The following is a 57671-nucleotide window of genomic DNA, read 5'->3' as shown; positions in this document are numbered from 1 at the left end:
TTCAGCGCCTCCGGTGGTGACGGCTATCCGAAGATCGATACCATCAACGCCGGGTTGGTGGATGCTGCCGTGCTGAAGGAGTACATCGAGATCAAGAAGACCATCAACGTTGCGGATTATCAGCCAGGCAATGAGGTGAGCTATCTGAACTCAGCCTCTACCGAAGGGTGTAACTAAGCGCTGTCGATTCGGTATCGTCACAACAGTAGTCACACTCTGCTGTCTTCTTAAAAAAATCCCCAGGCATTACCTGGGGATTTTTTCGAACCGTTACTGAATTTTCCAGTCTATTGCATCACATCGTGTCTCGTCAGGCTTGCAGCCAGCTTTCGATGCTGCGCTGGATGCCTGCATCGTCCAGACCGAGCAGGGCATAGATCTCCTGCTGGGTACCCTGTTCGACGAAGCGATCCGGTAAGCCAAGGTTGAGCACCGGCTTGCACTGCTTGCTGCGCATCAGCAGTTCGTTCACCGCCGAACCGGCGCCGCCCATGATGGCGTTGTCTTCCAGAGTGACGAAGTGATCGTGGCTGGCCGCCAGCGACAGCACCAGTGCCTCATCCATCGGTTTGACAAAGCGCATGTCCACCAGGGTGGCATCCAGTGCTTCGGCGGCCGCTTTCGCGTGGTGCAGCAAGGTGCCAAACGCCAGAATGGCAGTGCCCTTGCCCTCTCGCAGGATACGACCCTTGCCGAGCTCCAGTGCCTGCATTTCTGACGAGATGAGGGCGTCGCTCAGGCTGCTGCCGCGCGGATAGCGCACTGCGGCAGGGCCCTGATGGAGATAGCCGGTATAGAGCATCTGGCGGCACTCATTCTCATCAGATGGCGTCATCACTACCATGTTGGGCACGGTGCGCAGGAAGCTGATGTCGAACGCCCCCTGATGGGTCGGGCCATCGGCGCCCACCAGACCGGCCCGGTCGATGGCGAATAGCACCGGCAGATCTTGCAGCGCTACGTCGTGGATCACCTGATCGTAGGCGCGCTGCAGGAAGCTCGAATAGATGGCCACCACAGGCTTCTTGTCGGCGATGGCAAGACCCGCGGCGAAAGTGACCGCATGCTGCTCGGCAATGGCCACATCGAAGTAGCGATCCGGATATTGCTGGCTAAATTTTACCAGCCCCGAGCCTTCGCGCATGGCGGGGGTGATGCCGACCAGCTTCTCGTCTTTGGCCGCCATGTCGCACAGCCACTGGCCAAAGATGGCGGAGAAGGTGGGTTTGGCACTGCTCGCCTTGGGCAGGGAGCAATCGTCAGGATTGAACTTGGGCACGGCGTGATAACCGATGGGGTCTTTCTCCGCCGGCTCGTAACCCTTGCCCTTCTTGGTTTTGACGTGCAGCAACTGCGGGCCCTTGAGGTTGCGCATGTTGCGCAGGGTCTCGACCAGCGCCTCGATATCGTGACCGTCGATGGGGCCGATATAGTTGAAGCCGAACTCCTCGAACAGGGTGCCGGGCACCACCATCCCCTTGAGGTGCTCTTCGGCCCGCTTGGCCAGCTCCTTGACCGGTGGCAAACCCGCCAGCACCTTCTTGCCGCCTTCGCGGATGGTGGTGTAGAGCTTGCCTGACATGACCCGGGCCAGATGGTTGTTGAGCGCGCCGACATTCTCTGAGATGGACATCTCGTTGTCGTTGAGGATCACCAGCATGTCCTTGTGGACATCGCCGGCGTGGTTGAGCGCTTCAAAGGCCATCCCTGCGGTAATGGCACCATCACCGATCACTGCAACGACCTTGCGACCCAGCCCTTCACTCTCGGCGGCGACCGCCATACCGAGCGCCGCACCGATGGAAGTGCTGGAGTGGCCGACGGAGAGCACGTCGTACTCGCTCTCGCCGCGCCAGGGGAAGGGGTGCAGACCATCCTTCTGCCGGATGGTGTGGATCTGGTCACGGCGCCCAGTCAGGATCTTGTGGGGATAGGCCTGATGGCCCACATCCCAGATCAGCCGATCGAACGGGGTGTTGTAGACGTAGTGCAGGGCGACGGTCAGTTCGACCGTGCCGAGACCGGAGGCAAAGTGTCCGCTGGAGCGGCTGACTGAGCGCAGCAGATATTCGCGCAGCTCGTTGCACAGCACCGGCAGCCGATCTTTGGGCAAGGAACGCAGCTCGACCGGAGTGTCCGCGAGGGCCAGGTTGGGGAAATTGTTAATATCAACGCTCATATTGTTACTGTTATCCAGCGTTTAGTGGGTTCGCTCGATGATGTAATCGGCAAACGCTTCCAGAATGTCGGTATTGTAGGGCAAGGATTGCAGGGCTGTTAAGGCTTTCCCATGCAGTTCGCGAGCCAGCTCACGGGCATTTTCGAGTCCGAGCAGGGCCGGATAGGTACTTTTCTCCAGCGCCAGGTCAGAACCTTGTGGCTTGCCCAAGGTAGCGGTATCACCTGTGATGTCGAGGATGTCATCCTGCACCTGAAAGGCGAGGCCAATCGCGGCGGCGTAGGTTTGCAGTGCAGCCAGCGTGGCGTCATCGATATCGGCTTTGCACAGGGCGCCGAGCGCCACGGCACATTCAATCAGCGCACCGGTCTTGTGGCGGTGTACCTGCTCCAGTTCGGCAAGAGTGATCTGGCGCCCTTCGGCCTGCAGATCCAGCGCTTGACCGCCACACATACCCAGATAGCCGGAGGCACGGGCGAGGATACTCAGCATCCGCACCCGGTTGGCCATCAAGGTATCGGGCATGGGGTGATCGGCCAGAATGGAGAACGCCAGGGTCTGCAGCGCATCACCGGCCAGAATGGCGGTTCCTTCGTCAAACGCCTTGTGAACGGTTGGCTGACCACGACGCAGGTCGTCGTTATCCATGGCGGGCAGGTCATCGTGCAGCAGGGAGTAGGCGTGGATGCACTCCACGGCAGCCGCGGGGCCATCCAGCAGTTCGCTTTTGACGCCCAGCATCTCGCCGACCGCGTAGACCAGAAACGGGCGAACCCGCTTGCCGCCCAGCAGCAGGCCATAACTCATGGCATCGCGCAGGCGCGGCGCCATGGCGGGCAAGGATTCAAGTTGTGCTGACAGACAGTCGTCAATACGCTGACGATGCAGACGGGAAAAATGGTCCAGCGCCACTCACTCCTCTCCTTGTTCTGGCTGGAAGGGGGCGAGCTGGTCACTGCCATCGGCTTGGCTGAGCAGGATCTGGATCTTCTGTTCGGCCAGTTCCAGCTTCTGCTGACCGGCCCGAACCAGATGAACGCCCTGCTCGAACTGCTTGAGTGCCTCTTCCAGGGGTAGGGAACCTTGTTCCAGCTGATGAACGATGGTTTCCAGCTCTTCCAGAGTGGCATCAAAACTCAGACGGTCGATTTTTTTACTGGCCATGTCCATCCTCGGGGATTGAAAAAACGGCTTATATTAACATCGACCGTCCACAGGGGGGAGGCAGAAAAGCATTGCCCCCTCAAACTCTCGCTAAACTGGCCGATAATGAGCCATCATTCTCAGTGGATGCATGCTTGCCGCTAGGGTCGCAATAGCAGAAAATTCAACAAACTATAATTAGGCATAAGAACCGGTGACAGGAGTAGGGACGTGGATCTAGGGAGCTTGTTAGGTATCGTTTTAGGATTCGGTGTCGTGATTTACGGCATGATCCTTGGTGGCTCGTTGAGCATGTTTATCGATATGCCATCGGTCTATATCACTATTCTTGGCTCAATCTTCATCGCCATGATGAAGTTCAATATCGGGCAGTTTTTTCTGGCTTTCAAGGTGGCGGGCAAAGCCTTTATGTACAAGGGCGACAAGCTCGACGACCTGATTGCCAAAGCCGTGGAACTGGCTGATGCGGCTCGCAAAGGGGGGTTTCTGGCGCTGGAGGCTGCAGAGATCCCCAATGCATTTATGAAAAAAGGGATCGACATGCTGGTGGATGGTCACGATGCCGAAGTGGTGCGTGCCGTGATGGAAAAGGATATCGACCTGACAGCCGAGCGCCATGTCATTGCCATCAAGGTCTTCCGTACCCTTGGGGATCTGGGCCCTGCCATGGGGATGATAGGTACGTTGGTGGGCCTGGTGGCTATGTTGTCAAATATGAGTGACCCCAAGTCGATCGGTCCGGCAATGGCGGTGGCCTTGCTTACCACCCTGTACGGAGCGATTGAGGCCAACATGATCGCTATTCCTATTGCTGACAAGCTGGAGCTGCGCAGCGGGGAGGAGAAGCTCAGTCGTACCCTGATCCTTGATGCCATAATGGGGATTCAGGATGGTCAGAACCCGCGGGTGATCCAGTCCATGCTGCAGAACTATCTGAGCCAGTCCAAACGCAATACCGGCGCGGAGTAAGCACCATGTCTGATTGCAAATGTCCCCCCCCCGGTCTTCCTGCCTATATGGGCACCTTTGCCGACTTGATGTCGCTGCTGATGTGCTTCTTCGTGCTGCTGCTCTCCTTTGCCGAGATGGATGTACTCAAGTTCAAGCAGATCGCGGGCTCTATGAAGAATGCTTTCGGAGTGCAGAACATCCTTGAGGTGAAAGATATTCCCAAGGGAACCTCGGTGATTGCTCAGGAGTTCAGGCCGGGTCGCCCTGAGCCCACGCCGATTGATACTGTGATGCAGCAGACCATCGATATGACCCAGACTGAGCTGGAGTTTCTGCCCGGTGAGGCGGATCAGGCAGGTGGTCAGGACAAGAGTGATGGCAAGCAGACGGGGGGCGATACCGCGCAGGATGCGAAGAAGGCGCAAGAACAGTCCAATACCCTGGCCAAAGCCCTCGCCGAGCAGATGAAAGATCAGATCCAGGACGGTGCCATCGAAATTGAGGCGCTGGGCCAGCAGATCATCATCCGGATCAGGGAAAAAGCGTCGTTCCCGGCCGGTTCGGCATTTCTGCAGCCCCAGTTCTGGCCGGTCATTCGCAAGGTAGCGACCCTGCTCAAGGATGTGCCGGGTGAAATTACCATCTCCGGTCACACCGACAACGTGGCGACCGAAGATGAGCTGTTCCAGTCCAACTGGGAGCTATCGTCGCAACGGGCAGTGGCGGTTGCGCACCAGATGCTGAAGGTCCCCGGTTTTGATCAGGGGCGACTGGTGGTGCAGGGGATGGCGGACTCCCAACCATTGGTGCCCAATACGACCCCGGAAAATCGTCGGATGAACCGGCGGGTGGAGATCGCCATCATGCAGGGCAAACCGACCGTTTCGGCCCCCATTTCCGTACCGGAAGGGAAGTAAGCGAGGGGAATGTCGATGACGCAAGTGGGATCTGCATCAGGGGGCTGACGTGGATTTTGTGTTGGCTTCATATTAAGATGCCTCATCCGAACCGATTGCTGCGGCCTCCTTGCTGATGGCCGCAGTTTCTATTTTCAAGCAACCCAGGTTTCGACTATGAATCATACTCCGATGACTGTTCGCGGCGCTGAGAAGCTGCGCGAAGAGCTCGATTATCTCAAGACCGAGCTTCGTCCCCAGATTATCGAAGCGATTGCCGATGCCCGTGAGCACGGTGATCTGAAGGAAAACGCCGAATACCATGCCGCTCGCGAGCAGCAGGGGTTCTGTGAAGGCCGCATTCAGGAGATTGAAGCCAAGCTCTCCAATGCGCAGGTGATCGATGTCACCAAGATGACCAACAACGGCCGCGTTATTTTTGGCGCGACTGTGACTCTGCTCAAGAGCGAGACAGAGGAAGAGGTGGTTTACCGCATCGTGGGTGATGATGAGGCTGATATCAAACAGAACCTCATCTCTGTCAACTCCCCCATTGCCCGCGCCCTGATTGGCAAGGAAGTGGACGATGTCGCAATCGTCAAGACGCCGGGCGGTGATGTGGAATACGAAGTGCTGGAAGTCGCTTATATCTAAGCGAATGCTACAGAAGATGAAACAGGGGGGCTGGCGCTCCCCTGTTTGTCTTTATCTATATGATTATTGATAAAAATCAGGACAGATACGCCTCGGTAAAGGCGTCCTGATGACGCTGAAACAACCAGTGGCGCAGCCGTTCGATGTTGCTCTCGCTCATTTGAAAGCTCAGCGCCCAGGTGGCATGGTCGGCATTGGCTTTGATGCGCCTTACCAGTCGTCCCTGCAGTGGAAGAGGGGCCTCTTGCTCGATGCAGAGCTCGCCGTTGATGGGGGTGTCGGCCACCATGTCGGTTGGCAAATTTTCCACGATGAGGCCGTTGAGGGAGAGGCTTAGCACCTGAAACAGGCCCAGGTCGCTGCATAGCTTGGCTTTTTGGGTGAGACGCCAGGCACGCGGTTGCGCAAACCCTAGCTCCCTGATGACCGGTGCAGATAAGCGGGGCTCGACGAAGCCATCTTCCCCTTGGGTAAAGCTCAGGGGAAAACGCAGCTGATGGCCTGCGAAGCGGGCTTCGAGTACAAGGTATTCGGCTTTTTGCAGCAAGCCAAGCATGGGGGCATCGAGGTGACCACTCAGAACATGGGTGTCCTGATTGCTCCCCAAGTCCCGCAGCATGGCCAGCTCATCGTCGGTCAGAATAGGATGGTGAGCCATAATGCGTGTCCGGAAGTATTCATCGCAGGTTAAGGGCTTTGCGACTACTTTGGCAAGCGACTCGGGAAGAAGTGGAATAAGGAAAGAGCGATGCTCTTTCCTTTTACTTGCGGGGCAGCTGGATTTTGGGTTCGTTGGCTTGACGATAAATGGTCAGCACATGACCCATGCTTTGCACCTTGATTGAACCGGTTTCACGGACGATAGCATCCATAACCAGTTGTTTCATTTCGCGATCTTCAGAGGCAACCTTAACCTTGATCAGCTCGTGATGGTTCAGTGCCAGATCGATCTCGGCCAGTACACCTTCGGTCAGACCATGCTGACCCAGCAGGACGACAGGCTTGAGGCTATGGGCAAGGCCCTTGAGGTACTGTTTCTGTTTATTGTTGAGAATCATCGCAATTTCTTCATAAGTCAGGGTTGAAAGGGGCGTATTCTACCCCCACTTAGCCCTTAATACTAATAACCCTTGTGGTTTTTTAAAGTCGATTATCATGACCCAGAAAAAACGTTCCCCCAGTTCAACTCGCTGGTTAAAAGAACATTTCGACGATCAATACGTCAAAAAAGCCCAGAAGATGGGCCTGCGTTCTCGTGCTGTTTTCAAGATTGACGAGATCCAGGGCAAGGATCGCTTGCTGAAACATGGCATGACCGTAGTGGATTTGGGTGCAGCCCCCGGTGGTTGGTCCCAGTTTGCGGTTGAACAGGTTGGTGATTCGGGTCGCGTCATCGCATGTGACATTTTGCCGATGGATCCGATTGCTGGTGTCGATTTCCTGCAAGGGGACTTTCGGGAGGAAACTGTACTCGGCGCCTTGCTGGAGCGAGTGGGGCCCGACAAGGTCGATGTCGTGATGTCTGATATGGCGCCCAACATGAGCGGTACCCAGCAGGTGGATCAGGCTCGCGCCATGTATCTGGTCGAGCTGGCGCTGGACATGTGCAATCAGGTATTGCGTAGTGACGGCAGTTTCGTAGTGAAGGTGTTTCAGGGAGAGGGCTTTGATGCCTATCTCAATGAAATTCGTAAACTTTTCTCCGCTGTCAAAATTCGTAAACCAGACTCATCCCGCGCCAGATCACGGGAAGTCTACATTGTGGCTACCGGTTTTAAACTGTAGTACCCTAACCTTCATCGTTAACTGTCAGTCTGCGAGGTTACTGATTTGAGTGACATGGCGAAAAACTTAATCCTGTGGCTGGTCATCGCCGTCGTTTTGATGTCGGTGTTCAATAGCTTCAGCCCCAGCGATACCACCAGTCGCCAGCTGGACTATTCCAGCTTCGTTAAAGAGGTGACCCAAGAGCAGATCCGTGAAGTGCGGATGGACGGTAAGGTCATTAATGGCGTCAAGCGTACTGGTGAACGATTCACCACCATCATCCCGGCGCCGGATCCCCAGCTGCTCAACGACATGCTCAATCACAATGTCAAAGTGATGGGTGAGAAGCCGGAAGAGCCGTCTCTGTTGACCTCTATCTTCATCTCCTGGTTCCCGATGCTGCTGCTGATCGGTGTCTGGGTCTTCTTCATGCGTCAGATGCAGGGCGGCGGTGGCAAAGGTGCCATGTCGTTTGGCAAGAGCAAGGCTCGCCTGATGAGCGAAGATCAGATCAAGACCACCTTTGCTGATGTTGCAGGTTGCGATGAAGCCAAGGAAGAGGTGAAGGAGCTGGTCGACTATCTACGCGACCCGAGCAAATTCCAGAAACTGGGTGGCAAGATCCCGACCGGTGTGCTGCTGGTTGGTCCTCCTGGTACCGGTAAGACCCTGCTGGCAAAGGCAATTGCGGGCGAGGCCAAGGTGCCGTTCTTCACCATCTCAGGTTCCGATTTCGTGGAGATGTTCGTCGGTGTCGGTGCCTCCCGGGTGCGTGACATGTTCGAACAGGCCAAGAAATCTTCCCCCTGCATCATCTTCATCGATGAAATTGATGCGGTCGGTCGCCAGCGTGGTGCCGGTCTGGGTGGTGGTCATGATGAACGTGAGCAGACTCTTAACCAGATGCTGGTCGAGATGGATGGCTTTGAAGGCAATGAAGGCATCATCGTCATTGCTGCCACCAACCGTCCTGACGTGCTGGATCCGGCACTGCTGCGTCCGGGCCGTTTCGACCGTCAGGTTGTGGTCGGTCTGCCGGATGTCCGTGGTCGCGAACAGATCCTGAAAGTGCACATGCGCAAAGTTCCGTTGGCGGATGATGTCAATCCGGCACTGATTGCCCGTGGTACCCCCGGTTTCTCCGGTGCGGATTTGGCCAACTTGGTCAACGAAGCAGCCCTCTTCTCTGCCCGTGAGAGCCGCCGAGTGGTCTCCATGGCTGAGTTCGAGAAGGCCAAGGACAAGATCATGATGGGTGCGGAACGCCGCTCCATGGTGATGAAAGAGTCCGAGAAAGAGATGACTGCGTATCACGAAGCTGGCCACGCCATCATTGGTCGTCTGGTGCCGGATCATGACCCGGTTTACAAGGTCTCCATCATTCCGCGCGGTCGTGCGCTGGGTGTGACCATGTATCTGCCGGAGCAGGATCGCTGGAGCCACTCCAAGCAGCATCTGGAGTCGATGATCTCCAGTCTGTATGGCGGTCGTCTGGCAGAAGAGCTGATCTATGGTGCCGAGAAGGTATCGACCGGTGCGTCCAACGATATCGAGCGGGCGACCGACATTGCACGCAAGATGGTGACCCAGTGGGGTATGTCCGAGCGTCTCGGCCCGATGCTCTACGCTGAAGAAGATGGCGAGGTGTTCCTCGGTCGCAGCATGGCCAAGGCCAAGCACATGTCCGACGATACCGCTCGCGTTATCGATGCCGAGGTCAAGCAGGTCATCGACCGCAACTACGCCCGTTCCAAGCAGATCCTGCTGGATAACATGGACGTGTTGCACAGCATGAAAGATGCGCTGATGAAGTACGAGACCATCGATGCCAAACAGATCGATGATCTGATGGCGCGTCGCGAGGTACGTGCTCCGAGCAACTGGCATGACGAGCACGGTGATACCCCGCAAGGTGGTTCCACCGTGGCTGCCGAGGCCAAGCCTGCCGATGAGGCTGCACCGGTGGCGGATGTCACTATCGACAAAGCCAACGATGCTCCGGCCAAATAATCGTGACTATCCAAACCCCGGGCTTGCCCGGGGTTTTTCTTTATCAGATGGATGTGAAAATGCAGTTAACCAGCAAGGGGCTCAGCCTCTCCCTCGATCGTCCCCATGTGATGGGGATCCTCAATGTGACGCCCGACTCATTCTCCGATGGCGGTAATTTCAACCAGTTTGAACGGGCAATGGCCCATGCGCGCCAGATGGTCTCTGACGGTGCGACCCTCATCGACATCGGTGGCGAGTCAACCCGCCCTGGTGCGCCCGATGTGAGCGAGCAGGAGGAGCTGGACAGGGTCATTCCTGTCGTGGAGCAGATGGCCCGTGAGCTGGATGTGATGATCTCCCTCGATACCTCCAAAGCGGTTGTGATGCGGGAGGGTTGCAAGGTGGGTGCCCATCTGATCAACGATGTGCGGGCACTGCAAGAACCTGGAGCACTGCAAGCCGCGGCCGAAGCGCGGGTTCCGGTCTGTCTGATGCATATGCAGGGGCAGCCGAGAACCATGCAGGTCGAGCCCCACTATGACGATCTGATCGGGGAGGTTCGCGCCTTTTTTGATGAGCGCATTGCGGCTTGTCTGGCGGTCGGGATCCGTCGTGAAGAGCTGTTGCTGGATCCGGGATATGGCTTTGGCAAAACCCTTGCACACAACTATCAGCTGTTGGCGGCTCAAAAGGAACTGCTTGATTATGGCTTGCCGCTATTGGTGGGGATGTCGCGAAAGTCTATGATAGGCAACCTGCTGGGCCGTCCGGTGGATGAGCGTCTGGCGGGCAGTCTGGCATGCGCCCTTATCGGCATGCAGCATGGGGCCCGCATCATCAGGGTACACGATGTACGGGAGACCATGGACGCATTGCGCGTCGGTTGGCTGGCAATGACGGGACAAGATTTTATTTCCAGATAATAAAGAGAACAGACAATGGCAAGAAAGTATTTCGGTACCGATGGTGTACGCGGCAAGGTTGGCGAATACCCGATCACCCCTGATTTTGTAATGAAATTGGGTTGGGCTGCCGGCAAGGTGCTCTCCAAGAAGGGCACCAAAAAGGTGCTGATTGGCAAAGATACCCGCATCTCCGGTTACATGCTGGAATCCGCGCTGGAAGCGGGGCTCTCTGCGGCAGGCCTCAAGGCCATTCTGATGGGACCCATGCCTACGCCTGCGGTTGCCTACCTGACTCGCACTTTCCGTGCCGAAGCTGGCATCGTCATCAGCGCTTCCCACAACCCCTTCTATGACAACGGCATCAAGTTCTTCTCCGCCGATGGCACCAAACTGCCTGATGATGTCGAGCTGGCTATCGAAGCCGAGCTGGATCACGAGCTCCAGTGTGTCGAGTCGGCCGAACTTGGCAAAGCGGTGCGCATTGATGATGCTGCCGGTCGCTATATCGAATTTTGCAAGAGCACCTTCCCCTCCCACATGAATCTGGATGGGGTGAAAATGGTGGTCGACTGTGGCCACGGCGCCACTTACCACATTGCGCCGTCGGTTTTCCGCGAACTGGGTGCCGAAGTGATCACCATGGGCTGTGCCCCGGATGGTCTCAACATCAACGATGGTGTCGGTTCGACTGCTCCTGACGCTCTGGTGGCCAAGGTACTGGAGTGCAAGGCCGATCTGGGGGTTGCCTTTGATGGCGATGGTGATCGTCTGATCATGGTCGACCATACCGGCTATCTCATCGACGGTGATGAAGTGCTCTATATCATCGCGCGCGATGCTCTGCGCAATGGTCGCCTCAAAGGCGGTGTCGTCGGCACCCTGATGGCCAACATGGGTCTGGAGCTGGCGCTGCAAACCCTGGGCATTCCGTTTGCCCGTGCCAAGGTGGGTGACCGCTATGTGCTGGAGATGATGGAAGAGAAGGGCTGGCGTATCGGTGGCGAGAACTCCGGCCACATAATCTGCCTGGATCAGACCACTACGGGTGATGGCATCGTAGCCGCCTTGCAGGTGCTTACCGCCATGCGCAGCGCCGAGATGCCGCTGGCCAAGCTGCGCTCCGGCATGAGCAAGTTCCCGCAGGTGCTGGTGAATGTTCGTTTTGCCGAAGGCAAGGATCCGCTGGCCGCTGATGCGGTCATGGCTGAGGTTGCCAAGGTGGAACAGGAGCTGGCTGGTCGTGGTCGCGTACTGTTGCGTAAATCAGGTACCGAACCGCTGATCCGGGTCATGGTCGAAGGGGAGCATGAACAGCAGGTGCGTGACATGGCTCAGCGCATAGCCAAGCAGGTCGAATCGGCGTTTTAATGAACAACCAGGGCGGCTTTTTAGCCGCCCTGGTTGTATCTTGTTCAAACGATTCAAAAATTTAAAAATAGCACTTGTCAGCTGAGCATCCTCTGGATATTATCAGCCCCGCTTTCGCAAGGGAGTTGCCGATGGGACATCGCAAGCCGTTTGTAGCAGCAAACTGGAAGTTGCACGGTAGTAGGTCGCAGTTAGAGCAGTTTACGAGTCAGTGTCTAAACGGCGTTGACGGAAAAGTAGATGTGGTTCTCTGTCCTTCCCATGTGCATCTCGACTTTAGCGCTTCACTGCTCAATGAGCAGAAAGTAATAAAGTTAGGGGCTCAGAATGTGAGTCAGCATGCTACTGGCGCTTACACTGGAGAAATCTCGTGTAAGATGCTGGTCGAGGCAGGGTGTCGTTACGTATTGGTAGGGCACTCCGAGCGCAGGCGTCTCTTTGGTGAGACCAGTTTTATCGTCGCAGAGAAGTTTGCGGCAGCCAGAGCGGCAGGCTTGATTCCCATCCTCTGTTTAGGTGAATCAGGTGCGGCTAGGCAGGCGAGAAGAGCCTTCGAGGTAATCGCTGAAGAGCTGGATATCGTCATAGAGAAAAATGGCGCGATGGCTTTCGATAATGCTATCATCGCCTACGAGCCGATTTGGGCTGTAGGTACAGGTAAATGCGCCACACCCGAGCAGGCACAAGAGGTTCATTCCTTTATACGTGGTCGCTTGGCGGAGGATACTCCGGTAATAGGTGAGAAAGTTAGAATCATCTATGGTGGGAGCGTAACGCCGAGCAACGCGAGAGATTTGTTTGCACAGCCCGACATTGATGGCGGACTGATTGGCGGAGCAAGCCTCGATAGCGATGCGTTTTTAGGAATTGTTGAAGCGGCAAAGGGTGCAAGTTAAATGTACGAGATTCTTTTAGTCGTTTATCTGCTGGTTTCACTGGCTCTGATTGGTCTGGTGATGATTCAGCAAGGTAAAGGGGCTGATATGGGCGCCTCCTTCGGCGCAGGGGCATCGAACACAGTATTCGGCTCCGGTGGTTCAGGCAGTTTCCTGACCCGAACAACAGCAATTTTGGCTACTCTGTTTTTCGTTATCAGCTTGGTGCTCGGATCTATGTCCAGCAACAAGGTCAAGCAGGGTAGTGAATGGGAAAATCTGCAACAAACCCAACAGGTTGAGCAGACCAAAGCGCCAGTGAAGAAAGATACTGACGTTCCCGAGTAAGAGTTTTGCCGTGGTGGTGGAATTGGTAGACACGCTATCTTGAGGGGGTAGTGCTCTAGGGTGTGCGGGTTCGAGTCCCGCCCACGGCACCAATTAAGCAGTGAGCTCGGGAAGCCGAGTGTATTATAGCCAGTCAGTCTTGTATCGAGAGAGTGAAGTGGCTATAATCTCGCACGATTTCGGACGCGGGGTGGAGCAGCATGGTAGCTCGTCGGGCTCATAACCCGAAGGTCGTCGGTTCAAATCCGGCCCCCGCAACCAAATTTCACGCATTTCCTACGCTCAGGAAGGCGGTCGCTGCGAGGCGACAATCAGGGTAAAGCGCCAAGCCCCGATTTGACATCGGGGCTTTTTGTTATGTGCAATTTACTCTGAATCGATATCTATCTGGGCTTTATGCCCTTTTTTTGTTTTTCGGAGGGTGACTTTGGCTACGTTGGAACAACGTTTGACCGATCTGCTCGAGGCTCCGGTCGTTGCCTTGGGTTTTGAACTTTGGGGTATTGAGTTTATCCGTGCGGGTAAACACTCCACCTTGCGTGTCTATATCGACGGCGAGCAGGGTGTGACTGTCGAGAACTGTGCTGAGGTCAGCCATCAGGTTGGCGCCATCATGGACGTCGAAGATCCCATCACCGAGGAGTACTACCTCGAGGTGTCCTCCCCAGGCCTGGATCGTCCCCTGTTCAAGGTTGCCCATTTCGAAAAATACGTTGGCCAAGAGGCGGCGGTAACGCTTCGGATGGCAACAAACAACCGCCGCAAGTTCAAAGGCGTAATCAAAGCTGTGCAAGGCGACATGATCACCCTGACAGTAGATGGTAAGGACGACGTGTTGGCTTTCACCAATATCCAAAAAGCGAACATAGTGCCGAACTTTGGTTAACGAGGCTATCGGATATGAATAAAGAGATTTTGCTGGTCGTTGACGCAGTATCCAACGAGAAAGCGGTACCCCGCGAGAAGATCTTCCAGGCTCTGGAAACCGCGCTGGCGACTGCGACCAAGAAGAAATATGAAGGCGAGATTGAAGTTCGGGTCGAAATCGATCGCAAGACCGGTGACTACGACACTTATCGCCGCTGGGTAGTCATTGCGGATCAAGCCGCAATGGAGAACCCCTATGCTGAAATCACCCTGGAAGCGGCGCAGATCGATCAGCCGGATATCCAGATCGGTGAGTATGTTGAAGACCAGATCGACTCTGTGACCTTCGACCGTATCACTACCCAGACCGCCAAGCAGGTTATCGTGCAGAAAGTGCGCGAAGCCGAGCGTTCACAAGTAGTTGATCAGTTTAAAGATAAAGAAGGCTCCATCATCAGTGGTGTGGTCAAGAAGAGCAACCGCGACAACATCATCCTGGATCTGGGCAGCAATGCCGAGGCCGTGATCTTCCGTGATGACATGCTGCCGCGTGAAACCTTCCGCCCGGGCGACCGTGTCCGTGGCCTGCTCTATGCAGTACGTCCGGAAGCCCGCGGTTCCCAACTGTTTGTCAGCCGTTCCAGCCCGGACTTCCTCAAAGAGCTGTTCCGTATCGAAGTACCGGAGATCGGTGAAGAGATGATCGAAATCATGGGCGCTGCCCGTGATCCAGGTTCCCGCGCCAAGATCGCGGTGAAGACCAACGATCGTCGTATCGACCCGATCGGTGCCTGTATCGGTATGCGTGGTGCCCGTGTGCAAGCTGTCTCCGCAGAGCTGAGCGGTGAGCGCGCCGACATCGTGCTGTACGATGACAACCCGGCCCAGTACGTGATCAATGCCATGGCGCCTGCCGATGTGGCCTCCATCATCGTTGATGAAGACAACCACACCATGGATATCGCCGTGGAAGCTGCCAACCTGGCTCAGGCCATCGGTCGCAATGGTCAGAACGTGCGTCTGGCCTCCCAGCTGACCGGTTGGGAGCTGAACGTGATGACCGTTGAGGACATGCGTGCCAAGCACCAGGCCGAAAACGACCGCATCATGAACCTGTTCACCAGCACCCTGGATATCGATGACGATTTCGCCGGTCTGCTGATGGAAGAGGGCTTCTCTACCCTGGAAGAGATCGCCTTTGTACCGGTCAACGAGCTGCTGGCTATCGACGGTCTGGATGAAGACATGGTCGAAGAGCTGCGCAAGCGCGCCAAAGATGCCCTGACTACCAAGGCACTGGCCAAAGAAGAGTCTTTCGATGGTGTTGAGCCGTCCGAAGAGCTGCTCAATCTGAACGGTCTGAGCCGCGAACTGGCTTACGCTCTGGCGGGCCGTGGCGTGGGTACCCTGGAAGATTTGGCTGAGCAAGGTATCGATGACCTTGCTGATATTGAAGGGCTGACTGCCGAGAAGGCAGGTGAGCTCATTATGGCTGCTCGCAATATCTGTTGGTTCGGAGAAGAGCAGTCCGAGTAAGATCAAACGGAGGAAAATGAATGGCAGAAGTATCAGTCAAACAACTTGCCACTGACATCGACACACCGGTTGATCGTCTTCTCCAGCAGTTTGTCGATGCCGGTATCAGCAAGAGCAAGGCCGACGACATGGTCAGCGAGTCTGAGAAACAGGCTCTGCTGGCACACCTGAAGAAACAGCATGGAGGTGACGAGGTCGCCGCTCCTGCCCGCATGACCTTGCAGCGCAAGACCAAGAGCACCATCAGTGTTCAGGGGACTGGCGGCAAGAACAAGGAAGTGCAGGTAGAAGTGCGCAAGTCTCGCACCTATGTAAGACGCTCGGCGCTGGAAGATGAACAGCGTCAGGCGGAAGCCGAGGAAACAGCGCGTTTGGAAGCAGAAGAAAAAGCTCGTCGCGAGGCCGAAGAGAAGGCTCGCCTCGAAGCTGAAGAGAAGGCTCGCCGTGAGGCTGAGCAAGCTCGTCGTGAAGCTGAGGAAAAGGCGCGGATCGAGGCACAATCAAAGGCTCGACAGGCTTCACAGCCCGCCAAAGCAGCCAGTAGCACAGCTCAGCAAGAGGCAGAAAAGATGGCCAAGCGCGAAGCAGAAGAACTGAAGCGCCAACAGGAACAAACAGCTTTGAAAAAAGCTGAAGAACTCGCCGCGAAGAAAGCCGAAGAGGCTCGTCTCATGGCGGAACAGAACGCAGCCCGCTGGGCTGAAGAAGAGGCCGCTCGCGCCAAAGAGAGCAGCGACTACCATCTGACCACCAACAAGCATGCGCAAGCCGCAGAAGACGAGTTGGATCGGAAAGAAGAGACCAGCCGCCGCACTGCCGCAGCTGCCAAGGCACCGAAGAAAGCCGGTCGTCGTGAAGATGATCGCGACTCTCGCAACCCGCGTGCCCGCAAAGGCAAGCGCGGCAAGGTCGCCATGCCGAACGCCATGAAGCACGGCTTCAACAAGCCGGCTGCCGTGGTGAACCGCGACGTCGTCATCGGCGAGACCATCACTGTGGCCGAGCTGGCCAACAAGATGGCCGTCAAGGGCGTTGAAGTCATCAAGGTGATGATGAAGATGGGGGCCATGGCCACCATCAACCAGGTGATCGACCAGGAGACCGCTCAGCTGGTCGCCGAGGAGATGGGTCACAAGGTTGTGCTGCGTCGTGAGAACGAGCTGGAAGAGGCGGTACTGTCCGATCGTGACGAGACCTCCGAAGCCAAGCCGCGCGCACCGGTCGTTACCATCATGGGTCACGTTGACCACGGTAAGACCTCGCTGCTCGACTACATTCGTAAAGCCAAGGTTGCTGCTGGCGAAGCCGGTGGTATTACCCAGCATATCGGTGCTTACCACGTCCAGACCGACAGTGGCATGATCACCTTCCTGGATACCCCGGGTCACGCGGCGTTTACCTCCATGCGTGCTCGTGGTGCCAAGGCGACCGATATCGTTGTTCTGGTTGTTGCAGCTGACGACGGCGTGATGCCGCAAACCATCGAAGCTATCCAGCACGCCAAGGCTGCCGGTGTGCCGCTGGTTGTTGCGGTCAACAAGATCGACAAGCCGGAAGCGGATCCGGATCGCGTCAAGACCGAACTGGCCCGTTACAACGTCATGTCCGAAGATTGGGGTGGAGACTGCCAGTTCGTGCACGTGTCCGCCAAGTCTGGCGAAGGCATCGACGACCTGCTGGAAGCCATCCTGATCCAGGCCGAAGTACTGGAGCTGAAAGCGGTGGTTGATGGCATGGCCAACGGCGTCGTGATCGAATCCTTCCTGGATAAAGGTCGTGGTCCGGTTGCTACCGTACTGGTACAAGAAGGTACTCTGCGTCAGGGCGACATCGTTCTGTGTGGTCTCGAGTACGGCCGTGTTCGCGCCATGCGTGACGAACTGGGTCGCGAGATCAAGGAAGCGGGTCCGTCCCTGCCGGTGGAAATCCTGGGTCTCTCCGGCGTTCCCTCTGCCGGTGACGAAGCCACTGTTGTCCGTGACGAGAAGAAAGCCCGTGAAGTGGCGCTCTATCGTCAGGGCAAGTTCCGCGAAGTCAAGCTGGCTCGCCAGCAGAAGGCCAAGCTGGAAAACATGTTCGCCAACATGACCGAGGGCGAAGTGTCCGAAGTAAACGTGGTGATCAAGGCCGACGTACAAGGTTCTGTGGAAGCGATCTGCGATGCGCTGGTCAAACTCTCCACCGACGAAGTGAAGGTGAAGATCGTGGGTTCCGGCGTAGGTGGCATCACCGAAACCGACGCGACCCTGGCTGCTGCTTCCAGCGCCATTCTGGTTGGTTTCAACGTTCGTGCCGACGCGTCTGCGCGCAAGGTCATCGAATCCGAGAGCCTGGATCTGCGTTACTACTCCGTCATCTATGACCTGATCGACGAAGTGAAGCAGGCCATGAGCGGCAAGCTGGCCCCTGAGTATCGTCAGGAGATCATCGGTCTGGCTGAAGTGCGTAGCGTCTTCAAGTCGCCGAAGTTCGGCGCCGTTGCTGGCTGTATGGTTACCGAAGGTGTGGTCAAGCGTTCCAACCGTATTCGCGTTCTGCGTGACAACGTGGTTATCTATGAAGGCGAGTTGGAATCCCTGCGCCGCTTCAAGGATGACGTCAACGAAGTTCGCAACGGTTACGAGTGTGGTATCGCGGTCAAGAACTACAACGACGTGCGCGAAGGCGACCAGATCGAAGTTTACGAGACTGTTGAAATCCAACGGACTCTGTAAGCCGAGAGTTAGACAAAATAGGGGGCCGCGGCCCCCTTTTATCGCAGGATAGAATATGGCCAGAGAATTCAGCCGGACCCGTCGGGTCGGACAGCAGATCCAGCGTGAAATTGCGCTGATCCTGCAGCGCGAGGTGAAAGACCCGCGCATCGGCATGGTGACCGTTTCCGATGTGGAAGTGTCCCGTGACCTCAACTATGCCAAGATTTACGTCACCTTCTTGCAGCTGGAAAATGATGCCGAGCGCATCAAGGAAGGCTTGCAGGGTCTGACCGAAGCAGCCGGATATATCCGTAGTCTGCTGGGCAGTGCCATGCGTCTGCGCGTGGTGCCCGAGCTGCGTTTCTACTACGACCAGACCCTGGTCGAGGGGATGCGTCTCTCCAACCTGGTGACCAACACTGTGCGCGAAGACAAGCGTCGCATGGCCGAATCCGGCCGTGACGAAGAAGCTGAATCCGCACCGGATGACACAACTGAGGATAAAGCCTGAGATGTCTCGAAGACGTCGTTTCAAGGGCCGTGATGTGCACGGCATTCTGCTGCTGGACAAGCCGACCGGCCTGACCTCCAACGATGTGTTGCAGAAGGTCAAGCGCATCTACAATGCCGCCAAGGCCGGTCACACCGGCGCACTGGATCCGCTGGCGACCGGCATGCTGCCGATCTGCCTCGGCGAGGCCACCAAGTTCTCCCAGTATCTGCTGGAAGCGGACAAACGCTATGAGGTGACCGCCAAACTGGGCGAGCGCACCAACACCAGCGACTCCGACGGTGAGGTGGTCTCCACCCGTCCGGTGAACGTGGCTGTCGGTACCCTGATCGAGGCGCTGGACCAGTTCCGTGGCCCCATCATGCAGGTGCCCTCCATGTACTCCGCGCTCAAGCACAACGGCCGTCCGCTCTACGAATATGCCCGCGAAGGCATCGAGATCGAGCGAGAAGCCCGTCCCATCACCGTATTCGAGCTCAAACTGCTGAGCTTTGAAGGTGATGAAGTGCGCCTTGAAGTGCACTGCAGCAAAGGCACCTACATCCGCTCTCTGGTGGATGATCTGGGTGAAGTGCTGGGCTGTGGTGCCCACGTGACTCAGTTGCGCCGTACCCAGGTGGCCAGCTATCCGTACGAGCGGATGCTGACTCTGGAGCAACTCGAGTGCATCTTCGAGCAGGCCAAGGCCGAGAGCATCCCGCCGCGCGAGCAGCTGGATCCTTTGTTGCTGCCGATGGACACCGCCGTGGCAAGCTTGCCCGAGGTGAACATGCTGGCGGTTGTGGCTGCCTATGTGAATCAGGGCCAGGCCGTGCAGGTAGCGGGTGCGCCGCAAAGCGGTCAGGTTCGCATGACTGTCGGTCCGGAGCGCGAGTTCATCGGGGTTGGCGAGATTGATGATGATGGCCGCGTCGCGCCCAAGCGACTGGTGCGTTATCACGACGAGGAGTGATCCTCAGGCGGTATCAGCGCGTCTTTCCCGTTTCGCCTCTTTATCGTTGCGAAAAGGGGCGGGGACGATTATGATACCGCCCTCATTTCACGGCTGAATTAGAGATTGGCTGTGAACCTTTAAACACTCTACTGGAGTATTACCATGTCTCTAAATGCTGAGATCAAAGCTCAAATCGTTGCTGACAACGCTCGTTGCGCCAACGACACCGGTTCCCCCGAAGTGCAAGTTGCCCTGCTGACTGCCCAGATCAACCATCTGCAAGGTCACTTCAAAGAGCACTCCAAGGACCACCACGGTCGTCGCGGTCTGCTGCGCATGGTTTCCCAGCGTCGTAAGCTGCTGGACTACCTGAAGCGTAAAGATTCCGAGCGTTATGCTGCTCTGATCGCCAAGCTGGGTCTGCGTCGTTAATCGACCATCAGATTTCGCGAAAAAGGGGAACCGTCAGGTTCCCCTTTTTTATTGCTCTTCAAGCCGTTGCCTGCCTCACAGAATTTGCGTCGCCGCTTACCTTTTGCATCGAATCAAGTATACTTGTGCGCGAATTTAAAGAGCCAAATTGTAAAAAGGAAATTCACGTGAATCCTATTGTAAAGTCATTCCAGTACGGTCAACACACCGTCACTCTGGAAACCGGTGTGATGGCCCGTCAAGCCACTGCGGCCGTTATGGTCAGCATGGACGATACCTGCGTATTTGTGACCGTAGTCGGCAAGAAAGAGGCCGATCATGGCCGTGATTTCTTCCCGCTGACCGTCAACTACCAGGAGCGTACCTATGCTGCTGGTCGTATCCCGGGTGGTTTCTTCCGTCGTGAAGGCCGTCCGAGCGAAGGCGAGACCCTCATCTCCCGTCTGATCGACCGTCCTATTCGTCCGCTGTTCCCGGAAGGCTTCCTCAATGAGGTTCAGGTCGTTGCGACCGTAATGTCCGTGAATCCGGCTGTATCCCCCGACATCGTTGCCATGATCGGTGCCTCTGCTGCACTGGCCATCTCCGGTATCCCGTTTGGTGGCCCGATCGGTGCTGCTCGCGTGGGTTACATGAACGGTCAGTATGTGCTGAACCCGACCACCACCGAACTGCCGCAGAGCGATCTGGATCTGGTGGTTGCCGGTACTGCCAACGCGGTACTGATGGTTGAGTCCGAAGCGGCCATCCTCTCCGAAGAGGTAATGCTGGGTGCCGTGGTGTACGGTCACGAGCAGATGCAGACCGTGATCAAGGCGATCAACGAGTTTGCCGCTGCCGTCGGCACCAAGCCGTGGGACTGGACTCCGCCTGCCGTCAACGAAGCGCTGAAAGCCAAGGTTGCCGAGCTGGCGAGCGCCGAACTGGGTGAAGCCTATCGCATCACCGAGAAGGCAGTTCGTTACGAAACCATCGCGGCCATCAAGGGCCGTGTGGTTGAGCAAGTTATCGCTTCCGGCGTGGAAGAAGATGCCAAGAAGATCGGCGAAGAGTTCCACAGCCTGGAAAGCCGCATCGTTCGTGGTCGCGTAGTACGTGGTGAGCCGCGTATCGATGGTCGCGATCCGGAAATGATCCGCGCCCTGAGCGTAGGTACCGGTATTCTGCCCCGTGCCCACGGTTCTGCCCTGTTCACCCGTGGTGAAACTCAGGCCATCGTGGTCGCCACTCTGGGGACCGAGCGCGACGCCCAGAACATCGACGAGCTGACCGGTAACCGTGCCGATCGCTTCATGCTGCACTACAACTTCCCGCCATACTGCGTCGGTGAGACCGGCATGATGGGTAGCCCGAAGCGTCGTGAAATCGGTCACGGCCGTCTGGCCAAGCGCGGCGTTGCTGCCGTGATGCCGAGCGCCGCCGAGTTCCCGTACGTGGTGCGCGTGGTCTCTGAAATTACCGAATCCAACGGTTCCTCATCCATGGCGTCTGTCTGTGGTTCCTCTCTGGCGCTGATGGATGCCGGTGTGCCGATCAAGGCCTCCGTTGCCGGTATCGCCATGGGTCTGGTGAAGGAAGAAGAAGGTTTCGTCGTGCTGTCCGACATCTTGGGTGACGAAGATCACCTGGGCGACATGGACTTCAAAGTTGCCGGTACCACCGAAGGTGTGACCGCGCTGCAGATGGACATCAAGATCGAAGGCATCACCAAAGAGATCATGGAGATTGCTCTGAAGCAAGCTCGTGGCGCTCGTCTGCACATCCTGAAAGTGATGGACGAAGCTATCCAGGCTCCGCGTGCCCAGATCTCCGATTTTGCACCGCGTATCCACACCATCAAGATCAATCCCGAGAAGATCAAGGATGTGATTGGTAAGGGTGGTTCCGTGATCCGTGCGCTGACCGAAGAGACCGGCACCAACATCGAGCTGGATGATGACGGTACTGTACGTATCTCCGCCGTGGCTAACGAAGCAGCCATGGAAGCGATCCGTCGCATCGAGGCTATCACCGCCGAGATCGAAGTGAACCGCATCTATGAAGGTAAAGTTGTTCGTCTGGCCGATTTCGGTGCATTCGTCAACATTCTGCCGGGCAAAGATGGTCTGGTACACATCTCCCAGATCACCGACGCTCGCGTGCAGAACGTGGCTGACCACCTGACCATCGGTGACGTGGTCAAGGTGAAGGTACTGGAAGTGGACCGTCAGGGCCGCGTACGTCTCTCCATCAAGGAAGCGAACGCTCCGACCGAAGCAACTGCACCTGCTGCTGACGCCGCTCCGGCCGCTGAAGAAGCGCCTGCTGCAGAGTAATCTGCTCGCCTGATACCGGATCGGTTCAGGTTGATGTTAAAAGTCCGGCTCCCCAATGGGAGCTGGACTTTTTTATGGTCAAAACGCGCGATAAGGGATTACTTGCCGAGGATGGCGTATTGCATCTCTTGCAAGGGAAGCACATGGCGGGCAGCTCCCAGCTTGATCGCCTCCTTTGGCATGCCGAAGACCACGCAGGATGCCTCATCCTGGGCATAGGTGTTGGCACCCGCATCCAGCATCTCGCGCAATCCCCGGGCACCGTCATCCCCCATGCCGGTCATGATGATGCCGGTGGCATTCTTGCCGGCATATTTGGCGACGGAGCGAAACAGCACATCCACCGAGGGGCGATGGCGGTTGATAAGCGGCCCGTCGACTACCTCGACGTGATAGTAGGCACCGCTGCGTTTGAGCAGCATATGCTTGCCTCCGGGGGCAATCAGTGCCAGCCCCGGGATCACCCGGTCATTGTTTCTCGCCTCCCGCACTTCTATCTGGCAGACCCCGTTCAACCGCTCGGCAAACATGGCGGTAAATTTCTCCGGCATGTGCTGCACGATGACGATGCCGGGGCTGACCCGGGGCAAGGCAGTCAGCACGGCTTCCAGCGCCTGGGTGCCGCCGGTCGAGGTGCCGATGGCGATGAGGCGCTCGGTGGTTTGTGCCATGGCGTGCTGGTTGGGCGCCAGCATGGCATCCGCGTTGAGCTTGGTGCTGACTGGTACAGAGGAGGGCTTGCCCACGCGCTTGAGGTTGGCCTGGGCCGCGGCACGTACCGCCATGGCCAGGTCGTGGGCAGATTCTTGCAGAAAGCTTTTTATCCCCATGGTCGGCTTGGTGATGATGTCCACCGCGCCGGCAGCCATTGCCTGCAAGGTGGTCTCGGCCCCCTTTTCGGTGAGGGAGGAGCAGATCACCACCGGGGTTGGATGCTCTGCCATGATCTTGGTGAGAAAGGTGATGCCATCCATACGGGGCATCTCCACATCGAGCACGATGACGTCAGGCCACTCTTTCTTCAGTTTTTCCTGCGCAAACAGGGGATCCGATGCTGTGGCGATCACCCGGATATCAGGCTCCTGCTCCAGTACCGCTTGCAATACCTGTCTGACCACGGCGGAATCATCCACCAGCATGACCCGGATCTGCTTCATTCTCGCGACTCCCGTTGATGTGGCAGACGATGATGGCGGAGCCAGACACTGCCGTTGCTGAGCTCAAAGAGCAAGCTTCGGTGGCCGCTATGGCCAAGATGATGAGCCTTGATATCAAGGCCAAGGTGTCGGGTCAGCTGCCAGGCTGCCTGAATATTTTTGGCGGCGACATTGTTGTCGCTCTGTGCGTATTGAGGCTCGGTAAACATGTTGCCACCCCCGAACAACTTGGCCTCATATTCATGGATGGGGGCGGGATAGTGACTGGCCGCTTGCAGCAGCAAGGCGAGGGCCTCATCGGCATAGCGCCCATCCAGCTTGGTTGAGGGATTGCGCCGACTTGGCAGCATGTAGTGACACATTCCTCCCTGTTTCTGCTCCGGATGCCACAAGGTGATGGCAATACAGGAGCCCAGTACGGTTCTGACCACCACATCCTCCTTGCCAAAAAAGAGCTCTCCCGGTTGCAGGATCACCTCCCGAGTCATGACTTATCTCTTCTGATAGATGGAAGGCGAGACAAGCTGCAGGCCGTGGTGCAGGCCATGCAGGCTCTCGGCGTGGCTCACCAGCAGGTAGCCACCGGGTTTGAGTCTGGGTACCAGCCGCTGCAATACTTGCCCTTTGGTCTCCTTGTTGAAGTAGATCATCACGTTTCTGATGAAGATGACGTCAAACATGCCGATGTCCGGCAGATCCTGATTGAGGTTGATCTGCATGAACTGCACCTTGTCCCGCAACTTGCGATCGATGATGAAGATACCCTCCTGCAGGCCCACACCCTTGAGGCAATATTTCATCAAAAAGGGCAGTGGAATATTTTGCGCCCGCTCGATGGGGTAGCGACCGCTCATCGCCTGTTCCAGCACCCGGGACGAGATATCGGAGGCCAGTATCTCCCAGTTGAAGGTGCTGCGTTTTTCCGCGAGGGTCATGGCCAGACTGTAGGGCTCCTCGCCGGATGAGCTGGCAGCGCTCCAGACCCGCAGTGGTTGCTCGGGCGGGAGCGCTGAGACTATCTCCCGCGTCAGAAACTCGAAGTGTTTGGGCTCCCTGAAAAAGTAGGTTTCGTTGGTGGTCAGCAGATCAAGCGCCAGCTGCAGTTCGCTGCTGCGATCGTTCATGATGAGCTGGAAGTAGTCGTCATAACTCTCCAGCTCATAGTGGCAGAGGCGTTTCGCCAGGCGGCTGGCCACCAGCGCCTTCTTGGCTGGAGACAGCTCTATCCCCGCCGTTTGATGAAGCCAGCGTTGGAAGCGGGAGAACTCATCATCATGCAGCTGGGTTTGATACAAAAAACTGTCCCTCTACCTGTGTTGTCGGAGATGGGAGAGGCAACGCCTCTCCCGTGGCTAGAACCGGACAAAATCGCCATCGCCGATGGGGCGTTGGACGGTGGCGGCTCGTTCCCGACTGTTGGCATTGCTCTCGTTCATAAAGCGACCTCGGGTATTGGGGTGAAGATGCGAGGTGGCTGCTTTACCTTCTTTGGCGTGGGCCTCCAGGGTAAAGAACTCCATGGCCAGTTGCAGCTGTTCAGCCTGGCTGCTCATCTCTTCTGCTGTGGCAGCCAGCTCTTCGCTGCAAGAGGCATTTTGCTGGGTAACCTGACTCAGCTGGTTCATGGCCTGGTTGATCTGGCTGACACCGGTGGATTGCTCAACCGAAGCGGCACTGATCTCCTGCACCAGATCCGAGGTCTTGTTGATTGAAGGAACCATCTGATCCAACAAACGACCTGCTTTTTCCGCCATCTCGACACTGCTGGAGGCCAGCTCGCCAATCTCCTGTGCTGCCACCTGGCTGCGTTCGGCCAGTTTGCGCACCTCCGCCGCCACTACGGCAAAGCCTTTGCCGTGATCGCCTGCCCGCGCCGCTTCGATAGCTGCGTTGAGTGCCAGCAGGTTGGTCTGGTAGGCGATGTCATCGATGATGCCAATCCGTCTGGCGATCTGCTTCATGGCATCCACAGTCAGTTTGACCGCTTCTCCTCCCTCTACGGCTTCTTTGGCTGCCTTGCTGGCCATGCCATCGGTGACCTGGGCATTGTCGGTATTCTGGTTGATGCTGGCGCTCATCTGCTCGATGGAGGCGCTGGTCTCCTCCATGCTGGAGGCCTGTTCACTGCTGGATTGGCTGATCGACTGGGCGGTCGCGCTTACCTGCTCGGCGGCACTGGAGAGGTTGTCAGAGGCGCCGCGTACTTCGGTAACAATCTTGGTCAAGGAGGCGATGGTTGTATTGAGCGCATCCTTGGTGGTGCCAAACACGCCGGGGTAGTCCGCCTCAATCTGCTGGGTCAGATCCCCTTTTGCCAGACATTGCACGATCCGGATGACATCGTTGAGGGTACTGTCGATCACGTCGGCAATTTGATTGATCCCTTCTCCCATCGCCTGAAAGAAGCCGCTCTTGCCAGCAAGTTCCATCCTGCGGTGCAGCTCGCCATTGATCACGGCCTGCACAATGTCGGACATCTCTTTCTCTATCATCACCTCCTTGGTTCTGTCGGCCCATTCGACCACGGACCCCAACCGTTCACCGGTATCGTTGAAGACCGGATTGGCGATCAGGGAGAAGGTGCGCCCCCCCAGCTGTATCTGGGTGCGGTAGGTGCTGTTGAGTTTGGCCAGCATGGCGCGCTGATGGCCGGGATTTTTATGAAAGCTGTCGATGTTGGCGCCCATCAGCTGATTGGCGTTGAAGCTGTAGAGCTCTTTCTTGATGTCGGTCTCAGCCTGATTGAGCATGCCGGTCACTGCCTCGTTCATATAGATAATGTCGAGGTTGGTATCGGCAATCATCACGTTGGTACTGGCGCAGTCGAGGGCTTTGCGAACCAGCTGGTTCTCATGGAGCAGCACCTGGTTCTTTTTAATGTCGTTGCGGCTCTGTTCCAGCTTGTCACTGAGCAAGGTGACCACCTCGTTGATGGCATGTCCTACTTCACGCAAGGGGCTATCCATACCGGAAAGATCGAGTGGTGCTGGAACCTGCTCTGCCAGGACTGCGTGTTGCAGCTGGCCGATTGCGTCGAGTAACTGGGTCCGCTGCCTCACTTCGGTGGCATTGTCTCCGAAGAGTTTTCCTAAGAGTGATTGGGTCATGAGCGTTTCCTTATGCTGCATGTCGTGGAGTATGGAGGCCTGTTCAGGAGGGTTGCAGATTGCCTTGTGGCAACCTTGCCTGTGGCTGGGCCAGTTCGCTGAGTTGAGCCATCTCATCGAGTGACAACACTTTCCCGGTATCGATGAGAATGACGAATTTGCCGTTGACCTTGCCCATACCGCTGATGAAATCGGCCCGGATGCGGGCACCAAAACTGGGTGGGGGCTCGATATCTGCTTGTGGGATACCCAGTACTTCCGATACGGAATCCACCACAACGCCAATATCCTGACCTACAGGTTCATCGCCCTGCGGGGCCACCCCCTCAATAATGACGATGCAACTGCGGCGAGTGATGACCGAAGGTGCATTGCCAAAGCGGGCATTCAGGTCGACGACCGACACTACCGCTCCTCTGAGGTTGATTACGCCACGAATAAAACCCGGCATCATCGGAACCGGAGTGATATTGCCGTATTCGATGATCTCTTTGACCCCCAGAATATTGATGGCGAACATCTCGTTGTTGATCAGAAATGTCAGGTACTGGGCATCGCCACTGTTGTTCTCGTCAGCGGCCGCTGATGGCACCGTGATGTCGGTGGATGTATGCATGGTCGCCTCCGGTTAAAAGCGGACAAAATCCGCGTCATCAATGGAATGGGATGATGGTTGATTGGGCTGGCTGGCCCGTTGTGGGGGGGTGATGAAACTGCCTCTGGGAGGCATGCCCTTGTGGCCGGTTTCATGGGTCCTGGTGTTGAGCTGCGCACTTTTCTCCAGAGCAAAAAAGGCCATGGTTTGCTGCAGTTCGCTGGCTTGCGAGCTCATCTCTTCGGCCGTGGCCGCCAGCTCCTCGCTGCTGGCTGCATTCTGCTGTGTCACCTGGTTAAGCTGGTTCATGGCCAGACTGATCTGGTTGGCTGCGCTGGCCTGTTCACCTGAGGCGGCATTGATCTCTTGTACCAGGTCAGAGGTCTTGCGAATGGAGGGGACGATCCTCTCCAGCAGGTTGCCAGCCCGCTCTGCCTTGCTGACGCTGTCGGAGGAGAGCTCACCAATCTCCTGCGCTGCGATCTGGCTGCGCTCTGCCAGTTTTCTCACCTCGGCAGCAACCACCGCGAAGCCTTTGCCATGTTCTCCGGCACGAGCCGCCTCGATGGCGGCGTTGAGGGCAAGCAGGTTGGTCTGGTAGGCAATGTCGTCGATGATGCTGACTTTCTTGGCGATTTGCTGCATGGCGGTCACCGTTTGTTGAACGGATTGGCCCCCTTCGGTGGCCTCCAGTACCGAGTTGCTGGCCATGCTGTCGGTGATCTTGGCGTTCTCGGTGTTCTGATTGATGCTGGCGCTCATCTGCTCGATAGAGGCGCTGGTCTCTTCAACGCTGGCCGCTTGCTCGCTGGTGGCTTGGCTCAATGCCTGCGCCGTGTTGCTTACCTGATTGGAGGCATTGGTCAGGTTGTCGGCGGCGTTGCGTACCTCTTCGATGATATTGGTCAGCGCTGTTATGGTCCGGTTGAGGCCGTCTTTGGTCTGGCCAAAAATTCCTGGGTAGGGCTCATCGATCCGTTGGGTCAGATCCCCCTTGGAGAGCGCGGTGGCGATACGCATCACATCTTCCAGGCTGGTATCTGTCACATGGGAGAGGCGATTCAGCAGCTCGGATACCCGCTTGATATATCCCTGACGATCCTCCAGCGCAATCTTGTGGCTGAAGTCGCCCTGTTCGACAGCGGCGGTGACCAAGGTCTCGATATCCGTGATCAAGGCCCCCAGTTTCTTGACCATGTTATCCATCGCCATCAAGAGCTGACCCGCTTCATCGTTGGACTCTATCCGGATCGATACATCCAGATTGCCCTCAGCCAGACTATTGGCCACGCGCAGAGCCTGTTCGATGGGGGTGATGATGTTTTTGATCAGCAAGGTGCCAAACCAGGCTGCGAGTGCGATGCCGACCGCGATAACCACCGCCATGGTTATCAGCATGACGTCATACCAGGATTGCGCTGCGGTATATTCCGACTTGGCCACATTGAGCTGCAGGTTGACCAGCTCGGTGATTTTGTTGCCTATCGGGTCGATGGAGCCATAGAGGGCACCGTCAAAATTGTTCAGCATGCCAGTAATCATGCCGTGCTGGGTGGCGAGGTATTTCTCCAGCTTGCCAATATCGGTATCGGCCGCGTTGAACAGGGTTGTCGCCTCGGCTGACAAACGCTGTTCATCTGGTGTGAGAGTGGTGGACTGGTAGTGATGCCACTCGTTTTTGATTGTCTGCTGGGCCTGTTGTATCTGCTTCAAAGCCTCTTCTGCCGGGATCAGCCCCGCATTGGCCTTGTTGAGGTTGTCGATGATCGAGACGGCATAGCTGTCGGAGATAGTCTTCAGCTGCTTGAGGGGAACCACCCTGTCGTTGTAAATGCGCTGCAACCCGGTATTGCTGCTCTGCATGTTGTATAACCCGAGGCTGCCAACGGCCAGCAACAGTAGGCAGAGCATGCAGAGCAGTACGATAAGACGCAATTTGATGGTGGAATTTTTTAACATGATGGTCCCCTCAGTTGATGCTGGATTGAGGCAGGTTGCGCGACACTGTCAACCTGTTGAGCTGACAGGATTCCTGAGTGATTGCGTGCTGGATAAGCGAAGGAATGTCGAGGATCAGGGCGACCTCTCCCCCTCCCAGAATGGTTGAACCACTGATGCCCTGCAGGCGCTGGAACAATTTCCCCAACGGTTTGATGACGGTCTGGAATTCTCCCAACAGTTCATCCACCACCAGTCCGGATTTTTTGCCTGCATGGCTGACCACGACAATGTTCTCGCGCCTCCCTTTGCTGCCATTGGTATCGAAGTAGTGTTGCAGGCGGATAAAGGGCAGAACCTCGCCACGCAAATTGATGTAATTGCGACCCTGGGTATCGGCCAGTGCACTCTGGGTCAATTCAACGCACTCGATCACCATATCGAGGGGAATAACGTAGTGGGTGTCGCAGACTCGCACTAGGAAGCCGTCGATGATGGCAAGGGTAAGCGGTAGGCGGATCTGCACACGGGTTCCTTTTCCCGGGATGCTGTCCAGATCGACTGTGCCGCGCAGGGCAGTTATGTTGCGTTTGACGACATCCATGCCCACCCCGCGACCGGAGAGGTTGGTTATCGCCTCGGCGGTGGAGAACCCCGGCTCGAAGATCAGGTTGTATATCTCCTGATCTGTCAGCGTGGTGGTTGGGCTGATCAGACCGCGCTCGATGGCTTTTTGCTGGATCCTAGCTTTGTTGAGACCAGCGCCGTCATCCCGAATTTCGATGACGATACTGTTGGAGTCGTGATAGGCATTGAGATTCAGGGTGCCACGGGGGGGTTTGCCTGCCAGTAGCCGTTGCTCTGCCGATTCGATGCCATGATCCATAGAGTTTCTGACCAGATGCATCAGCGGATCGCCGATCTTCTCTACCACCGACTTGTCCAGTTCAGTCTCGGCTCCGGAGATCACCAGAGTGATATCCTTGTTCAGTTCCTGACTGACATCGCGCACCACCCGCTGGAAGCGGTTGAAGGTATCGCCGATAGGCACCATTCGCAGGCGCAGTGCACTGTCGCGGATCTCTTCCACCAGCATGGCAATGACCGAGGTGGCTTCCTGCAGTTGGCTTTCGCGGGTGCGTTGGGCCAGCAGATTGGCTCCTGAACTGGCGACTACCAACTCCCCGACCAGATTGATTAGATCGTCCAGCTTGTCGGCATGCACCCTGACGTAACGGCCCTCTTTGCTCTTGCTCTCCTTGGTCTGGTTCTGTTTTTTCAGGGCGGCATCGACGACGGCTTCGTTGACAGCACCCTGCGCAATCAGGATCTCCCCGAGTTTGGGCGCTTGTTCTGCCGGTGTCGCTTGTTGTGCTTGCAGACCGCTTGCTAACTCCTCTGCCGTCAGGGCGCCGGTGTTGACCAGCAACTGCCCCAGCATGGCGCTATCTTCCGGCAGAGACTCGATCAGGTTGATGAACTCGGCGATCTTGCTGTGGGGTGGCAAGATGGTGATCTGGCAGTCATCTCTGACAAATTCAAAAACATCGCTGATGGCTGCCTTATCTGCCTGCGAGTCGAAGTCTATCTCGTAGCCGAGGTAGCAATTTTCCGGATCGAACTGCTCCCAATCCGGTAGCGCTTGATGGATGGTCTCCACTGAACATATGGTTCCGAGGGTGCCGAGATAGCGAAGAAATGCGGCCGGATCCATGCCATTGCGCAGCACATCGGGGCCAAAACGCAGGGAGATATGCCACAGGGAGGCGGAGCTGGTAATTCCTCCCTCTTTTTCGATCTTGGGTTCCGGCGTATGTACAGTATCTGGCAGCGTGGCATGGGGGACGCACTGATGACGGGTGAGAGCGAGCCTCAGCCGTTCATCCTGGTTGGCATCGCCATCGCTTAACGTGCTGCCCTGTTCTGCAACGACACTGATGAGCGTCTGGATGTGGTCACAGCTTTCCAGCAGATCCTTGATCAGAGGAGAGGTGACGGTGAGCTGCTGATTGCGGATCTGGTCTAGCAGATCCTCGACAATATGGGTAAACCCGACGATGGGTTGCAGACCAAACAGGCCAGCCGACCCCTTGATAGTATGAGCAGCACGGAAGATGGCACCAATCAGCTCGCTATTGTCAGGGTCAGATTCCAGTGATAGAAGGGCTGACTCCATCTCTTCAAGCAACTCGCGTGCCTCGGCGATATAGGTTTGTAAAGCCTGATCAAGATCGATGCTCACGGTGACTCCTTGTCATGGTGGCTCAGGGCCGTTCGCCATGGGTGATGAGGGTGGGGTCGCCAAAAAAGGCCGAGAGCTGGCAGAGCTCCAGCAGTTCAAGCACAACATGGCTGTGCCAGACCAGCGCCAGGGAGGAGCCTTGCTGCAGAGCGGTTTTCTTCGCTGCCAGCAGCAATTGCAGCCCGGCGCTGTCGATCTCGGATACTGCAGCCAGATTCAGCTCCAGTTCGTTCCCCTGATGCAATAAGGGTGAGAGAGCATCTTTCAGCTCGCTGACTGTATAAATGGTTATCTCGTCCGGCATGGTCACCACTACCTTGTTGTCGAGTAGCTCACTCTGTAGTTGCATGATGCGCTCCGGATCACGGCATGATGAGCTTGGCGACTGCGGCCAGCATCTGTTCGGGCTGGAAGGGTTTGACCACCCAGGCTTTGGCTCCCGCGGCTTGTCCCTCCTGCTTCTTGCTGTCCTGAGACTCGGTGGTCAGCATGATGACAGGGGTAAATTTGTAGTTGGCCAGCTTTTTGGCCTCTTTGACGAAGGTGATGCCATCCATGTTCGGCATATTGACGTCACTGATGATCAGGTTGATCTTCTTGCCATCTAGTTTGTTGAGCGCATCTTTGCCGTCAGAGGCTTCCATGACCTCATAACCGGCTCCCTTGAGGGTCATGCCCACGACTTGGCGAATAGTTGCCGAGTCATCCACGATCAGGATCGTTTTGCCCATATCTCTCTCCTAGAAAAATGTGATGTCGGCACTGCTTGGTTGCGCGTTGACAGAACGGGTGGTGCGACCATGGTGAATATTGCGCTGTTCGTCGGTGGCGTATGAGAGCTCCATCTCTGCCAGCCAGCGATTGGCATCGATCTGGATTGGCCCTGTCGCATTGCTGCTCTGCTCGGAAGCAACCAGATGGCTGGAGAGGCTCTCCATGTTTTGTCTGACGTGGCTGAGGATCTGGCTGACCCTGTCTTGAAATTGAAGCGAGACAATGACGCTGGAGATTTCGCGATGGATATCTGTGCTCTCGTTTTGCAGCAGGGAGGCGGATTCCGCCAGGCTGTCAGTGGCATGGCGAAAACGGGCCAGCACCTGTTCGATTGTCTGCTCCGAATTGAGCGCCGAGGCGTGATCCCGTGCGGCAGCATTTTCGGCAATCTGGAAGGCGCGACCGATAGCAGTATTGATGGTATCAACCTTGTCGGTCATCTTCTGGGCGGTTTCGCTGGAGAGGCGGGAGAGGTTGCGCACTTCATCAGCGACCACAGCAAAGCCACGGCCTGCTTCCCCTGCACGAGCCGCTTCAATGGCGGCGTTGAGGGCCAGCAGGTTGGTCTGGGAGGCGATTTTGGCCACATCCATGGCCATGGTGTTGAGCTCTATGGTGTAGGTGGTCAGGCTTTTTATCTCACCCAGCATGGCGTCCCGATTGGCTTGGGCGGAGTGCAGGATGGCCACTACCTCATTGAGTTGCTGCTGGCTCTCGCTCAAGACTCCTGCCATGCCACGGGAATTGGCATCACCCAGTTCTCCGGCTGCCAGATGAGAAGCATTGACTGCTTCCTCCAGCTTGTTGGCCAAGCCGTTGAAGCGTTGGGTCAGGTCAATCATCGCGGCTTCGGTTTGTTGACGAGAGCTTTCAATTTGCTGGGACCAGATAGGTAGAGCCTTCTCGCACACCTGTTCGAGCCCGATGATGGAGTGGGCGAGAGGATCGGTTGCGACGGTTTGTTCCTCTCCTGCACGATGTCGGAGTGTGTGCTGGTGGAAGTGATTTGATGTCCAGAGCGCGGCGGCAATGGCAACCAGCACATTGAGCAGCAGGTAGAGAGGTGACAGCGCATCGGCAAGCTGCAGCAACAGGCAGCTCAGCAGAGCAAGACCGATGCAGCAAATCCAGCAAACCGGTTCCCAAAGCGGTGTGTTCACGCCACTTTTGTGTTGTGCCATACGTAGCTTATCCCTGTGCAATTACTTGGTAAGAGGTAAAGGCGCAGAACCTAAACAGTCATGGTGCCCCTTGACGCTCTTTTCTTTATTTATAGTTGGCACAATAAGGTTAGCGGAAAAAAATTAATTGGCTGCAAATCGGAGTTGTTTGTATCAGCGATTGCCGTATCAAGCGGCTTGCGAAGTGGGGGCAGAGCCAGGTGGGGATGAAAAGGAGAGAAGGAGCCTGAGGATTCAGGCTCCTGATGAAGATCAGGCCTCGTTGGCGTGGGCCTTCTGGCAACCTTCCACGGCGTGGGCAATCAGTTCCAGCGCGCTCTTGTCACACGGGGGCAGTTCGGCATCGCACGCCTTGATAGGGGTGACGCGATCGCCCCACTTGATGATGGCGGCCCCCCAGGTCAGGCCGGCACCGAAAGCGGCGGTCAGCAGATAGGAGTTCGGCTTGACGCGGCCCTGCTCCAGCGCTTCGCAAAGGGCGATGGGCACAGTGGCGGCAGAGGTGTTGCCGTAGTTTTCGATGTTGACCATCACCTTCTCCATCGGCGCATTCATCCGCTTAGCGAGGGTCTCGATGATGCGGATATTGGCCTGATGGGGAACGATCAGGTCGACCTGCTCCGGCGCAATACCGGCCTGCGCCAGCACAGTGCTGGTGGCTTCACCCATGCCGCGCACGGCCCGCTTGAAGATCTCCGGACCTTCGAAGTTGAAGGTGAACAGCCCATCGATATCGGCAAAACGCACCCGATCGGTACCGAAGTTCGGTACGTGCAGGATCTCCCGCGCTTCGCTGTCACAGCCCAGCTTGTTGGCGATCAGGCCACACTCCTGCTCGCTCGCCTCGATCACTACGGCCCCGGCACCATCGCCAAACAGCACTGCGGTATCGCGGCGCGCCCAGTCCAGCAGGTAGGTGAGGCGCTCGGCGCCAATCACCAGCACCTTCTTCATCATGCCGGTCTGCACCAGCGAGGTCGCGACGGAGAGGGAGTAGACGAAACCGGTGCAGGCCGCATTGAGGTCAAACACGGCGGCGTTGACGGCCCCGAGCTTCTTCTGCACCGCAGAGGCGGCGCTTGGCAGCAGGTTGTCCGGGGTGGCTGTCGCCAGGATGATGCCATCGAGATCGCTAGCTTCCAGACCGGCGCAGGCCAGCGCGCGGCGACCGGCCAGGGTGGCGAGATCCGAGGTACTGACATGGGAGATCCGGCGGGCCTTGATGCCGGTGCGCGGATAGATCCACTCGTCTGACGTATCCATGATGGTGCTGAGGTCGTCGTTGGTCAGCACGGAGGGAGGCAGGCATTTGCCCCAGCCGGTGATATTGGCGTATTTCATCTTGTTACCGCTTCTCAAAGTGGATCGCCCGCGGGCGGAAAATCGTGCAATTATGCCGTACGAGACAACCACTGTCATCTTGTGGTCATGGTTATGTGCAGGGCGAGCGGCTGCGCCATCTGGTCGCAAAGGGCTGTAACGCGCTGAACATGGCAGGAAATTTCGCTTAAAGCGCGGGACTCCTCTGCCCTAAGATAGGCATTTCGCCACCGATGAGGGTATCTCCTTGCTCAGAGCCAATCTCAACTTGTTGCCGACCCTCAAGGTGCTGCTGGAGACCCGCAATATCAGCCGCGCCGCCGAGCTGCTGCACCTGAGCCAGCCCTCCATCAGCAAGCAGCTTGCCCAGTTGCGCAGCGAGTTTGACGACGAGTTGCTGGTGCGGGAGGGGCAACGCTGGCTGCTGACGCCACGGGCCGAACTGTTGGCTGCCCAGCTGGCGGATTCTCTCGGTGCGCTGGAGCGGCTCTACGAGGCGCCCGGGTTTGACCCGAGCCGCTGCGAGCGGGTATTTCGGCTCGCCTCTTCTGATTATGTGGCTCAGCATATCCTGCCCGATATCTGCGCCGCGCTCGCCAAAGAGGCGCCGTTGGCGGCGCTGGAGTACAGCCTGTGGGACAAACGTCAGCTGCCGCAGTTGTGGCAGTCCGAACTGGATCTGGTCTCCACCATCACCGAACAGGTACCGGAGCAGATACGCGGTCTGCATCAGGGGGAAGATCGGCTGGCGGTGTTGATGGGACGTCATCACCCGCTGGCGGGCAAGGCGCTGAGTCTCGATGACTATCTCGCCTGGCCTCACCTGCAGGTGAGCGGTGGTGGCGACAAGGACAGCCCGGTGGAGCAGGTATTGGCGCCGCAGGGACTGAGTCGACGCTGGTTTGCCAGAGTCCCCTTCTTTCAGGCGGCAGTGGAGGTGTTGCTGCGCACCGATTGCCTGATGACCACTCCGGCTCATATCGCCTGGCAGCTTTCCTGCGGCCATGAGCTCACCTTTGTCGATCTGCCATTTGCTACCCGCGACCAGCAGTATCATCTGCTGTGGCATCAGCGCCACCATCAGGATCCGGCCCACCGCTGGTTTCGCGAGCTGGCCTACCCCTTCCTGCGGGATCACCTGCAACGTACCGTCGGCGAGAGTCGCAAGCTGCTCGATCTCGGCGGTTAGCCCCGGTCAGTTGTGTGGCGTTATAGCCATGGGTTATGGGTTCTATTCATAACTTTCACTACTGGCATAATGGCTCAGCCCGTACCCTGAATGCAGGTCATCATATCGAGCATATAAAGAGGAAATGCATGGAACTGACGAGTTGGCTGGCACTGGCCGCAATCTGCGTGATGGGGGCCATCAGCCCGGGGCCGAGTCTGGCGCTGATCATCCGCAACACGGTGCAGGGCGGGCAGGGGCACGGCGTCGCCACCGCGCTTGGCCACGGCCTCGGGGTTGGTATCTATGCGCTGGTCACGGCGCTTGGCCTCTCCATTTTGATCACCCAGACCCCGATCCTGTTTGATCTGATCCGCTACGGCGGCGCCGCATTTCTTGCCTGGCTCGGGGTGAAAGCCCTGCTGGCAAAACCAGCCAGCGGCGAAGCGAGTGAAGAGGTGCATCAATTGCGTGGTCGGCAGGGGGCCTTTGAAGGTTTTATGGTGGCTTTCCTCAATCCCCAACTGGCGGTTTTCTTCATCGCCCTGTTCAGCCAGTTTGTGCGAGCCGATACCGGCTGGAGCGAAGGGGGCATCATGATGCTTACCGCTGGCGGGATCGATGCAGTCTGGTACGTGCTGGTGGCGCTGGTGCTCTCCCGCGGGCCTGTGCTGGCGTGGCTTAAAGCCAAATCCTTTGTCATCGACAAGGTGAGTGGGCTGGTGCTGCTCGGGCTGGCACTCAAGGTGGTCATGTAATCCTGTATTTCGCAGATACCTTAAGCGGGATCAAGGCACGCGGGTGGTGAATGGGCTAGAGTAGCGCCCATTTGCTGTCCGCCCTGATCCCGAGACCATGCACCAGAACAAGCACCCGTTAAGCCACAACAACCGGTTGGAGCTGCTGGCTCCGGCCAAGAACCTCGCCTACGGCATCGAAGCCATCAACCATGGGGCCGATGCCGTCTACATGGGGGGCCCAGCCTTTGGCGCCCGCAGTGCGGCAGGCAACACCATTGAGGATATCGAAGCGCTGGCACGTCACGCCCACCGTTTCGGCGCCCAGGTTTTTGTCGCCTTCAACACCCTGCTGCACGATCATGAGCTGGAGCAGGCCCGGCGGCTGACCCACCAGATCTACGAAGCCGGTGCCGATGCGCTCATCGTGCAGGATATGGGGCTGCTGGCGCTCGATCTGCCACCCATCGCCCTTCATGCTAGTACCCAGACCGACAACCGCACGCCGGAGAAGGTGAAGTTTCTGCAGGATGTGGGCTTCTCTCAGGTGGTGCTGGCGCGCGAACTGTCTCTTGCGCAGATCCGCGAGATCAGTACGGCGACCAATGTGCAGCTGGAGTTTTTTATCCACGGCGCGCTCTGCGTTTCCTACAGCGGCCAGTGCAACATCAGCCATGCCCGTACCGGTCGCAGTGCCAACCGCGGCGAGTGTGCCCAGCTCTGTCGCTTGCCCTGCTCGCTGCAAAAGCCGGACGGTGAAGTGCTGGTGGCCGACAGCCACCTGTTGTCGCTCAAGGATATGGATCAGACCGACAACCTGGAGGCCTTGATCGAGGCGGGGATCCGCTCCTTCAAGATTGAAGGGCGTCTCAAGGGGCTCGACTACGTCAAAAACGTCACCGCCTGGTATCGGCAGAAGTTGGACGCCATTCTCGATAGTCGCTCCGATCTGGTGGCTGCCTCGGCGGGTCGTTGCAGCTACAGCTTCACGCCAGATCCCAAAAAGAGCTTCAACCGCGGCAGCACCGATTACTTCCTCCATGGCCGCCAGCAGGGGATCGATTCCACCAAGAGCCCAAAATATGTGGGCGAGCCGCTGGGGCGGGTCACCAAGGTGACCCGTGACGGCATCGAGATTGATGGCAAACAGGTCACCCTCAACAACGGCGACGGTCTGGGCTTCTTCAAGCCGAATAACGAGCTGGTGGGGATGCGCCTCAACAAAGTCGAAGGTAAGCAGTTACTCCTGTCAGAGCGTATGCCGGGGTTGAAGGTAGGCACCGAAATCTACCGCAACCACGATCAGGCCTTCAGCAAGATGCTGGAGAAGGCGAGCGCGGATCGCCGTATCCGGGTCGATATGGTGCTGGCAGAGTGCGATGAGGGCGTGAGCCTCACGCTCACCGACGAGCAGGGCATCAGCGCCATGGTGACGCTGTCTTGCGATAAACAGCCTGCCGACAATCCGGAGCGGGCGCTGCAGCAGGCGCGGGATCAACTTGGCAAACTTGGCAATACCCTCTTTGTGGCGCGCAAGATTGAGTTGGCAGTAACGAGGCCGCTATTTATCGCCGCATCACAGCTCAACGGTCTGCGTCGGGAGGGTATCGCCGCGCTGGAGGCGGCGCGGGTGGCCAGCTACCAGCGCCCCGAGCGACGCATCGCCCTACGGGATATCAGCTATCCCCAGCACCGTCTCTCCTACCTTGGCAATGTGCTGAACAGCGCGGCCGAGCAGTTCTTCCGCGAACACGGGGTGGAGCGTATTGCTCCCGCCTATGAGGCGAACAAGGAGGAGCGAGAAGTGGTGCTGATGATCACCAAGCATTGCATCCGCTATAGCCAGAACCTCTGCCCGAACGAGGTGCCAGGTCTCAAGGCCGAGCCGCTGGAGCTCAAGATGGGTAAAGACACCTTCCGCCTGCGTTTTGACTGCAACCGCTGCGAAATGCAGGTGATGGGGAGTTTGAAGCGCTAGTAAATAAGTCCTCATACACTGTGCGAGGCGCACAGTGTATGAGGGCGTTCTAAAAAGTTGTCTATTTTTGTCTCTTAATGAATAAAATCAAGCTAGGTTAGTTTTTCAAGTTTTTTAGTCCAAGGGGTTGTCTGGCTGAGTTTTTGACTTGGCAGAATTGTGACACTAAAGACAGTTATGTAATTATTTCTATGTAAAAATTTGGTTTTATTTCCACACAAATACATTCATGATACTCTAATTTAATCGTGTAGTAAGCATGTAATAGTTTGTGGAGTATTGAATGGGTGTTTTTAAAGTAAAAAGAATAGAATTGCAAAATGTAAAGTCTTTTGATGGTAAAGTATCGTGTGAGCTAAATGATAGCGCCACAGTAATATCATTTTCTGGGCGAAATGGCTCAGGTAAATCAACTCTATTGAAAGCAGCTTATTTGGTTCAGAAAGGGTTCTTTTCGCTAAGTCTTGGCGAGAATCATAAACGGATGTTTAATCAAGACGCAGAGCGCTTTTTGAACGCTGATGGTTCATTTATTAAAGTCACTATTGATGTGGCGGGTGAAGATGTTTCCGTTGAAGTAATAAAGAAAGGCGATGAGATATTAGTAGAATGTAGTAATCAAGATGTATTGACTACGCATTGGAATATTTTTGAGCCAAAAAATATATTTTTGTATGTTGATGCAAGTAAGGGTTTTTCAGAAGAAACTTTACTTTTTGATGAGATAGATATTTCAAAAAACAGTAAGCTAGAGTTAACGCTTCTTGCCATATTTAATCCAGAAAGATTATTTTCTGGAATATATCAGCAATTAGTGAAAGATTATGTTAATGATCGACTAATACCAAGTAAACCAGATCGATTACTATACTTTAAAGTTGCCTCTAAAATGTTCACATCACTTATACCTAATGTGGAGATTAAAAATTTTAGTGGAAATCATAAACCTGGAGAATTTGTTCTCTTGGGAAAAGCAAATACGGATAAGAGAAAGCCATTATATGATGTTAGAGAATTCAGCTCTGGCGAGAAAGCGCTTTTAAGCACGTTATCTTTCCTGTGTATTTCAAACTCTGTTAGTTCCATCTTTATAGATGAACCGGAGAACCACTTTCATGAAGGGCTATTGCTTGAGTTTATAGCACTTCTTTATAAACTCTGTGATGAAAATGGAATACTTTCTTGGTTCGATAGCCAATTAGATTTTTCTATAAAACGAGAGTGGCTTGAAAAAGATTATAAGAACTACAAAATCAATCAAGTCGTTTTGTCAACTCATTCCAAGACGCTAATATATAAAATTTTTTCTATGGGTGTTAATTACACTGTGTCCGATGGTGTAAACGAATTAATATATGAAAGTGCCGAGGATAACTTACGAGGTCTCGGGTTGAGCTCTATTCATAGAAAGGTCATTTTTGTTGAAGGAAAAGACGATCATGAGGCACTTGAATATATATTTAAAGGTGAGAACTTAATTATAAAGCCATTAGGTGGTAGTCAACATGTCATCGAAATGTTTTCAAGGCTTGCTGATATAAATAGTCATATTTATGATATGAAATTTGTGTTTCTTGTTGATTCAGATAATAAGCCAGAGAATTTCTTTGATAATATAAGGTCAAAAAACACAAAGTTTTATGATGCATCATTTATAAAAATGAACTGCCATGAACTTGAAAATTATTTTTTAGATCCAAGATTGTTTCTTGAAAAAATAAATGAATATCTCTCTGTATCAGATGTCAATAGGCCAGATATTACGCTTGAAAGTATTGATAATAAGATTGTTGAAATTGCTAGAGGTACGCAGCATGCAACATATAAAAAAGAAATCTCTCTCCATTTGCAGCATGTTGTAGAAAGATACTTTTCTGAACGTATTTGGGGAAGTAGCTCATTTGACTTTTCATCTAAAGAGACTGCATCTGAAGAAATCTCATCGTCAGTTATTTCTGAATCTGGGATGTTAACTCTAAAAGCACAATTGCATGAGGCGATAAGCACATCATTTGGGCAGTATTCTGGTATTTCCAATTCTGAGTTAATTCGTCGTTGTGATGGAAAGAAAGTATTTAATATAGCATCAAACTACTTTGCAAAAGATATTGGGATAGAGCATAAGACATTTAAAAAAGCATTAATTAAAAAAGCGTTATCTAGCAATGTAGGCGATTTGGCATCACTTATAGATGAAATAAAAGAAAAGTTAAAATAGAATTAAAAATAATAATACGATGGATGATTTTGTATAATCACTCGCTTGCTGTGGGTTATTATGCGATATTTATTGTTGCCAATTAGGACCCTAATCTTTCGATTAATAATAGCGTTTTTTTGATCTCCAATCCCCCCGCATAGCCGGTCAGGCTGCCGTTTTGGCCGATCACCCTATGGCAGGGAACGATGATCGAGAGTGGATTGCGACCGTTTGCCGCCCCCACTGCCCGCACCGCATCGGGTTTGCCGATAGCACGGGCGATATCGCTGTAGCTGCGAGTTTCGCCGTAGGGAATATCACACAATGCTTGCCACACCGCTTGCTGAAAAGCGGTGCCGCGAGCCGCAAGGGGCAGGGAGAAGCGCTGCAAGCGACCGGCAAAATAGGCGTCAAATTCGGCGAGGAAGGGGGCCAGAGCCTCGCGCTCTTGTTGCCAGCCACTCATATCGGGCAGTGCCCGCAGGCCCGCCACAAAGTCCACGTGCACCAGACCGGATTCATTGATGGCGACCAGCAGATCGCCGCAGCGGGTCGGCAGGATATCGTAGCGGATCATGGGGTTATCTCCTGTTGTGGGTTATCCGGTTGGTTTTCGTTGCCAGTGGCACGGAGCTGCAAATCGGGCGCTTCGCTCATGGCGTGCCACAGCCAGCTGGCCGCATAGCTGCGCCACGGTTGCCACGCCGCACTTTGCGCCAACACCTCTTTTACCGGCAGCTTGGTGCCGCCTCCGAGTGCCTTTTGCAGCACCAGATCGGAAGCGGGGAAGGCATCGGTATCCATCCCGCAGCGCAGCCGCCAGTAAGAGACCGTCCAGGGGCCTATGCCTGGTAGTGCCAGCAACTGCTCATCACTGGCTGTCGTGAGGGTCAGCTCACCGCTGGTCAGTGCCTTCGCCACTCCCCGCAGGGTACGAATACGGCTGCCGGGCATGCCGATGCCGTCGAGATCGAGTTCGCACAACTGGGCGGGGGTCGGTAGTTGCTCCACCCCGAATTGCGCCTCGGTACGGGCTACCAGTCGCCCGAGTATGGTGATGGCTCCCTTGACCGAGACCTGCTGGCCGACGATGGCGCGCAGCATCACCTCGTATTCGTCCCAGCCACCCGGCAGTCGCACGCCGGGCCAGCGCGCCTGCAAGCGGGCGAGCAGCGGATCCTGACCGAGCAGATCACCGATCCGCTGCATGTCGGCATCGAGATCCCACATCCGGCGCACCCGATAGAGCAGATCGGGCAGTGCTGCGAGCGGCAGATCATGGACGGTAAGCTGCAGGCTATGCCCCTTGCCCTGCGCGATACGCACCAACGCGACCTGATCACCGACCCGGTAGCGCCGCTCATACACCTCACCATCCACCTGCTCCAGCCCGGGGATCGCCCGGAGCCGATAGAACGCCAGCATGGCCGCCACGTCATATGGGGGGTGGTAGGGCAGTTGCAGTGTCAGGGTTGCGCCGCGCGGCTGCGCGCTCATGTGCTCTGGCGCATGATCCTCTTGTTGGCGCAGGTTTCGCGGGGCCAGTCCGTAGGCGTTGAGCCAGGCGTCATTGAAGCGGCGGATGCTGGCAAATCCGGCGGCAAACGCGATGTCTGTAATGGGCAGCCCGGTTTCGGTCAGCAGCCGTTTCGCGAGCAGCAGGCGGCGCGTCTGCTCCACCTGTTTTGGTGAGGCGCCGAGATGTTGCTCGAACTGGCGGCGTAGCGTGCGTTCGCTGATCCCGGCCTCAGTGGCGAGTTCAGCGAGCGTGCCCTCCGCCAGCTCGCCGCGATCGATGCGTGCCAGCAGATGTGCCAGTTCAACCGGCAGATCGCCACGGGCGGCGGGGGCCAGCTCAGGGCGGCAGCGCAGGCAGGGTCGCAGCCCATACTGCTCGGCGGCCGCGGCGCTTTGGAAGTAGCGCACATTGTGCTCGTGCGGTGGCCGTGCCGGGCAGACAGGCCGGCAGTAGATGCCGGTCGAGAGCACGCCGGTAAAGAAGCGGCCATCGAAGCGAGCATCGCGGGCGAGCCGTGCGGCGTGACACTGCTCGCGGCTGAGGGTGTTGATCACCTCATCCGGTGACGACTCAGGGCTGTGCTTTGCATTCATGGTGTTGGCAGCTTTGCTGGAATAGATGGCAAGAGAGTAAGGGGGCGCGGAGGCCGTGACTAGCCAGAAACGGACAGGGATAGCAAAAATTGGCCAAAGGTTTTTTTGCTCTTTTATTGCACGGTTGGGTTTCACTCTTCGCTCCGTTGTTGTCCATATGTCGCGGCTCGATAGAAGGGGGCATAACGGATGTCGATTGACCTAGCTTTATTTGCTTGGCGAGATTAGTGGCGGTGAAAACTGCTTAAAAATTAATAACAGATCACATAACTATCTTTTTTACATTGAGTGTGGTGATTTTGTGTTGTTCAATCGAGTCAGTTAATTTTTGATGATTATTAAGTCATCACATCTGCGGCCTTAGGCCGACCAATAACAACAACACTTGCCAAGGATGATAAGTGAACGACTGTAAGGCATGGCGCCATTGCCGGGGCTTTAGTCTGATCGAGTTGTTGATCGCCATGACGGTTGTCAGCATTCTCGCGGCCATCGCGTTGCCAGCGTATCAGGGTTATCTGCAACAGGGACGTCGTTACGAAGCGCAGCAGCAATTGCTGGAGCAGGCGCTCGCCCTCGAACGTATCTATACCCAACAGGGCCGTTATCCAGACACGTTTGCTACCCCTTCCAACACGGATTTCTACCAGTTCAGCTACAGCCAGCAAGATGCTGGCGACTACCTGCTCAAAGCCATTCCAACGACGCGACAACAGGATGAGTGCGGCACTCTGACCCTCGATCAGACCGGTTATCGCGCGGCCAATCGCCATGACTGCTGGGGATCATAAAATGAATGTGCGCGGATTTACCCTGATTGAGTTGATGATCACGGTCGGCATCGCCGCCATCTTGCTATTGGTCGGGTTGCCCTCCATGAGTCAGCGCCTCGCGGCCGAACGGCTCGATCGCAGTGCGACCGAACTCGCGTCAGCCTACCGCTTTGCCCGCAGCGAAGCGGTCAAGCTGACCCTGCCGGTGGTACTGCAGGGCACCGAGAACGGTGGCTGGGAGGTGATGGCTGACAGCAAGTTGCTGCGTCAGGCGGCAGCACCTGCTGGCGGAGTGGTGATCAAGCCGTTTGACCCCATCCAGATCGCGCCAACCGGCAGCAGCAGCCACGCCGAGATCATTCTGGCCAATCGCCTCGGTGAGCAGCGGGTCCTTTGCGTGGCCCCGAGCGGCCAGCTGCTGCAAGGGAGCTGCTCATGAGATACGCCGCACTTGCCCGCCAGCAGGGCTTCAATCTGGTGGAGATCATGGTCTCCATGGTGTTGGCGGTGATGGTGTTTCTCGGTCTCGCCAAGGGGCAGGTGGTCTCGTTGCAGCAGGCGCATTACAGCTTGCAGAGCACGCTGGCCACGATCGAGGCGAGCAACAGCGTGGAGCAGATCTGGAGCTCGCTGTGTGAAGTGCAGCGCAAGCCCGAGCGGTTCACCCAGGCCGATTTTCTTGCCCGTTTCACGCTACAGGATGGTCACCGACTGGTGCTGCCGAACCGTTATAGCGACAACTTTGTGGTCGCCATCGAGTGGCAGGATGAGCGGGTCTCCGGCGCCAAGCGAGTGGAGCTGAACGCAGGATTTCCGCCTTTATGCTGAGCGTCCCCTCACGGCAACGAGGCGTCAGTCTCGTCGAGCTGATGATCTCCATGGTGCTCGGTCTGATGCTGATGCTGGCGATTTTTGCCGGTTACGCCCCGATCAAGAGTACGGTCGAACAGAGCAAGGCGCTGGAGCAGGCGAACGAAGTGCTGCGCTTTGCCACTCTCACCTTTACCAACAGCATCAAGCAGGCGGATCAGCTGATAGCCGTGACCCCTGATCGCCTGACGCTGGCCTTCAAGGTAGAGGGGGGCAATCAGGTGCTCTCCTGCCTTGGCAACCAGAAAACCGCCGATTTTACCGAGCAGTACCGCTTCACGCCGCCGGTACTCAGTTGCGATGACGGAGATGGCCCGCGCCTGTTGCTGGCCCATCTTCAGGATCTTGAATTCGGCCAGCAGGGTGCGTTGGTCAATATCCGCATCTTGCCCGAAGGGCTGCCGAGCTATCTGGCACCGGGAGTAGAGGTGCAGGTGGCCCGTCGCAAAGCGGTCTGGGCAGCAGCGTTGGCCACATCCGGTGCCAACGCCACAGTAGGGGGAGCGGGATGAACAAGGGATTGCAGGGGCAGCGAGGAGCCGTACTGCTGGTTGTGCTGGTGGTGAGCCTGCTGTCGAGTCTGCTGGTGTTTACCAGCATTCAGGAGAACCAGTTGCAGACTCGCCTGAGCGGCAATTTTCACAAGAAGATCAATGCGCAGCTCAGTGCCGAGCAGGGGATGAACGAGAGTTATCGAGCCCTGCATCAGGCGCTTGGCGCTGAACCACGGATAGAGTGGGCACAACTGGTGCAGAAGGTGCCAAGCAAGGGCGAAGGGGCCATGGCGGGCAGCCGCTTTAGCATCGAACAGCTGGATGCCTCCGCCGGCAGCAAGTTGGCGTTGCAGAGCCATGGTCACTTTCTGGAGGGGAATGCCAGCCTCAACGCGCTGTTTGCCCTTAAGCGCGAGCCCGGCAATCTCATCTTTCAGGATTCGGTGGTGGCGTGTGAAGGGCTAAGCCTCTCCGGTAGCGGTTTTATCGACAGCTACGATTCGCGCAAGGGGGCGTACAAGGAGTCTGTTTCCGGGACTCTTAATCAGGGGCAAAACGCCAAGGTGGCGACTGTCAGCGACAAGGCCAATGTAGTGCTCGCAGGGCACTCCCCCATCTGGGGTGATGTGCGGGCGACCGGCTCGGTGACCTTGAACGGCTCTTCACCTGTTGCGGGTAATGTACTTGCTGGCGGCGATATCACCATTTCTCCCTCTGATGGGGTCGTCAGGGTTGAGGGCAGCGTGAACGGGAGTGGAAATTTTGCCTTGCAAGGGGGGCATATTGCCGGAGCTGTTGCGATCAATGGTGATGTCTCTATGGGTCATGGCACAAGCATTGCTAGCGACAAGTTGAACTATGGTGGGAAGGGGGCATTCCTTGATGCCAAGCATCAGAAGTATCTGGATCCCCAATACCGCACTCACCCCAAGCTGCCACCGGTAGCCGGGCAGGTGTGTGACCCGCTCAATGTGGCCGCGTTGCCCAAATCGTTTCCCCCTGCAACATTGCCCATCAATGGGCCCCTGACGCTCGGGGCCACCCAGCAGATGGTGCTGACCACGGATCCCTCCACTGGCTCGGTCACCAGCAGCAACCAGCACAAGCCCGAGCTACCGCTACCCGGCAAGGGTGAGCTGTTTGGCAAGGAGCAGACCATTTATCAGCTCGACAGCCTCAATATGGGGGCCGATGCCAGTCTCACCATCAAGGGGGATGTGGTGCTGCTGATCGACAAGGATTTCACCATGACTGGCAGCAACCAGTTGACGGTGAGCGAGGGGAGCAGCCTGACCCTGATCGTCAGCGGCAAGGTCGATCTCGGGGCCGGTGCCGAGGTGACGGCAGCCAAACAGGGGCTGACCGCTGGCGGTACGCCCGCTATCTCCATCTATTCCGCGTATAGCGGCAAGGATGGGGTCAAGCTGTCGGGCAATACGCCGCTCTATGCTGCTCTCTATGCCCCGCTGACCGAGATGAAGATCAGCGGAAGTGGCGGTCTGTACGGGGCGGTGCGTGCAAAACACTTGACCGAGAGCGGTGCGGGCGGGGTGCACTATGACGAGGCGCTGGGCATGGCGGATATGGGCGAAGATCAGGGGCCGCCGCCGACACTGGCGCTGCGGCAGTGGCACTTTGTGCAGTGAGGCTGGCGAGCCGCTAAAAAGGATCGAACGGGGCACGCAACTGTGAGAAGGTGGAGATCTGTCCACCCAGCCGTTCACTGTTGAGGAGAGCTCCATGCCAGGACCCGCTCGCGCCGGTGCCCTGATCTATGCCAAGGATCCGGGCCTGCTGATCCACTTTTATCGTACATTGCTGCAGATGGTGGTCTGCAGTCAGGATGAGCAGCTGGTGGTGTTGGAAAACAGCGATATCCAACTGCTGATCCACGCCATTCCTGCGCCCTATACCGGGCAAGTCGTTATCAAGCGGCCGCCGGAACTGCGGGAAGAGGGGGCCATCAAGCTGTTCTTCACCGTCTCCAGCCTCGCCTGGGCAGAAGCGAAGGCGGCGGATCTCGGCGGCGGCCTGCTGCCACAGCAGTGGACGGGGCCCGGCTTTGTGGTGCGCAACGCCTTCGACCCTGAGGGCAATATCCTGCAACTGCGCGAGTTGCTGGGTTCCCCTGATCCTCTCTGAATTTTCTCTTTTTACAGCATGGTTGTGGCGGCGTGCTGTGCCATGCACCGCCATAAAAACGGGGCCCTGTAGTGGTCAACTAAAAGGGCCCCGTCTTTTGTTACCCGTGTAGCAAGCATCACTTCAGATAACGCTGTTCCAGATGCTGGCGCAGCCAGTGCGGGTTGAGCGCTTCACCGGTGGCGCGGCGCACCAGCTCGTCGGTGCTGTGCAGGCTCCCCTGTGACCAGATGTTGCGTCCGAGCCAGCCGAAGATCTCCGGCAGGCGGCCCGCTGCGATCACTTCACCCATGCTGCCCAGCTCTTTTTCGAGGGCAAAACGCAGCTGGGCGGCATACATGGCGCCCAGGGTGTAACTCGGGAAGTAGCCGAACGAGCCGTCGGTCCAGTGAATATCTTGCATGCAGCCATTGCGGTAGTTGCCCTTGGTGGAGAGCCCCAGCCACTGCTGCATCTTGGCGTCCCACAGCTCGGGGATATCGGCCACCTCGATCTTCCCTTCCACCAGATCGCGCTCCAGCTCGTAGCGCAGGATAACGTGGGCCGGATAGGTCACCTCGTCCGCATCGACCCGGATAAAGCCCGGCTCGACCCTGCTGTAGAGCTTGGCCAGATTGTCCGGCGCAAACGCCGCCTGCTCGCCGAAGTGGTGACGAATGCGTGGCGCCAGCAGCGCGAGGAAGGCCGGATGATGCCCCAGCTGCATCTCGCAAAACAGGCTCTGGCTCTCGTGGATCGCCATGGAGCGCGCTTCGGCCACCGGCTGACCCAGCAGATGGCGCGGCAGCCCCTGTTCGTAACGGGCGTGACCGGTTTCGTGCACTATGCCCATCAGGCTGGAGACAAACTCCTGCTCGTTATAGCGGGTGGTGATCCGCACGTCGGTCGGCACGCCGCCACAGAAGGGGTGACTGCTCACATCGAGGCGGCCGTGTGCGAAATCAAAGCCGAGCAGCCCCATTACCTCCTGGCCGAGTGCCTGTTGGGTCGGGATGGGGAAGGGGCCTTGCGGCAGCAGCAGGGCATCGCCCTTCTGCTGTTCACTCACGGTCTGGATAAGAGCCGGCAGCCAGCTGGCGAGATCGCCGAAGATTTGATCGAGCCGTGCGCTGGTCATGCCCGGCTCATAGAGCGCCAGCATGGCGTCGTAGGGGCGCACGCCAAGCGCATCGGCCCGCAGCTGCGCCACGTCACGGGAGAGTTTCACCACCTCCTCGAGATTGGGGGAAAAACCGGCCCAGTCGTTGTTCTTGCGCTGGCTGCGCCAGGCATGCTCGCACTTGCTGCCGGCGAGTGACAGCGCTTCGACCAGCTCACCGGGCAGCAGGCTGGCATCTTGCCACTGGCGCTTGATCTCGCCGAGGTTGGCACGTTGTACTTCATCGAGCGGTTCGCTCTCGGCCTTGGCAATCCAGTCGCCCAGCTCGGGAGCGGTGCGCTTCTGGTGGATCAGCAGACCGAGTTCTGCCATCGCTTCGGCGCGGGCATCGTTGCCCCCTTCCGGCATCATGGCTGCCTGATCCCAGCCGCAGATGGCGGCGAGGTGGCTAAAGCGGTGGATCTGCTGCTGATGTTGTTCAAGCTTTTGATATGACATGGGATTGTCCTTGTTATCGTCCCTGATGGTATGCCGCCCCGTACCTGGCATGCTCGGGGCCGTTCGATGCTAACACCGCCGCAGCATCGTTGACCACCATCATGCAGGCGGGCCAAAGGCGTGGGGCGAAACGCGGATTAGCCGAGCCGCTTCTGGTGCCGCTCGCGGTTTTCCGCTTTTTTGCGTTCGCTTTTGCGCAGCAGCACATAGAGGGCACCGCTGCCGCCGTGGCGACGCTCGGCGCTGTGGATCGCCATGACGGCGGGCAGTTGCGGCAACCAGGCGCTCACATAGCTTTTCAGCAGGGCACGCGGGGTGCTGCGCTCCCCCTTGCCGTGCAGGATAAGCAGGCAGCGGATATCCCGGACTTCACAATCCGCAATGAACTGCACCAGCGTCTGGCGCGCTTCGTTGAGGGTTTTCTGGTGCAAGTCCAGGCTGGCCTGCAGCTCGTATTTGCCGAGCCGCAGCTTCTTGTAGACCCCCTCCTGCACCCCATCACGCTTGAAGCCGACGATTTCGTGCGGATCGCGCATCTCGATGGCCTCCATGGTGAGGTGGTCGAGGGCGAGTTGCTCGGCGGTGGCAGCCTGACGGCGAGCGAGCTGCGCCTCGGTCGGGGCGGATTTGGCCGCATGGGGATGGATATTGTCGCTGCGAATGGGCCGCACGTCGGCCACTTCATTCATGAATAGCGAGAGTTCGTCGTTATGAGACACGGCAGGCTCCCCATAAGAAAAAGTGGGGGCCATTATAACGGCCGCAACCGGCACAGAAAACGGGGAAAGGGGCAGGGGATAAGGGGCACCCGGCATGGACACTGGTGCATCCTGGCCCGGGAATCACAGTCGCGAACCATAAAACAGAACAGGCGGTCAGTGTGAACTGCCGCCTGTGGTCAGAGGATTATTTGCCCTCTTTGGGTTGCTGTGAATGAGGCGGTTGCGAGTGCATCACCTTGTAGATGAAGTAGGCCGCGTAAGAGCTGATGAGCAAGAAGGTGCCGATAATCACCAGCATCGACATCAATCCCACGCTGTTGCCAAACATCAGGTCCAGCCAAAAGTCCATTTTATTGCTCCTGTCACCCAGTTGATGACAGGCATGATAAATACCTCTTTGCCCTGTCCGGGATGATCCCGATCAACTCCCTTGCAGGTTGTTTAATAACCAGTGCGATCTGTGATCGTTCTCACTGGACTCCTTGCTACCGAGCCTGCACAGGGCCCGGTGTGGTGAGCGGGGTAATGCGCCACCCTTGCTGCTCCAGCAACGCCAGCAACCCCTGTTCGCCATAAAGGTGCAGGGCGCCTACCACGATAAAGCTCTCGTTGGACAGGGTGGACCATTTTTTCAGCCAGTTGTGGTTGCGCTCGGCCAGCAGGGTCTGCTCCATCCAGCTCTGTAGCGCGGGCGGGGCCATCTCCTCCTTGAGCAGATTGATTAGCGTCGCCTCATCTCCCTGCTGCCACGCTTTCATCACGGCGGCGAAACCACTCTCCAGCATCGGTAGCTCATCCAGGGTGCTGGCGAGCATCAGGGTCTGGTTGTCACCCACGCTGGCCAGATAACCGAGCTGCTCCAGCAGGGTCTCAAAGCCCACCACCGGTTTGCCCTCTTTGGCGGCCCGGACGGCAAAGTGCTGGTCTATCCCGAGTTCACTCTTGAAGTCGGAGCGGGCCATGGCGGCCTGGGTCAGGGTTATGGCGGCAAACCAGGGGCGCAGGGTGGCGAGGGTCGCCTCGTCGATGCCATAGCGGGCCCCCGCCATCAGGGTGCGTTGATAGAGTTCGGCAGGCAGATGATCCTTGAGCGGTTTGCCATCCACCAGTCGGGTGAGGGAGCCGGTTTGTTGCCACTGATCCGGCGTGATGCTGTTCATGTCCACCTCCATCACCAGTGCGCGACTCTGCAGCCAGGCACGTTCCACCGGCTCGGGCAGAGGATAGAGGGAAGGTTTGCCCGCATGGATGGAGCCCAGCAGCCAGTGTTGCTGGTTGCCCTTGCTCACCCGATAGAAGGCGGGATCGGCAAAGGCGTGCAGTGGTAGCAGCAGGCAGAGCAGGAAGGCAAAGAGGGTGCGATGAAATCTCATGGGGATCCTTAATATGCGCCGGGTGACTTCTCTTGCTGACAATAACCCCTATGATAAGTCCTCATTTCAGATAACCAAGAGGTTTGCCATGCCCCATCTTCGTTTTCGCGCCGTGACGCTCGATACCCTGCAACAGGTGAGCGGCCCGCTGCTGGCCGAGCTTTGCGAGCTGACCGGCGGCAAGCCGGAGTTTGTCACCATGGAGCGGGTGGAGAGCTGCTGGATCCGCAACGGCGAGCCAGAGGCGGGATTTCCGTTTGTCGAGCTGCACTGGTTCGAGCGGCCACAAGAGATGCAGGACGCCGCCGCGCGCCTTATCACGCGCCATTTGAAACGGGTGCTGGGGGAGCAGACCTATGTGGTGGTGCAGGTGATCCCTCTGGTCAAGAGTGCCTACTACAGCAATGGCGAGCACTATTGAAGAGAGGGACAAACCAGGTCGGCGGGACGGGTGATGCCGTTACGCAGCTAACTCTACATGGGCCACCTGATGCCCACCGTCAATTACGGGATCAGGCCGATTTTGCCAGCAGTTTGTCGAGCCAGCGAGTGGGCAATACCCGTCGCAAGAAGGCAAACAGCCGGGTCGGAGTAGTCACTGGATAGCGTGCCTTGGGATGGGCGTGGGTCAGCGCATGGAGCAGCGGCGGGATGCAGGCTTCGCTTGGGAGGGTAAAGCCGCTGGTGGCCCCCTCTTTTTCCAGCCGCGTCAGGGTCTGGCGGTAGGCCGACTGATGACGGCTCTGGGCCGGGTCGATGTGGCGCAAGAAGGCGCTGCGGGCATTGGCACGAAAACGGGTATCGATGGGGCCCGGTTCAATCAGGCTGATATGTACCCCGCTACCCGCCAGTTCGAGGCGCAGAGTGTCGCTATAACCTTCCAGTGCAAATTTGCTGGCGTTATAGGCGCCGCGATACTTCATGGCAACCAGCCCCAGTACCGAGCTGTTCTGCACTATCCGACCCTCTTTGGCCTCCAGCATCGGCGGCAGCACCTGACGGATCAGATGGTGCCAGCCAAACAGGTTGGTATTGAACTGCTCCCTGAGCGCTTCGGTAGGCAGATCTTCCAGCGCCCCGGGTTGGCCATAAGCGCCATTGTTGAACAGGCCATAGAGGCGCCCGCCCGCCAGATGGAGCGCCGCACTGGCACCCAGCTCGATGGAAGCAGGGTCCGCCAGATCCAGCTGTACCGCCAGCAATCCCTGTTGCTGCAAACGGGCCACATCTTCAGCCTTGCGCGCCGAAGCGATCACGGTAAAACCGTGCTGCCCGAGCGCCTGTGCGGCGGCGAGGCCAATTCCGCTGGAACAACCGGTGATCAGAACAAAACGGGGCATGATGGCGTCCTTGTGACTGCTGATTGAAGCGTGCGGGCGGGTGAGCGGATAAAACCCTTATCCGGTTCGCATGTTAGCCTGCCAACCGGCAAAAAGAAAACCGGGCCAAGTGGCCCGGTTTGCTGACATCGTATTGCCTGATTACATGAAGGTAAGCGGCATGATGATGTGGAACTTGACGTCGTGCTCGGAGGCAAAGATGTTGGGGTAATCGGTCCAACCGCCGCCCTGGCTGATGTCGTTGTTGTAGTCGGTGTAGTGCAGTTTGAACAGGGTGCCTTTCAGCTTGCCATCCTGCACGGTATAGGTGACATCGAAGTTGGCTGCCCATTCGGTATCTTCACCGTTGGCTGCTTTCTTGCCTTGACCGGTTTCGATATCCCAACCGTAAGCACCGGATACACCGACGGACCAGCCAGGCGCACCAACCAGATCATCCAGAGAACGGGTCACGCCGAAGAACAGCGCTTTCTCGTTGTTGGCGTTCCAGTCAGAGCGGGAGTCCCACCAAATTTCGTTGGCACCCTGAGAGTTGGCGTAGCCACGGGTCAGACGGGGCAGGTAGTTGCCTTCCGCACCTTCAGCCTTGGTCCACAGACCTTCCAGACGGAAGCCGTACGGCCCCATGCCCCAGGCAGCAGTCAGTGCTTGTTGCCATGCCAGACCGTCATAAGTCTCGATCTGGGAAGCGCCCTTGGTGTAGGTCTCGGTCTCGGAACCGTAGAACTGGTAGCTGGTGGAGAGGCCGCCCAGTACGTCAAACTTGTGAGCCAGTTTGAAGTGGTAGCTGTCCATGTAGCCTTCGGACTGACCGAAAGAACCGGTCACTGCAGTGCCATTTTCGAAAGTGTAACGGGCTGCGATACCGTGGATGTAGTCGATGACGTTTTCATCAGCGAACGGATCCATCCACGCTTTGGCACGGGAGAAGACCTGAGTCTCTTTGTACCAGGGGGCCTTGTACTCGTCAGCGATGGCGTAGGTCAGGTAGAGGCCACCGAAGTTACCTTCAACTTGACCACCACGATAGGTACCCGGCTGATAAGACCAGTTAACACCGATTTGGCCAGGGACATACAGCTGGGTATAACCACCCTTGGCAGTGATGCCGCCGTCTAGGAATTTCAGCTTCATCGCTGCGTTGGAGAGGCTGAAACCACCTTCAGGGGAGCCATCTTTGGCGTTGTTGCCCCAAGAACGGCCAGCGAAGGAGAATTCGTTTTCCTGATTGACCGGGTGATTTTCGGTAACGGCCAGGTCATAGGCACCGAAGCCGCCCAGATCCAGACCTACGGTGTCCCAGGCATAACCGGAGTTGAAGTTAAGAGCGGCTTGAACGGTGGAATGGCTCAGGTTGGACTGGTATTTGCCTTCTTTCTTGGCTGCAGTCGGGTCACCATCGATGCGCTGACGATCACGCTGGAAGTAGAACAGACCGCCGGTCAGTTTGGAGTCTTTAACGAAGGTTTCATAGGACTGGCCGTATTCCGGGCTCATCATGTCCTGAGCTGCCAACGCCATACCGGGGGCGACCAGAGCGGCTACCACAGCGGCACTCAAAGCGGCGCGCTTGAAGATCACTTTTTCCATTTTTATTGCTCCTGATTTTATGGACTTAGCTTTTTTTTCCGGCAGTTGGCATCGGGCCTACCGCTCGGTATTGGCATTGCAATCAAAACCCCGAAGGGCAAAAAATCTTGTCTTGGCTACCTGCAAACCCGGATGTCTTGGCACATCTGTAGTTGGCAGTCCTGATCATCACATGTTGTTTTTTTATGTTCCGATTCTTGGCTATCGGACAACCCCAAGAGTACGTTCGCGGTGCGAAATATCAATGAAAAGTTCCCTCAACGTTTCAAAAGTATGACCGAGTGCAAATAATCATGGGCAAGGTCGTAAACAGCCTCATGGCAGGTATCACGGTGATGAGAGCGTTTTCTTGGCGCCGCAGCCAGCGCCAGTGCAGGTTTTCATCCGGTACGGGGGAAGAGGTGTCAGTTAACCTGCCGATAACAGATAATTTTGTGCTACAAAAAAACTTTCCCTCCGGTCTAGGGAAAGTGAGCTGGCAAAGATTTGGGGCGAATAGGGGTCAGCCTTGCTGGCCGAGGATGCGGGGGATCTGCTGCGCCTGATGGTGGATATGGGAGGAGACCTGCACCGAGAGTTGACTCACCTGACGGGCATGCTGATGGATACGGGTGATCAGATCGGCAAAACTGGCCAGCTTGTGTTCCTGACTTTTGGCGTTGTCGGCGCCCTGCAGGGCGATCACTGCGGTGTTGCGGGCGATCTCCCGCACTGCCTGGGTGGTCTGGCGCAGTTGTTCTGCCTGCGCCCGCTGGCGGCTTGACTCGCTGGTGATCCGGTTCAGTACAGTGCCAAGCTGTTCACCGGATTGGGTCAGACGCCCCAGAATATCGGTGATCTGGTTGAGGGATTGCTGGGTGTTAGCTGAGAGGTGGCGCACTTCATCGGCAACCACTGCAAAACCGCGTCCCTGTTCCCCTGCGCGGGCCGCTTCGATGGCAGCGTTGAGGGCCAGCAAGTTGGTCTGCTGAGCGATATGACCGATCACATCGACAATGGCCGTCACATCGGCAACCGAGCGGGTGAGTGCTTGCAGCGCTTCATCGCTCTCGTCAATCGCCAGTCCTGTCTGATGAGTGGCGTGCAGCATGCTCCCCACCAGATCTTCGCTCTGGCTCATCGCCTGTTCGTTATGGTGGGCATGCTGGGCGATGTCGGCGGCGACCTGATGGACCTCTCCGGCCAGCTGGTTCAGCTCATCCATCATCTGGCCGCTCTCGTCGACCACCTGTTCGGTGGTGCGGGTGCAGTGGTGGATCTCGTCAACCTGACTGACCATCCCTTGCAGACTGAGGGATACCGCTGACAGCTGCCCCTCTTTTTGTTGTTGGTCCAGTTGCAGACGACCGATCAGCCGATTGTAGCTGGCAACAATATCGGCCAGCTCGTTGCGATCGCGCCCGGTAGGCAACGGCTCGGCCTGCCCCGTCTGATCGAGTTGCATAAAAGCTCCACGCAGTCGCAACAAGGGGGTGAGCAGCCAACGTCGTTGCACCAGCGCAAACAGCAGGGCGACTATCACCAGACAGAGCGCCAGCGTGCCGAGGATGGTGGCCAGCTCCTGATTGACGGCTTGCCGTTCGCGTGCAAGTTGTTCCCCCATCTGTCTGGTCGCTTGCAACATCGCCATGATGTCTTGCTGCACGGTCTGGCGGCCAGCCTGTTGCTGTTGCAGTGCCGCACGGCTGTTGGCCAGCTCCTGTGGATAGCGGCCCAGCAGCGAGCGTAATTCGCTGCGCGGTTGATCTCCCAGCTCCTTGCGTACCGGCTCCCCCAGCGTGAACTCATCGGCGGGCGCCTCTTCATACAGGCCGAGCAGTGGCAAGGCGTGCAGCGCTTGGGCCTGTTTTTGCAGTGCCTCCAGCTCGAAGCGGATCCCTTCGAGCAGCTTCTCATTGCCCTGTTCCATATAGCTTTGGCGCAAATGGGCGAGGCGCGGCAGGCTCGCCAGGATCTCGGCTGCGCCGCTGCGATATTGCTGTGCTGCGGCAGATTGTTCCGTGCTGGCGCCTTGCTCCCCATAGCGGATCAGCGCCATGGCCTGGCTGCCCAGCTCACTCTCCGCATTTTGCAGTAGCAGCTGGCTGTTGCCCGAGAGCTTGCCTGCGGCCTGATAGTCGTGTGCGATGCGCTGCGCCATCAGTTCGAGTTGCTGTCTGAGCGGGGCCGCCACGGCATCATCCTGAGCGGCCAGCGAGGAGAGCGCTTGCTGGCGGATCTTCTCCGCAGCGGTCAGTTGTTGCGGATCGCCGCTGTTGAGGTAGTCACGCAGGCTGTTTTGCAGGGTCACCGTCACCAGTTGCTGCAGCGTCTCGTGCTGATGCTGGGCCTGATTGGTATGGGCAAGCTGTTGCCAGCCGTGGTAGAGGGCCAGCGCCTGTCCTCCCGCAACCAGTAGCAAAACAAGGGAGGATAGGGTGGCGTAATGGGCGATTTTCACGGGGTAATTCCTGTCAGCACAGACCATGGGGGGCGTGGCCCGAGCCTAAACAGGGATGATGGCGTTTTTATGACAGCATGGTCAGGTGGCCCTATCTTGCCGGCTTAACTGGCTGGGGATACCTGAGCACTGTTGCGTTGGCCAAGCATACCGAGCAGGGCGCCTCCCATGATAAGTGCACCGGCCAGCAGATGGCGCGAGGTCAGCTCTTCTCCGTTCAATGCTACTAACAGCAAAGTACTCAGCAGCGGTGTCAGGTAGGCAAGGGCACCGATCCGGCGTGGATCGCCGTCTCGCAGTGCCAGATACCAGGTCACAAAGGCCGCCCCCATGGGGCCCAGCGCCAGCCCGATGATGAGACACCAGTCACTGGTGGGGATCTGCGCGAGTGGCAGGGGACCCTCCAGCAGACGGGCGAGCAGCAGAGCCAGCAAACCTGCGGGCAGGCAGGCTGCCGCAGTGACCACGGCAGGTGCCGGTGGCAGACGGCGTGACAGCACCGAATAGGCCCCCCAGACGACAGCCGCGCCCAGTGCCAGCAGGTATCCCGGCAGATAGGTCTGTTGCAGTTGCAGCTCGCCATTGACCATCACCAGCATGGAGCCCGCCAGACCAAAGGCGCCAGCCAGCAGATGACGGGCATGGAGGGGATGGCCGGGCAACAACAGCGGGGTGAACAGAATGATGCAGAGCGGCCAGAGGTAGTTGATGAGGTTTGCTTCCAGCACCGGGGCATGGCGAAAACTCATAAAGAGCAGCAGATGGTAGAGCAGCAACGCCGTAACCGTCACCAGCTAGGTAATAGGACGAGCGCGCCATTGGCGCCAAAACGGTAAAGCCCCAACCCCGCAGAAAAACAGCACCAGCCCGACCAGCACCAGTGGTGACACGCTGGTGACCCGTGACGTCAGCGCCGCCAGCGAGGCCCACAGCACAATGGTCAGCAGTGCAAAACCGGTGGATCTATCCCACCAGGAACATCCGGACATCCAACACTCCTTTGCAAGATGAATGAGCAACAGAAAAGAGTGCAGTCTAGCAGAGTGACAATCGACAAACAGTTGCGAGGCGGGCGATGACTTGCAAGCTGGTTGTTCTGTCCGAGCGGGCTTAGCCAGTGGAAAGTTAGCACTGGCAAAGGATTGGAAGTTTGCCCTGAAAAGAAGAAATGATCTATTTAGAGCAACTTCTTGCTCGCTAACTGGTGATTTATACGGATTAAGCAAGTAATCACGATTAAATTCACTACTCTAGGCAACTTATTGCGTGCTTGTGCGTTGAGCGAGAACTGGCGGAATATAATTATTTGATAAATAAGGAATAAAAAAGTGGCATGGACACTGCTAAAGGTTGGTCGAGTGCTATCTCGTTTAACCAACCTATTTAGGAGCATACACATGCCAACTCCATGTTATATCAGCATCGAAGGTA

Annotated in this window: 53 protein-coding genes, 2 tRNA genes and 1 pseudogene (1 of these 56 running past the window's edge); 30 read left to right on the top strand and 26 right to left on the bottom strand. The window is 56.9% G+C overall.

All coding sequences use genetic code 11. From position 1 onward, the window contains the following. Positions 1-177, top strand: the 3' portion of a protein-coding gene (gene ushA / locus ACW5XC_RS16535; protein ID WP_042054181.1) for a bifunctional UDP-sugar hydrolase/5'-nucleotidase UshA. The gene continues 1548 nt to the left of window position 1, outside the view; 177 of the gene's 1725 nt are visible here — the last part of the coding sequence; the start codon falls outside the window, past its left edge; it ends in the stop codon at positions 175-177. Between the two features lie 133 nt (positions 178-310). Here ushA and dxs read toward each other — a convergent pair whose 3' ends face one another. From dxs to xseB, 3 genes are read right to left on the bottom strand one after another with little or no spacing between them, the layout of a single operon-like run. Beyond that, positions 311-2179 carry a 1-deoxy-D-xylulose-5-phosphate synthase gene (gene dxs / locus ACW5XC_RS16530; RefSeq protein ID WP_042054182.1) on the bottom strand — a complete coding sequence of 623 codons (1869 nt, stop codon included), beginning with the start codon at positions 2177-2179 and terminating at the stop codon, positions 311-313. 21 nt (positions 2180-2200) lie between these two features. Next, a complete protein-coding gene (gene ispA, locus ACW5XC_RS16525; RefSeq protein WP_042054183.1) occupies positions 2201-3091 on the bottom strand; it encodes a (2E,6E)-farnesyl diphosphate synthase in 891 nt (296 codons plus the stop codon). Further along, complete coding sequence (gene xseB, locus ACW5XC_RS16520; protein ID WP_005338838.1) at positions 3092-3343, bottom strand: exodeoxyribonuclease VII small subunit; 252 nt, start codon at positions 3341-3343, stop codon at positions 3092-3094. It lies immediately after the preceding gene. Between the two features lie 210 nt (positions 3344-3553). Between xseB and pomA the strand changes: the two genes are divergently transcribed. The 3 genes from pomA to greA all read left to right on the top strand — a co-directional run bounded on the left by pomA (position 3554) and on the right by greA (position 5844). Further along, complete coding sequence (gene pomA, locus ACW5XC_RS16515) at positions 3554-4312, top strand: flagellar motor protein PomA (protein WP_005338837.1); 759 nt, start codon at positions 3554-3556, stop codon at positions 4310-4312. A gap of 5 nt (positions 4313-4317) precedes the next feature. Continuing rightward, positions 4318-5211, top strand: a complete 894-nt coding sequence (locus tag ACW5XC_RS16510; protein WP_031227624.1) for a flagellar motor protein MotB — start codon at positions 4318-4320, stop codon at positions 5209-5211. 156 nt (positions 5212-5367) lie between these two features. Further along, entirely contained in the window at positions 5368-5844 is a 477-nt protein-coding gene (gene greA / locus ACW5XC_RS16505) for a transcription elongation factor GreA (protein WP_005338833.1), read from the top strand. Between the two features lie 76 nt (positions 5845-5920). Here the strand turns inward: greA and ACW5XC_RS16500 are convergent, their stop codons facing one another. Together ACW5XC_RS16500 and yhbY are read right to left on the bottom strand one after the other, a co-directional pair. Then, positions 5921-6502, bottom strand: coding sequence for a hypothetical protein (locus tag ACW5XC_RS16500; RefSeq protein WP_042054184.1), 582 nt, complete (start codon positions 6500-6502; stop codon positions 5921-5923). A 103-nt stretch (positions 6503-6605) separates the two neighbouring features. Beyond that, the gene (gene yhbY, locus ACW5XC_RS16495) at positions 6606-6902 is read right to left on the bottom strand and encodes a ribosome assembly RNA-binding protein YhbY (RefSeq protein WP_005338829.1); all 297 of its coding nucleotides are present in this window, start codon (positions 6900-6902) and stop codon (positions 6606-6608) included. Positions 6903-6999: 97 nt separating this feature from the next. Here yhbY and rlmE point away from each other — a divergent pair, with 97 nt between their 5' ends. The 15 genes from rlmE to pnp all read left to right on the top strand — a co-directional run bounded on the left by rlmE (position 7000) and on the right by pnp (position 22390). Then, positions 7000-7629, top strand: coding sequence for a 23S rRNA (uridine(2552)-2'-O)-methyltransferase RlmE (gene rlmE, locus ACW5XC_RS16490; RefSeq protein WP_005338828.1), 630 nt, complete (start codon positions 7000-7002; stop codon positions 7627-7629). Positions 7630-7674: 45 nt separating this feature from the next. Then, a complete protein-coding gene (gene ftsH, locus ACW5XC_RS16485) occupies positions 7675-9621 on the top strand; it encodes an ATP-dependent zinc metalloprotease FtsH (protein WP_005343537.1) in 1947 nt (648 codons plus the stop codon). Between the two features lie 59 nt (positions 9622-9680). Next, complete coding sequence (folP, locus tag ACW5XC_RS16480; RefSeq protein WP_042054185.1) at positions 9681-10526, top strand: dihydropteroate synthase; 846 nt, start codon at positions 9681-9683, stop codon at positions 10524-10526. A 15-nt stretch (positions 10527-10541) separates the two neighbouring features. Then, on the top strand, positions 10542-11876 hold the full coding sequence (gene glmM / locus ACW5XC_RS16475; protein WP_005349539.1) for a phosphoglucosamine mutase: 1335 nt from the start codon (positions 10542-10544) through the stop codon (positions 11874-11876). A 131-nt stretch (positions 11877-12007) separates the two neighbouring features. Continuing rightward, positions 12008-12772 (top strand): triose-phosphate isomerase, encoded by a 765-nt coding sequence (gene tpiA / locus ACW5XC_RS16470; RefSeq protein WP_042054186.1) that lies wholly within the window; start codon positions 12008-12010, stop codon positions 12770-12772. Beyond that, on the top strand, positions 12773-13099 hold the full coding sequence (secG, locus tag ACW5XC_RS16465; protein WP_005338811.1) for a preprotein translocase subunit SecG: 327 nt from the start codon (positions 12773-12775) through the stop codon (positions 13097-13099). Between the two features lie 7 nt (positions 13100-13106). Beyond that, a tRNA-Leu gene (locus tag ACW5XC_RS16460) sits at positions 13107-13191 on the top strand. A gap of 92 nt (positions 13192-13283) precedes the next feature. Then, a tRNA-Met gene (locus ACW5XC_RS16455) sits at positions 13284-13360 on the top strand. Positions 13361-13526: 166 nt separating this feature from the next. Then, positions 13527-13985: a ribosome maturation factor RimP gene (gene rimP / locus ACW5XC_RS16450; protein WP_005338809.1), complete on the top strand. Its 459-nt coding sequence runs from the start codon at positions 13527-13529 to the stop codon at positions 13983-13985. A 14-nt stretch (positions 13986-13999) separates the two neighbouring features. Further along, on the top strand, positions 14000-15502 hold the full coding sequence (gene nusA / locus ACW5XC_RS16445) for a transcription termination factor NusA (RefSeq protein ID WP_042054187.1): 1503 nt from the start codon (positions 14000-14002) through the stop codon (positions 15500-15502). Positions 15503-15522: 20 nt separating this feature from the next. Further along, positions 15523-18216, top strand: a complete 2694-nt coding sequence (gene infB, locus ACW5XC_RS16440; protein WP_005338806.1) for a translation initiation factor IF-2 — start codon at positions 15523-15525, stop codon at positions 18214-18216. A gap of 55 nt (positions 18217-18271) precedes the next feature. Then, positions 18272-18709 (top strand): 30S ribosome-binding factor RbfA, encoded by a 438-nt coding sequence (rbfA, locus tag ACW5XC_RS16435; protein ID WP_005338799.1) that lies wholly within the window; start codon positions 18272-18274, stop codon positions 18707-18709. A 1-nt stretch (position 18710) separates the two neighbouring features. Further along, positions 18711-19661: a tRNA pseudouridine(55) synthase TruB gene (gene truB / locus ACW5XC_RS16430; RefSeq protein WP_005343551.1), complete on the top strand. Its 951-nt coding sequence runs from the start codon at positions 18711-18713 to the stop codon at positions 19659-19661. Between the two features lie 144 nt (positions 19662-19805). Continuing rightward, complete coding sequence (gene rpsO, locus ACW5XC_RS16425; protein ID WP_005338797.1) at positions 19806-20075, top strand: 30S ribosomal protein S15; 270 nt, start codon at positions 19806-19808, stop codon at positions 20073-20075. A gap of 167 nt (positions 20076-20242) precedes the next feature. Next, complete coding sequence (gene pnp / locus ACW5XC_RS16420) at positions 20243-22390, top strand: polyribonucleotide nucleotidyltransferase (RefSeq protein ID WP_042054188.1); 2148 nt, start codon at positions 20243-20245, stop codon at positions 22388-22390. Positions 22391-22488: 98 nt separating this feature from the next. Here pnp and ACW5XC_RS16415 read toward each other — a convergent pair whose 3' ends face one another. The 11 genes from ACW5XC_RS16415 to ACW5XC_RS16365 form a co-directional block, all read right to left on the bottom strand. Then, positions 22489-23547, bottom strand: a complete 1059-nt coding sequence (locus ACW5XC_RS16415; RefSeq protein ID WP_005338795.1) for a protein-glutamate methylesterase/protein-glutamine glutaminase — start codon at positions 23545-23547, stop codon at positions 22489-22491. After that, on the bottom strand, positions 23544-24035 hold the full coding sequence (cheD, locus tag ACW5XC_RS16410; RefSeq protein ID WP_005349556.1) for a chemoreceptor glutamine deamidase CheD: 492 nt from the start codon (positions 24033-24035) through the stop codon (positions 23544-23546). The genes ACW5XC_RS16415 and cheD overlap by 4 nt, the downstream gene beginning before the upstream one ends. Positions 24036-24038: 3 nt before the next feature. After that, complete coding sequence (locus ACW5XC_RS16405; RefSeq protein ID WP_042054189.1) at positions 24039-24842, bottom strand: CheR family methyltransferase; 804 nt, start codon at positions 24840-24842, stop codon at positions 24039-24041. 57 nt (positions 24843-24899) lie between these two features. Beyond that, the gene (locus ACW5XC_RS16400) at positions 24900-26654 is read right to left on the bottom strand and encodes a methyl-accepting chemotaxis protein (protein WP_042054190.1); all 1755 of its coding nucleotides are present in this window, start codon (positions 26652-26654) and stop codon (positions 24900-24902) included. Positions 26655-26697: 43 nt separating this feature from the next. Continuing rightward, complete coding sequence (locus ACW5XC_RS16395) at positions 26698-27270, bottom strand: chemotaxis protein CheW (protein WP_042054191.1); 573 nt, start codon at positions 27268-27270, stop codon at positions 26698-26700. Between the two features lie 12 nt (positions 27271-27282). Beyond that, positions 27283-29208, bottom strand: coding sequence for a HAMP domain-containing methyl-accepting chemotaxis protein (locus ACW5XC_RS16390; RefSeq protein ID WP_042054192.1), 1926 nt, complete (start codon positions 29206-29208; stop codon positions 27283-27285). A gap of 10 nt (positions 29209-29218) precedes the next feature. Beyond that, positions 29219-31429 carry a chemotaxis protein CheA gene (locus ACW5XC_RS16385; RefSeq protein ID WP_042054194.1) on the bottom strand — a complete coding sequence of 737 codons (2211 nt, stop codon included), beginning with the start codon at positions 31427-31429 and terminating at the stop codon, positions 29219-29221. Positions 31430-31451: 22 nt separating this feature from the next. Further along, the gene (locus ACW5XC_RS16380) at positions 31452-31778 is read right to left on the bottom strand and encodes an STAS domain-containing protein (protein ID WP_005358513.1); all 327 of its coding nucleotides are present in this window, start codon (positions 31776-31778) and stop codon (positions 31452-31454) included. 13 nt (positions 31779-31791) lie between these two features. Beyond that, the gene (locus ACW5XC_RS16375; RefSeq protein ID WP_005338778.1) at positions 31792-32160 is read right to left on the bottom strand and encodes a response regulator; all 369 of its coding nucleotides are present in this window, start codon (positions 32158-32160) and stop codon (positions 31792-31794) included. Positions 32161-32169: 9 nt separating this feature from the next. Then, on the bottom strand, positions 32170-33384 hold the full coding sequence (locus ACW5XC_RS16370; RefSeq protein ID WP_042054196.1) for a methyl-accepting chemotaxis protein: 1215 nt from the start codon (positions 33382-33384) through the stop codon (positions 32170-32172). 252 nt (positions 33385-33636) lie between these two features. After that, entirely contained in the window at positions 33637-34725 is a 1089-nt protein-coding gene (locus ACW5XC_RS16365) for a ketoacyl-ACP synthase III (RefSeq protein ID WP_021230362.1), read from the bottom strand. 226 nt (positions 34726-34951) lie between these two features. On the opposite strand from ACW5XC_RS16365, the gene ACW5XC_RS16360 reads away from it, so the two are divergent. From ACW5XC_RS16360 to ACW5XC_RS16345, 4 genes are all read left to right on the top strand, one after another. Next, complete coding sequence (locus ACW5XC_RS16360) at positions 34952-35893, top strand: LysR family transcriptional regulator (RefSeq protein ID WP_042054197.1); 942 nt, start codon at positions 34952-34954, stop codon at positions 35891-35893. A gap of 128 nt (positions 35894-36021) precedes the next feature. Then, positions 36022-36630 (top strand): LysE family translocator, encoded by a 609-nt coding sequence (locus ACW5XC_RS16355; RefSeq protein WP_042054198.1) that lies wholly within the window; start codon positions 36022-36024, stop codon positions 36628-36630. Positions 36631-36727: 97 nt separating this feature from the next. Further along, positions 36728-38587: a peptidase U32 family protein gene (locus ACW5XC_RS16350; RefSeq protein WP_042054199.1), complete on the top strand. Its 1860-nt coding sequence runs from the start codon at positions 36728-36730 to the stop codon at positions 38585-38587. A gap of 283 nt (positions 38588-38870) precedes the next feature. Then, the gene (locus ACW5XC_RS16345) at positions 38871-40805 is read left to right on the top strand and encodes an AAA family ATPase (protein ID WP_074042693.1); all 1935 of its coding nucleotides are present in this window, start codon (positions 38871-38873) and stop codon (positions 40803-40805) included. Between the two features lie 82 nt (positions 40806-40887). Here ACW5XC_RS16345 and ACW5XC_RS16340 read toward each other — a convergent pair whose 3' ends face one another. Together ACW5XC_RS16340 and ACW5XC_RS16335 are read right to left on the bottom strand one after the other, a co-directional pair. Beyond that, on the bottom strand, positions 40888-41364 hold the full coding sequence (locus ACW5XC_RS16340; protein ID WP_042054201.1) for a methylated-DNA--[protein]-cysteine S-methyltransferase: 477 nt from the start codon (positions 41362-41364) through the stop codon (positions 40888-40890). Then, positions 41361-42899 (bottom strand): DNA-3-methyladenine glycosylase 2, encoded by a 1539-nt coding sequence (locus ACW5XC_RS16335; RefSeq protein ID WP_042054202.1) that lies wholly within the window; start codon positions 42897-42899, stop codon positions 41361-41363. The genes ACW5XC_RS16340 and ACW5XC_RS16335 overlap by 4 nt, the downstream gene beginning before the upstream one ends. 401 nt (positions 42900-43300) lie before the next feature. Here ACW5XC_RS16335 and ACW5XC_RS16330 point away from each other — a divergent pair, with 401 nt between their 5' ends. The 6 genes from ACW5XC_RS16330 to ACW5XC_RS16305 all read left to right on the top strand — a co-directional run bounded on the left by ACW5XC_RS16330 (position 43301) and on the right by ACW5XC_RS16305 (position 47178). After that, complete coding sequence (locus ACW5XC_RS16330; RefSeq protein ID WP_042054203.1) at positions 43301-43690, top strand: type IV pilin protein; 390 nt, start codon at positions 43301-43303, stop codon at positions 43688-43690. A gap of 1 nt (position 43691) precedes the next feature. Beyond that, positions 43692-44111 (top strand): GspH/FimT family pseudopilin, encoded by a 420-nt coding sequence (locus ACW5XC_RS16325; RefSeq protein WP_005338751.1) that lies wholly within the window; start codon positions 43692-43694, stop codon positions 44109-44111. After that, entirely contained in the window at positions 44108-44500 is a 393-nt protein-coding gene (locus ACW5XC_RS16320; protein ID WP_005338749.1) for a type IV pilus modification PilV family protein, read from the top strand. The genes ACW5XC_RS16325 and ACW5XC_RS16320 overlap by 4 nt, the downstream gene beginning before the upstream one ends. Continuing rightward, positions 44494-45054, top strand: coding sequence for a PilW family protein (locus ACW5XC_RS16315; protein WP_042054204.1), 561 nt, complete (start codon positions 44494-44496; stop codon positions 45052-45054). The genes ACW5XC_RS16320 and ACW5XC_RS16315 overlap by 7 nt, the downstream gene beginning before the upstream one ends. Then, positions 45051-46682 (top strand): DUF7305 domain-containing protein, encoded by a 1632-nt coding sequence (locus ACW5XC_RS16310; RefSeq protein WP_042054205.1) that lies wholly within the window; start codon positions 45051-45053, stop codon positions 46680-46682. Before ACW5XC_RS16315 ends, ACW5XC_RS16310 begins: the two co-directional genes overlap by 4 nt. Before the next feature lie 94 nt (positions 46683-46776). After that, positions 46777-47178 carry a VOC family protein gene (locus ACW5XC_RS16305; protein ID WP_042054206.1) on the top strand — a complete coding sequence of 134 codons (402 nt, stop codon included), beginning with the start codon at positions 46777-46779 and terminating at the stop codon, positions 47176-47178. A gap of 118 nt (positions 47179-47296) precedes the next feature. Here the strand turns inward: ACW5XC_RS16305 and ACW5XC_RS16300 are convergent, their stop codons facing one another. The 4 genes from ACW5XC_RS16300 to ACW5XC_RS16285 form a co-directional block, all read right to left on the bottom strand. Further along, entirely contained in the window at positions 47297-48775 is a 1479-nt protein-coding gene (locus tag ACW5XC_RS16300; protein WP_042054207.1) for a carboxypeptidase M32, read from the bottom strand. A 137-nt stretch (positions 48776-48912) separates the two neighbouring features. Beyond that, on the bottom strand, positions 48913-49494 hold the full coding sequence (gene smrA, locus ACW5XC_RS16295) for a DNA endonuclease SmrA (RefSeq protein WP_005338734.1): 582 nt from the start codon (positions 49492-49494) through the stop codon (positions 48913-48915). Positions 49495-49681: 187 nt separating this feature from the next. Further along, on the bottom strand, positions 49682-49846 hold the full coding sequence (locus ACW5XC_RS16290; protein ID WP_074042694.1) for a DUF3149 domain-containing protein: 165 nt from the start codon (positions 49844-49846) through the stop codon (positions 49682-49684). A gap of 136 nt (positions 49847-49982) precedes the next feature. Continuing rightward, on the bottom strand, positions 49983-50870 hold the full coding sequence (locus ACW5XC_RS16285) for a TraB/GumN family protein (RefSeq protein ID WP_042054210.1): 888 nt from the start codon (positions 50868-50870) through the stop codon (positions 49983-49985). A gap of 88 nt (positions 50871-50958) precedes the next feature. Here ACW5XC_RS16285 and ACW5XC_RS16280 point away from each other — a divergent pair, with 88 nt between their 5' ends. Then, the gene (locus ACW5XC_RS16280) at positions 50959-51291 is read left to right on the top strand and encodes a DUF1904 family protein (RefSeq protein WP_005338731.1); all 333 of its coding nucleotides are present in this window, start codon (positions 50959-50961) and stop codon (positions 51289-51291) included. A gap of 91 nt (positions 51292-51382) precedes the next feature. Here the strand turns inward: ACW5XC_RS16280 and ACW5XC_RS16275 are convergent, their stop codons facing one another. The 4 genes and pseudogenes from ACW5XC_RS16275 to ACW5XC_RS16260 form a co-directional block, all read right to left on the bottom strand. After that, the gene (locus tag ACW5XC_RS16275) at positions 51383-52210 is read right to left on the bottom strand and encodes an SDR family oxidoreductase (RefSeq protein WP_042054211.1); all 828 of its coding nucleotides are present in this window, start codon (positions 52208-52210) and stop codon (positions 51383-51385) included. Between the two features lie 141 nt (positions 52211-52351). Beyond that, positions 52352-53800: an OprD family outer membrane porin gene (locus ACW5XC_RS16270; protein WP_005338723.1), complete on the bottom strand. Its 1449-nt coding sequence runs from the start codon at positions 53798-53800 to the stop codon at positions 52352-52354. A 502-nt stretch (positions 53801-54302) separates the two neighbouring features. Next, the gene (locus ACW5XC_RS16265; protein ID WP_042054213.1) at positions 54303-56240 is read right to left on the bottom strand and encodes a methyl-accepting chemotaxis protein; all 1938 of its coding nucleotides are present in this window, start codon (positions 56238-56240) and stop codon (positions 54303-54305) included. 104 nt (positions 56241-56344) lie between these two features. Further along, positions 56345-57229 (bottom strand): annotated as a pseudogene (locus ACW5XC_RS16260) (DMT family transporter). Positions 57230-57671: the final 442 nt, after the last annotated feature.

Source organism: Aeromonas sp. 25-AL00135 (genome assembly GCF_054052385.1).
Note: the sequence above shows the minus strand (reverse complement) of the source record. Positions and strands in the feature narration are given on the sequence as shown.

Excerpts from the sequence above, each read along its gene's own strand:
- ACW5XC_RS16370 (WP_042054196.1), bottom strand. The coding sequence starts at position 33,384 with ATGGCACAACACAAAAGTGGCGTGAACACACCGCTTTGGGAACCGGTT.
- ACW5XC_RS16325 (WP_005338751.1), top strand. The coding sequence starts at position 43,692 with ATGAATGTGCGCGGATTTACCCTGATTGAGTTGATGATCACGGTCGGC.
- cheD (WP_005349556.1), bottom strand. The coding sequence starts at position 24,035 with ATGACTCGGGAGGTGATCCTGCAACCGGGAGAGCTCTTTTTTGGCAAG.
- ACW5XC_RS16285 (WP_042054210.1), bottom strand. The coding sequence starts at position 50,870 with ATGAGATTTCATCGCACCCTCTTTGCCTTCCTGCTCTGCCTGCTGCTA.
- ACW5XC_RS16510 (WP_031227624.1), top strand. The coding sequence starts at position 4,318 with ATGTCTGATTGCAAATGTCCCCCCCCCGGTCTTCCTGCCTATATGGGC.
- nusA (WP_042054187.1), top strand. The coding sequence starts at position 14,000 with ATGAATAAAGAGATTTTGCTGGTCGTTGACGCAGTATCCAACGAGAAA.
- glmM (WP_005349539.1), top strand. The coding sequence starts at position 10,542 with ATGGCAAGAAAGTATTTCGGTACCGATGGTGTACGCGGCAAGGTTGGC.
- rlmE (WP_005338828.1), top strand. The coding sequence starts at position 7,000 with ATGACCCAGAAAAAACGTTCCCCCAGTTCAACTCGCTGGTTAAAAGAA.
- tpiA (WP_042054186.1), top strand. The coding sequence starts at position 12,008 with ATGGGACATCGCAAGCCGTTTGTAGCAGCAAACTGGAAGTTGCACGGT.
- ACW5XC_RS16335 (WP_042054202.1), bottom strand. The coding sequence starts at position 42,899 with ATGAATGCAAAGCACAGCCCTGAGTCGTCACCGGATGAGGTGATCAAC.
- ACW5XC_RS16300 (WP_042054207.1), bottom strand. The coding sequence starts at position 48,775 with ATGTCATATCAAAAGCTTGAACAACATCAGCAGCAGATCCACCGCTTT.
- ACW5XC_RS16355 (WP_042054198.1), top strand. The coding sequence starts at position 36,022 with ATGGAACTGACGAGTTGGCTGGCACTGGCCGCAATCTGCGTGATGGGG.
- ACW5XC_RS16345 (WP_074042693.1), top strand. The coding sequence starts at position 38,871 with ATGGGTGTTTTTAAAGTAAAAAGAATAGAATTGCAAAATGTAAAGTCT.
- ACW5XC_RS16395 (WP_042054191.1), bottom strand. The coding sequence starts at position 27,270 with ATGCATACATCCACCGACATCACGGTGCCATCAGCGGCCGCTGACGAG.
- ACW5XC_RS16305 (WP_042054206.1), top strand. The coding sequence starts at position 46,777 with ATGCCAGGACCCGCTCGCGCCGGTGCCCTGATCTATGCCAAGGATCCG.
- yhbY (WP_005338829.1), bottom strand. The coding sequence starts at position 6,902 with ATGATTCTCAACAATAAACAGAAACAGTACCTCAAGGGCCTTGCCCAT.
- ACW5XC_RS16315 (WP_042054204.1), top strand. The coding sequence starts at position 44,494 with ATGCTGAGCGTCCCCTCACGGCAACGAGGCGTCAGTCTCGTCGAGCTG.
- rpsO (WP_005338797.1), top strand. The coding sequence starts at position 19,806 with ATGTCTCTAAATGCTGAGATCAAAGCTCAAATCGTTGCTGACAACGCT.
- ACW5XC_RS16365 (WP_021230362.1), bottom strand. The coding sequence starts at position 34,725 with ATGAAATACGCCAATATCACCGGCTGGGGCAAATGCCTGCCTCCCTCC.
- ACW5XC_RS16350 (WP_042054199.1), top strand. The coding sequence starts at position 36,728 with ATGCACCAGAACAAGCACCCGTTAAGCCACAACAACCGGTTGGAGCTG.
- dxs (WP_042054182.1), bottom strand. The coding sequence starts at position 2,179 with ATGAGCGTTGATATTAACAATTTCCCCAACCTGGCCCTCGCGGACACT.
- greA (WP_005338833.1), top strand. The coding sequence starts at position 5,368 with ATGAATCATACTCCGATGACTGTTCGCGGCGCTGAGAAGCTGCGCGAA.
- folP (WP_042054185.1), top strand. The coding sequence starts at position 9,681 with ATGCAGTTAACCAGCAAGGGGCTCAGCCTCTCCCTCGATCGTCCCCAT.
- ACW5XC_RS16280 (WP_005338731.1), top strand. The coding sequence starts at position 50,959 with ATGCCCCATCTTCGTTTTCGCGCCGTGACGCTCGATACCCTGCAACAG.
- ACW5XC_RS16275 (WP_042054211.1), bottom strand. The coding sequence starts at position 52,210 with ATGCCCCGTTTTGTTCTGATCACCGGTTGTTCCAGCGGAATTGGCCTC.
- ACW5XC_RS16380 (WP_005358513.1), bottom strand. The coding sequence starts at position 31,778 with ATGCAACTACAGAGTGAGCTACTCGACAACAAGGTAGTGGTGACCATG.
- ACW5XC_RS16290 (WP_074042694.1), bottom strand. The coding sequence starts at position 49,846 with ATGGACTTTTGGCTGGACCTGATGTTTGGCAACAGCGTGGGATTGATG.
- ACW5XC_RS16390 (WP_042054192.1), bottom strand. The coding sequence starts at position 29,208 with ATGTTAAAAAATTCCACCATCAAATTGCGTCTTATCGTACTGCTCTGC.
- ACW5XC_RS16415 (WP_005338795.1), bottom strand. The coding sequence starts at position 23,547 with ATGAAGCAGATCCGGGTCATGCTGGTGGATGATTCCGCCGTGGTCAGA.
- ACW5XC_RS16320 (WP_005338749.1), top strand. The coding sequence starts at position 44,108 with ATGAGATACGCCGCACTTGCCCGCCAGCAGGGCTTCAATCTGGTGGAG.
- truB (WP_005343551.1), top strand. The coding sequence starts at position 18,711 with ATGTCTCGAAGACGTCGTTTCAAGGGCCGTGATGTGCACGGCATTCTG.
- xseB (WP_005338838.1), bottom strand. The coding sequence starts at position 3,343 with ATGGCCAGTAAAAAAATCGACCGTCTGAGTTTTGATGCCACTCTGGAA.
- ACW5XC_RS16310 (WP_042054205.1), top strand. The coding sequence starts at position 45,051 with ATGAACAAGGGATTGCAGGGGCAGCGAGGAGCCGTACTGCTGGTTGTG.
- ACW5XC_RS16400 (WP_042054190.1), bottom strand. The coding sequence starts at position 26,654 with ATGACCCAATCACTCTTAGGAAAACTCTTCGGAGACAATGCCACCGAA.
- infB (WP_005338806.1), top strand. The coding sequence starts at position 15,523 with ATGGCAGAAGTATCAGTCAAACAACTTGCCACTGACATCGACACACCG.
- rbfA (WP_005338799.1), top strand. The coding sequence starts at position 18,272 with ATGGCCAGAGAATTCAGCCGGACCCGTCGGGTCGGACAGCAGATCCAG.
- ACW5XC_RS16270 (WP_005338723.1), bottom strand. The coding sequence starts at position 53,800 with ATGGAAAAAGTGATCTTCAAGCGCGCCGCTTTGAGTGCCGCTGTGGTA.
- ACW5XC_RS16375 (WP_005338778.1), bottom strand. The coding sequence starts at position 32,160 with ATGGGCAAAACGATCCTGATCGTGGATGACTCGGCAACTATTCGCCAA.
- secG (WP_005338811.1), top strand. The coding sequence starts at position 12,773 with ATGTACGAGATTCTTTTAGTCGTTTATCTGCTGGTTTCACTGGCTCTG.
- ACW5XC_RS16500 (WP_042054184.1), bottom strand. The coding sequence starts at position 6,502 with ATGGCTCACCATCCTATTCTGACCGACGATGAGCTGGCCATGCTGCGG.
- ACW5XC_RS16340 (WP_042054201.1), bottom strand. The coding sequence starts at position 41,364 with ATGATCCGCTACGATATCCTGCCGACCCGCTGCGGCGATCTGCTGGTC.